The 57,671-nt window shown below is 34.9% G+C and carries 59 protein-coding genes and 1 pseudogene (1 of these 60 running past the window's edge); 17 read left to right on the plus strand and 43 right to left on the minus strand.

Annotated features, from left to right (window positions below; translation table 11 throughout):
• Positions 1-118 precede the first annotated feature (118 nt).
• The 7 genes from istA to FYJ80_RS06045 form a co-directional block, all read right to left on the minus strand.
• Entirely contained in the window at positions 119-1,390 is a 1,272-nt protein-coding gene (gene istA / locus FYJ80_RS06020; RefSeq protein WP_154425303.1) for an IS21 family transposase, read from the minus strand.
• A gap of 99 nt (positions 1,391-1,489) precedes the next feature.
• Entirely contained in the window at positions 1,490-2,638 is a 1,149-nt protein-coding gene (locus FYJ80_RS06025; protein WP_206360990.1) for an RNA-guided endonuclease InsQ/TnpB family protein, read from the minus strand.
• An 82-nt stretch (positions 2,639-2,720) separates the two neighbouring features.
• Positions 2,721-2,855, minus strand: coding sequence for a helix-turn-helix transcriptional regulator (locus FYJ80_RS12055; RefSeq protein WP_206360991.1), 135 nt, complete (start codon positions 2,853-2,855; stop codon positions 2,721-2,723).
• A gap of 165 nt (positions 2,856-3,020) precedes the next feature.
• Entirely contained in the window at positions 3,021-3,587 is a 567-nt protein-coding gene (locus FYJ80_RS06030; RefSeq protein WP_154425305.1) for a 6-carboxytetrahydropterin synthase, read from the minus strand.
• 179 nt (positions 3,588-3,766) lie between these two features.
• Positions 3,767-4,108, minus strand: coding sequence for a CPBP family glutamic-type intramembrane protease (locus FYJ80_RS06035; protein ID WP_328596761.1), 342 nt, complete (start codon positions 4,106-4,108; stop codon positions 3,767-3,769).
• A complete protein-coding gene (locus tag FYJ80_RS06040; RefSeq protein WP_154425307.1) occupies positions 4,109-4,504 on the minus strand; it encodes a hypothetical protein in 396 nt (131 codons plus the stop codon).
• Positions 4,501-5,001 (minus strand): helix-turn-helix domain-containing protein, encoded by a 501-nt coding sequence (locus FYJ80_RS06045; RefSeq protein ID WP_154425308.1) that lies wholly within the window; start codon positions 4,999-5,001, stop codon positions 4,501-4,503. Before FYJ80_RS06045 ends, FYJ80_RS06040 begins: the two co-directional genes overlap by 4 nt.
• Positions 5,002-5,099: 98 nt before the next feature.
• Here FYJ80_RS06045 and FYJ80_RS06050 point away from each other — a divergent pair, with 98 nt between their 5' ends.
• A complete protein-coding gene (locus FYJ80_RS06050) occupies positions 5,100-5,492 on the plus strand; it encodes a pyridoxamine 5'-phosphate oxidase family protein (protein ID WP_154425309.1) in 393 nt (130 codons plus the stop codon).
• A 32-nt stretch (positions 5,493-5,524) separates the two neighbouring features.
• Here the strand turns inward: FYJ80_RS06050 and FYJ80_RS06055 are convergent, their stop codons facing one another.
• The 8 genes from FYJ80_RS06055 to FYJ80_RS06090 all read right to left on the minus strand — a co-directional run bounded on the left by FYJ80_RS06055 (position 5,525) and on the right by FYJ80_RS06090 (position 13,061).
• Complete coding sequence (locus tag FYJ80_RS06055) at positions 5,525-6,205, minus strand: ATP-binding protein (RefSeq protein WP_154425310.1); 681 nt, start codon at positions 6,203-6,205, stop codon at positions 5,525-5,527.
• Positions 6,206-6,335: 130 nt separating this feature from the next.
• Positions 6,336-7,127, minus strand: coding sequence for a sugar phosphate isomerase/epimerase family protein (locus tag FYJ80_RS06060; protein ID WP_154425311.1), 792 nt, complete (start codon positions 7,125-7,127; stop codon positions 6,336-6,338).
• Between the two features lies 1 nt (position 7,128).
• On the minus strand, positions 7,129-7,941 hold the full coding sequence (locus tag FYJ80_RS06065; protein ID WP_154425312.1) for a sugar phosphate isomerase/epimerase family protein: 813 nt from the start codon (positions 7,939-7,941) through the stop codon (positions 7,129-7,131).
• Positions 7,942-7,954: 13 nt separating this feature from the next.
• Positions 7,955-9,460: a tripartite tricarboxylate transporter permease gene (locus FYJ80_RS06070; RefSeq protein WP_154425313.1), complete on the minus strand. Its 1,506-nt coding sequence runs from the start codon at positions 9,458-9,460 to the stop codon at positions 7,955-7,957.
• A 14-nt stretch (positions 9,461-9,474) separates the two neighbouring features.
• Positions 9,475-9,990: a tripartite tricarboxylate transporter TctB family protein gene (locus FYJ80_RS06075; protein WP_206360992.1), complete on the minus strand. Its 516-nt coding sequence runs from the start codon at positions 9,988-9,990 to the stop codon at positions 9,475-9,477.
• Between the two features lie 62 nt (positions 9,991-10,052).
• Positions 10,053-11,072 carry a tripartite tricarboxylate transporter substrate binding protein gene (locus tag FYJ80_RS06080; protein WP_154425315.1) on the minus strand — a complete coding sequence of 340 codons (1,020 nt, stop codon included), beginning with the start codon at positions 11,070-11,072 and terminating at the stop codon, positions 10,053-10,055.
• Between the two features lie 167 nt (positions 11,073-11,239).
• The gene (gene nagA / locus FYJ80_RS06085; protein ID WP_154425316.1) at positions 11,240-12,403 is read right to left on the minus strand and encodes an N-acetylglucosamine-6-phosphate deacetylase; all 1,164 of its coding nucleotides are present in this window, start codon (positions 12,401-12,403) and stop codon (positions 11,240-11,242) included.
• Positions 12,384-13,061, minus strand: coding sequence for a GntR family transcriptional regulator (locus FYJ80_RS06090; RefSeq protein ID WP_154425317.1), 678 nt, complete (start codon positions 13,059-13,061; stop codon positions 12,384-12,386). The genes nagA and FYJ80_RS06090 overlap by 20 nt, the downstream gene beginning before the upstream one ends.
• A 123-nt stretch (positions 13,062-13,184) precedes the next feature.
• On the opposite strand from FYJ80_RS06090, the gene FYJ80_RS06095 reads away from it, so the two are divergent.
• Positions 13,185-13,934 carry a 6-phosphogluconolactonase gene (locus FYJ80_RS06095; protein ID WP_154425318.1) on the plus strand — a complete coding sequence of 250 codons (750 nt, stop codon included), beginning with the start codon at positions 13,185-13,187 and terminating at the stop codon, positions 13,932-13,934.
• 33 nt (positions 13,935-13,967) lie between these two features.
• On the opposite strand, the gene FYJ80_RS06100 is transcribed toward FYJ80_RS06095, so the two are convergent.
• The 15 genes and pseudogenes from FYJ80_RS06100 to FYJ80_RS06170 all read right to left on the minus strand — a co-directional run bounded on the left by FYJ80_RS06100 (position 13,968) and on the right by FYJ80_RS06170 (position 28,816).
• Complete coding sequence (locus tag FYJ80_RS06100; RefSeq protein WP_154425319.1) at positions 13,968-14,699, minus strand: sulfite exporter TauE/SafE family protein; 732 nt, start codon at positions 14,697-14,699, stop codon at positions 13,968-13,970.
• Positions 14,700-14,706: 7 nt separating this feature from the next.
• Positions 14,707-15,462, minus strand: a complete 756-nt coding sequence (locus FYJ80_RS06105; protein WP_154425320.1) for a creatininase family protein — start codon at positions 15,460-15,462, stop codon at positions 14,707-14,709.
• Complete coding sequence (locus FYJ80_RS06110; protein ID WP_206360994.1) at positions 15,459-16,487, minus strand: Gfo/Idh/MocA family protein; 1,029 nt, start codon at positions 16,485-16,487, stop codon at positions 15,459-15,461. Before FYJ80_RS06110 ends, FYJ80_RS06105 begins: the two co-directional genes overlap by 4 nt.
• A gap of 4 nt (positions 16,488-16,491) precedes the next feature.
• Positions 16,492-17,256, minus strand: coding sequence for an ABC transporter ATP-binding protein (locus FYJ80_RS06115; protein WP_154425322.1), 765 nt, complete (start codon positions 17,254-17,256; stop codon positions 16,492-16,494).
• A 91-nt stretch (positions 17,257-17,347) separates the two neighbouring features.
• Positions 17,348-18,379, minus strand: a complete 1,032-nt coding sequence (locus FYJ80_RS06120) for an ABC transporter substrate-binding protein (RefSeq protein ID WP_154425323.1) — start codon at positions 18,377-18,379, stop codon at positions 17,348-17,350.
• A gap of 42 nt (positions 18,380-18,421) precedes the next feature.
• Entirely contained in the window at positions 18,422-19,234 is an 813-nt protein-coding gene (locus tag FYJ80_RS06125; RefSeq protein WP_154425324.1) for an ABC transporter permease, read from the minus strand.
• Positions 19,234-20,043 carry an ABC transporter permease gene (locus tag FYJ80_RS06130; protein WP_154425325.1) on the minus strand — a complete coding sequence of 270 codons (810 nt, stop codon included), beginning with the start codon at positions 20,041-20,043 and terminating at the stop codon, positions 19,234-19,236. Before FYJ80_RS06130 ends, FYJ80_RS06125 begins: the two co-directional genes overlap by 1 nt.
• Positions 20,043-21,443 carry an enolase C-terminal domain-like protein gene (locus FYJ80_RS06135; RefSeq protein WP_154425326.1) on the minus strand — a complete coding sequence of 467 codons (1,401 nt, stop codon included), beginning with the start codon at positions 21,441-21,443 and terminating at the stop codon, positions 20,043-20,045. Before FYJ80_RS06135 ends, FYJ80_RS06130 begins: the two co-directional genes overlap by 1 nt.
• A 135-nt stretch (positions 21,444-21,578) precedes the next feature.
• Positions 21,579-22,766 (minus strand): ROK family transcriptional regulator, encoded by a 1,188-nt coding sequence (locus FYJ80_RS06140; protein ID WP_154425327.1) that lies wholly within the window; start codon positions 22,764-22,766, stop codon positions 21,579-21,581.
• A gap of 238 nt (positions 22,767-23,004) precedes the next feature.
• Positions 23,005-23,244 (minus strand): annotated as a pseudogene (locus tag FYJ80_RS12245) (isochorismatase family protein); the annotation flags it as partial.
• A gap of 684 nt (positions 23,245-23,928) precedes the next feature.
• Entirely contained in the window at positions 23,929-24,210 is a 282-nt protein-coding gene (locus FYJ80_RS06150; RefSeq protein WP_154425328.1) for a type II toxin-antitoxin system YafQ family toxin, read from the minus strand.
• Positions 24,207-24,479: a type II toxin-antitoxin system RelB/DinJ family antitoxin gene (locus tag FYJ80_RS06155; RefSeq protein ID WP_154425329.1), complete on the minus strand. Its 273-nt coding sequence runs from the start codon at positions 24,477-24,479 to the stop codon at positions 24,207-24,209. The genes FYJ80_RS06150 and FYJ80_RS06155 overlap by 4 nt, the downstream gene beginning before the upstream one ends.
• Before the next feature lie 405 nt (positions 24,480-24,884).
• On the minus strand, positions 24,885-26,048 hold the full coding sequence (locus tag FYJ80_RS06160) for a class I SAM-dependent RNA methyltransferase (protein WP_154425330.1): 1,164 nt from the start codon (positions 26,046-26,048) through the stop codon (positions 24,885-24,887).
• Entirely contained in the window at positions 26,039-27,751 is a 1,713-nt protein-coding gene (locus FYJ80_RS06165) for a M3 family oligoendopeptidase (RefSeq protein ID WP_154425331.1), read from the minus strand. Before FYJ80_RS06165 ends, FYJ80_RS06160 begins: the two co-directional genes overlap by 10 nt.
• Positions 27,752-27,784: 33 nt before the next feature.
• Positions 27,785-28,816 (minus strand): ATP-binding protein, encoded by a 1,032-nt coding sequence (locus tag FYJ80_RS06170; RefSeq protein WP_154425332.1) that lies wholly within the window; start codon positions 28,814-28,816, stop codon positions 27,785-27,787.
• A gap of 194 nt (positions 28,817-29,010) precedes the next feature.
• Here FYJ80_RS06170 and FYJ80_RS06175 point away from each other — a divergent pair, with 194 nt between their 5' ends.
• Positions 29,011-29,853, plus strand: a complete 843-nt coding sequence (locus FYJ80_RS06175; protein ID WP_154425333.1) for a MerR family transcriptional regulator — start codon at positions 29,011-29,013, stop codon at positions 29,851-29,853.
• 72 nt (positions 29,854-29,925) lie between these two features.
• Positions 29,926-30,951 (plus strand): NAD(P)H-dependent amine dehydrogenase family protein, encoded by a 1,026-nt coding sequence (locus FYJ80_RS06180; RefSeq protein WP_154425334.1) that lies wholly within the window; start codon positions 29,926-29,928, stop codon positions 30,949-30,951.
• 25 nt (positions 30,952-30,976) lie between these two features.
• On the opposite strand, the gene FYJ80_RS06185 is transcribed toward FYJ80_RS06180, so the two are convergent.
• The 5 genes from FYJ80_RS06185 to FYJ80_RS06205 are packed head-to-tail and all read right to left on the minus strand — an operon-like array spanning position 30,977 to position 34,763.
• A complete protein-coding gene (locus FYJ80_RS06185) occupies positions 30,977-31,516 on the minus strand; it encodes an ATP-binding cassette domain-containing protein (protein WP_154425335.1) in 540 nt (179 codons plus the stop codon).
• Entirely contained in the window at positions 31,513-32,274 is a 762-nt protein-coding gene (locus FYJ80_RS11930; protein ID WP_154425336.1) for an ABC transporter permease, read from the minus strand. Before FYJ80_RS11930 ends, FYJ80_RS06185 begins: the two co-directional genes overlap by 4 nt.
• Positions 32,255-33,229 carry an ABC transporter substrate-binding protein gene (locus FYJ80_RS06195; RefSeq protein ID WP_154425337.1) on the minus strand — a complete coding sequence of 325 codons (975 nt, stop codon included), beginning with the start codon at positions 33,227-33,229 and terminating at the stop codon, positions 32,255-32,257. Before FYJ80_RS06195 ends, FYJ80_RS11930 begins: the two co-directional genes overlap by 20 nt.
• Positions 33,226-33,822: a Crp/Fnr family transcriptional regulator gene (locus FYJ80_RS06200; protein ID WP_154425338.1), complete on the minus strand. Its 597-nt coding sequence runs from the start codon at positions 33,820-33,822 to the stop codon at positions 33,226-33,228. Before FYJ80_RS06200 ends, FYJ80_RS06195 begins: the two co-directional genes overlap by 4 nt.
• Positions 33,823-33,878: 56 nt before the next feature.
• Positions 33,879-34,763 (minus strand): AraC family transcriptional regulator, encoded by an 885-nt coding sequence (locus FYJ80_RS06205; protein ID WP_154425339.1) that lies wholly within the window; start codon positions 34,761-34,763, stop codon positions 33,879-33,881.
• A gap of 119 nt (positions 34,764-34,882) precedes the next feature.
• On the opposite strand from FYJ80_RS06205, the gene FYJ80_RS06210 reads away from it, so the two are divergent.
• From FYJ80_RS06210 to FYJ80_RS06235, 6 genes are read left to right on the plus strand one after another with little or no spacing between them, the layout of a single operon-like run.
• A complete protein-coding gene (locus tag FYJ80_RS06210) occupies positions 34,883-35,458 on the plus strand; it encodes an AAA family ATPase (protein WP_154425340.1) in 576 nt (191 codons plus the stop codon).
• Positions 35,459-35,476: 18 nt separating this feature from the next.
• Entirely contained in the window at positions 35,477-36,781 is a 1,305-nt protein-coding gene (locus FYJ80_RS06215) for an ABC transporter substrate-binding protein (RefSeq protein WP_154425341.1), read from the plus strand.
• Between the two features lie 17 nt (positions 36,782-36,798).
• Positions 36,799-37,683: a carbohydrate ABC transporter permease gene (locus FYJ80_RS06220; protein ID WP_154425342.1), complete on the plus strand. Its 885-nt coding sequence runs from the start codon at positions 36,799-36,801 to the stop codon at positions 37,681-37,683.
• Positions 37,668-38,495: a carbohydrate ABC transporter permease gene (locus tag FYJ80_RS06225; protein ID WP_154425343.1), complete on the plus strand. Its 828-nt coding sequence runs from the start codon at positions 37,668-37,670 to the stop codon at positions 38,493-38,495. The genes FYJ80_RS06220 and FYJ80_RS06225 overlap by 16 nt, the downstream gene beginning before the upstream one ends.
• Positions 38,496-38,500: 5 nt before the next feature.
• Positions 38,501-39,127: a hypothetical protein gene (locus FYJ80_RS06230; RefSeq protein ID WP_154425344.1), complete on the plus strand. Its 627-nt coding sequence runs from the start codon at positions 38,501-38,503 to the stop codon at positions 39,125-39,127.
• A 20-nt stretch (positions 39,128-39,147) separates the two neighbouring features.
• Positions 39,148-40,320 carry an alkaline phosphatase family protein gene (locus tag FYJ80_RS06235; protein ID WP_154425345.1) on the plus strand — a complete coding sequence of 391 codons (1,173 nt, stop codon included), beginning with the start codon at positions 39,148-39,150 and terminating at the stop codon, positions 40,318-40,320.
• Here FYJ80_RS06235 and FYJ80_RS06240 read toward each other — a convergent pair.
• The 6 genes from FYJ80_RS06240 to FYJ80_RS06265 are packed head-to-tail and all read right to left on the minus strand — an operon-like array spanning position 40,298 to position 47,398.
• Entirely contained in the window at positions 40,298-41,644 is a 1,347-nt protein-coding gene (locus tag FYJ80_RS06240) for a sigma-54-dependent transcriptional regulator (protein ID WP_276999035.1), read from the minus strand. The genes FYJ80_RS06235 and FYJ80_RS06240 overlap by 23 nt on opposite strands.
• A gap of 1 nt (position 41,645) precedes the next feature.
• Positions 41,646-43,007 carry a sensor histidine kinase gene (locus FYJ80_RS06245; RefSeq protein ID WP_206360995.1) on the minus strand — a complete coding sequence of 454 codons (1,362 nt, stop codon included), beginning with the start codon at positions 43,005-43,007 and terminating at the stop codon, positions 41,646-41,648.
• Positions 43,007-44,188, minus strand: a complete 1,182-nt coding sequence (locus FYJ80_RS06250; protein WP_154425348.1) for an ABC transporter permease — start codon at positions 44,186-44,188, stop codon at positions 43,007-43,009. Before FYJ80_RS06250 ends, FYJ80_RS06245 begins: the two co-directional genes overlap by 1 nt.
• Positions 44,188-44,868, minus strand: coding sequence for an ABC transporter ATP-binding protein (locus tag FYJ80_RS06255; RefSeq protein ID WP_276986705.1), 681 nt, complete (start codon positions 44,866-44,868; stop codon positions 44,188-44,190). Before FYJ80_RS06255 ends, FYJ80_RS06250 begins: the two co-directional genes overlap by 1 nt.
• Positions 44,865-45,983 carry an efflux RND transporter periplasmic adaptor subunit gene (locus FYJ80_RS06260; RefSeq protein ID WP_154425350.1) on the minus strand — a complete coding sequence of 373 codons (1,119 nt, stop codon included), beginning with the start codon at positions 45,981-45,983 and terminating at the stop codon, positions 44,865-44,867. Before FYJ80_RS06260 ends, FYJ80_RS06255 begins: the two co-directional genes overlap by 4 nt.
• A 20-nt stretch (positions 45,984-46,003) precedes the next feature.
• The gene (locus FYJ80_RS06265; RefSeq protein ID WP_154425351.1) at positions 46,004-47,398 is read right to left on the minus strand and encodes a TolC family protein; all 1,395 of its coding nucleotides are present in this window, start codon (positions 47,396-47,398) and stop codon (positions 46,004-46,006) included.
• 134 nt (positions 47,399-47,532) lie between these two features.
• On the opposite strand from FYJ80_RS06265, the gene ftsH reads away from it, so the two are divergent.
• The 7 genes from ftsH (at position 47,533) to FYJ80_RS06300 (ending at position 55,854) form a co-directional block, all read left to right on the plus strand.
• Positions 47,533-49,494 carry an ATP-dependent zinc metalloprotease FtsH gene (gene ftsH / locus FYJ80_RS06270; RefSeq protein WP_154425352.1) on the plus strand — a complete coding sequence of 654 codons (1,962 nt, stop codon included), beginning with the start codon at positions 47,533-47,535 and terminating at the stop codon, positions 49,492-49,494.
• A gap of 9 nt (positions 49,495-49,503) precedes the next feature.
• Positions 49,504-50,436, plus strand: a complete 933-nt coding sequence (locus tag FYJ80_RS06275) for an Hsp33 family molecular chaperone HslO (RefSeq protein ID WP_154425353.1) — start codon at positions 49,504-49,506, stop codon at positions 50,434-50,436.
• Positions 50,433-52,652 (plus strand): bifunctional 23S rRNA (guanine(2069)-N(7))-methyltransferase RlmK/23S rRNA (guanine(2445)-N(2))-methyltransferase RlmL, encoded by a 2,220-nt coding sequence (gene rlmKL, locus FYJ80_RS06280; RefSeq protein WP_154425354.1) that lies wholly within the window; start codon positions 50,433-50,435, stop codon positions 52,650-52,652. Before FYJ80_RS06275 ends, rlmKL begins: the two co-directional genes overlap by 4 nt.
• Positions 52,653-52,751: 99 nt before the next feature.
• Positions 52,752-53,378 (plus strand): TetR/AcrR family transcriptional regulator, encoded by a 627-nt coding sequence (locus FYJ80_RS06285; protein WP_154425355.1) that lies wholly within the window; start codon positions 52,752-52,754, stop codon positions 53,376-53,378.
• Between the two features lies 1 nt (position 53,379).
• Entirely contained in the window at positions 53,380-54,294 is a 915-nt protein-coding gene (locus tag FYJ80_RS06290; RefSeq protein WP_154425356.1) for a hypothetical protein, read from the plus strand.
• Positions 54,295-54,425: 131 nt separating this feature from the next.
• On the plus strand, positions 54,426-55,148 hold the full coding sequence (locus FYJ80_RS06295) for a NifB/NifX family molybdenum-iron cluster-binding protein (RefSeq protein WP_328596760.1): 723 nt from the start codon (positions 54,426-54,428) through the stop codon (positions 55,146-55,148).
• Between the two features lie 46 nt (positions 55,149-55,194).
• A complete protein-coding gene (locus tag FYJ80_RS06300) occupies positions 55,195-55,854 on the plus strand; it encodes a uracil-DNA glycosylase (protein WP_154425357.1) in 660 nt (219 codons plus the stop codon).
• Positions 55,855-55,888: 34 nt separating this feature from the next.
• Here the strand turns inward: FYJ80_RS06300 and FYJ80_RS06305 are convergent, their stop codons facing one another.
• Entirely contained in the window at positions 55,889-56,965 is a 1,077-nt protein-coding gene (locus tag FYJ80_RS06305; protein ID WP_154425358.1) for an ABC transporter ATP-binding protein, read from the minus strand.
• Positions 56,965-57,671, minus strand: partial view of an ABC transporter permease gene (locus FYJ80_RS06310; protein ID WP_154425359.1) — the 3' end only. Its footprint extends 1,006 nt past the window's final position; only the last 707 of its 1,713 coding nucleotides appear in the window; the start codon falls outside the window, past its right edge; its stop codon occupies positions 56,965-56,967. Before FYJ80_RS06310 ends, FYJ80_RS06305 begins: the two co-directional genes overlap by 1 nt.

Genomic DNA, 57,671 nt, shown 5'->3' on the forward strand with positions numbered 1-57,671 from the left:
ATTTGTTCTTTAATTGCCCATTGAGCAATAAGCTCAGTAGGGCAATCTAAACCTAAAAGTTTAAACTTATCTTTTATTAATTCATTTTTACTTATTACTTCTTCCATATTTTACTCCATTAAAAATCGAAAGATGCGAAATCATTATCAGGTGGTAATATTTGCATCACAGATTTCACTTCTACTGTTGGATGTTCTTCTGGCATCTTGGGCTCAAACTGAAATTCACTATAATGAGGTTTAAGGGACCAATCTGCTTTGTATTGCTCCAGCACGCTATAAGAATCGAAATCAAGAATATAAACATCATCTAAATTTCTCATAATGCGAGCTTTCTTTTGTTTATAGCTAAAAGGAACTCCATATCTGCGTCCTTCGTAATAAACAAAACCATCTAGTGTTATTGCTCTAGATGGTGCAAGATAAGGCATTATTAATTCTTTTGCTGGAGATTCAATAAGTGGTTCTGTTTTATGAATTTCAGCAGGTATAACTCCAAGACCTTTTTGTAAATGACTATTTTCTTTCATACACCAATTTAGTGCTTGAGTGTTTAGATCATTTACATTGATGAATGTTCTACCTTGAATAAAATTATTTTTTACAAACTGTACTAACCTTTCAACTGCTCCTTTAGTCCATGGATGCTTGACCTTACAAAGTCTTGTTTCTACACCTAAGAGATTTTGAAAATCGTCATATTCCTTATTAAATATTGGATTTCCATTACAATCTCTATGGCTTGAAACACTAGCCATATTATCCGTAAGAATAATCTTAGGTACTCCCATTACCATAAAGGCATGAATCATCCCTATAAAAAGGCTTTCTTGCTTTGCATTTGGGAAAAACTCAATAAATCTAAAACCGCAATGATGACAAACCATCGCAAAACATGCACATTTCCACACTTTTCCAAAGCTGTCGATTACATTAACAAAACCCCAATCCATTTGATACATTTCTCCAGGACCTGTACTATAACGATTAACCTTGCCTTGTGGTTTTTGTATTATTAGGCGTTTCGCTGGTATTAGATTTTGATTAGTTTTTATAAAGTTTTTTACTGTTGTTAGGCCACCCAAATAACCTAATTCTTTTATTTGCTCATATATTACAGATGAGTTAGTTACTCCTTGTTTCAAAAGTTCTACAGCTCTTTGCTCACCTTTTCCAGCAATTAAGTGGTTATCCTTTTTGTGGCTATTCCCATGTGGTTTTACCTCAAGGCCATTTTCCAACAACCTTTTGATTTTTTTACGAGATAAACTTGTTCTTCTTTGAATTTCAGGTAAGTTAAGCTTTCCATCTTTTTTGAAAGCAATTCCTTCTGCCTTCATTTTTTCAATTTCATTAGTTATAATGTTAATAGCATCTTTGTCTTTTTGCATATTACTCCTTTGCACTTTTAGTATGGATTGTATGTGCTGGATTATATCAAAATTACTTAAGATGCTTTTCCTTTTTTAACTGACTTTTTTTATCCCTTTTTAATTGACTACTTTTAAATTGTTCCTTTTTAGTTGACTATTTCTGTCCCTTTTTAGCCGACTCCAACATATGTTCACCGCAGCATTCACGTCCCTGTCGTGATACACCCCGCATTCCGGGCATGTCCACTTACGGACACTGAGGTCTTTGGTGCTCGGCCACACATGTCCGCAGACGGAGCAGGTTTGGGACGACGGGTAGTACCGTCCAATCCTGATGACCCTGGTCCCGTACTTTCGGGCACTCCACTCCAAGATTTCCACAAACTCTGAAAACGCATAGTCGTGGACCTTGCGTCCCCACATCCTCGCCATACCCTTGATATTAAGGTCTTCTATGGCTATGACGCCGTACCTTGAACAGAGTTCGTGGCTTAGCTTCCAGAACCAGTCCCTTCTCCTGTTGGCGATATCTTGGTGCCTGCGGTACAGTGCCTTCAGTGCACACTCGTATCCGTTGCTCCCCATCACCTTACGGCTCAGGGCACGGCTGGCTTTTCGGACTTCGTTTACTCCCTGTCTGAAAAACTCCGGGGATCTGATCACACTGCCGTCCGACAGCGAAAGAAACGTCTTGAGTCCGAAGTCCATGCCGACCTCACCGCGCCCGTCCCTGGTTTCAAGCATGGTGACGGGGCTGTCGGTGGTGACGTAGACGAAAAACTCTCTGAGTATGTTGCGCTTTACCGTTACGGTCTTGATTTTGATCCGTTCCAAGAGTCCGTCATAGGAGTCCCAGTATCTGTAGATGTGTCCGTTTATGCTTATGCGTCCGCCAGTAAGGAATCTGTATCCCGCCTGTTTGTAGGTGACGCTTTTGTACTTTTTGACCTTGCGACGTCGCGGTGGCGAACATTTGACTCCCTTCTCCCTGTTAGTGAAAAACAGCTTGTACGCCCTGTATATCCTGTCGGTTATCTCCTGTACTGCCTGGCTTCCCACATAACGCCAGTGGTGGTTTTCATCCTCGTTGCGAAGACCACGGAGCTGTTTCTGGAGTTCATATTTATCCAAAAGCTTCCCTGTTTCGGTATAGTGGTCCTGTATGATTGTCAGTGCCGTGTTGTATATGATCCCGGCGATATTTATCATATCACTAAGGTATCCGAAGTCATCGCTGCCATACAGTTTTACTGTCAGTGTCCGCATGACATCATTATAGCACATTTTTATGGCATTATGCATTACCGCCTTTCATCTCACGGACAAGGCGCGTGAGCTTTCTCGGCGGTTAATTTGTAAAACCCTTTTGAAGATAAAAAGTAGAAATATTCAATTCTTTTGCGATAACACTTGCATTAATATCCTCTTTTATATTGTCCTCAATGTAGTTAATGCAATCACCAATTAGCTTCATCCACTCCAATTTATTACTCCTCAAAGCTACAAGATACAATGTCACTTAGCAGGTATCTCGATTTATCTTGCACATATTTGTCGATTTATTAATTATAGTGGAGGTTATACTTATTTAAACAATAAAAAAAGCTACTGCTTTTAATCACAGTAGCTTAGATAATGAATTTAATTTTTATCTCTTCTTATATCCGCACTTTGGACATACACCCTCTTCATTAAGAGCAATTCCGCAAAGTGGACATCTGTCCATAGATTTTGTTACTTCATACTCTTGAGATGCAGCATTAACACCACTAGTAAATGTAATCTTAGCAATATTAAGTTTATCCTTTAGAAGGTCATAAACGATCTTAATCATTCCCTCTACTGTCATAGTTTCCTTTGTTACAACTAATCTGCAATCAGGATAAGCAGTAGCTAGCTCTGTCTTAAAAGCCTCTCCCTTCATAGTGTTTTGTGGGTGGCCATTTCTAATACCCTGTTTTTCATATACATCAAGAATAGCAGGAAGAAGAGGATCATCCTCTCTTAGAATAAGAGCATGGTCAAAGTTCTTAAGAACATCCCACGCTGTTTTCTGGATTTCATTACATGGGAATGCCATGTTTACTCCAGGATTAACACTATCTTCAACTTCAATAGTTAAAACACCAGAGTGTCCATGTAGGTACTGAGCCTCACCTCTAAAGCCATAGAATCTGTGAGCATACTGCAATTGAATAGTTGTAATACTTCTCATTATCTCCTCCTTATTAGGAATCATTCCTAATAAGTTAAATATAACACTATCATTTTTTACTGTCAATAAAAAAAGAATAAGCAGAGGATTCTTATTTTTTTTATGTAAATAATTCATTTTATTTTATATAAATGCTTCATGATCTATTGTTAAAACATTAGCTTTATATTTAGCACTATTTAATAGAATAGCATTAATAGTATTTTTGAAACAAAATGTAGCCCTGCATGAGCTAGCATTGAATATTGAATTCCATATTTAATGTAGTAATAGCCAAATACAAAGCCAAATAAGCCATTAAGGAAGAAGCATCTAAATACTATTAAGAAATTTAAATGTCCAAATAGTGATATCGTTGTAGGAAGATGTCCCGCAGAAAAAACTATTGCTGCTATTATATTTGCAGTCATTAACACTCTATTACTAACATTTTTCTTCCTTTGGATAAGACTTACTATAAATGCTATTAATGTCATAAAGAAGAGTCTGAGTAAGACCTCTTCAATTATTCCACCATATATTTAGGAGCCTAAAAAATATGGTAAAGTAATTCCTTTATCATATTCCTTCGCAACTTCAGGAATTAGATACCCAAAGATAGGAGCATCGAGGAAAAATAATATTCCTAAAGCTGATACTTGAATACAAACTCTCTTTAAGCTTTCCTTTTCAAAGGTTAGCTTCCTCATAAGACCTAATCTTGTAGACATCAAATATCCTGTAAAGGCTGTAAAGAGAGCATATATTGCACTTTGAGCCATAGTAAGGAGGTAAAACTGTTCCTTAGTACCAACCTGCTCTAATATTAGAGCTCTCATATCATTTGTATAATATGAAAATGTATACATACCAATTAAATATCCACCAATAGCTCCTATAATTGCCATTACTATTGAAAATAAAATTGCTTTCTTCATACTCTCTCCTCTACTGGTGCTGAAATAATATAGAGCTCTCTATTTTTTCTATTCTTATTCATCTCTTTATTCATATTTGCTTCTATTAATTTGTTAATCTGAGCTAGTAGTGATGAAAACTCTTCATCACTTAAAACAAGATGCACACCTGATATTGTTAATAGATCTTTATAAGGATCTGCACTGTCCTTTTCAAAGTAGCGAGTAAAGGAGCCTTTAATACACATTAATGCTGTATCGATTTCATCAATACTACCCTCAGGAGCTTTTGCCAGCTTAACAGTTCTCTCAAAGCCACCTCTCTTTTGCTCCTCAGATACGACCTCTAAAGCACCGACCTTTATTAAATCACGAACATACCTATAAAGCGATGCTTGTGGGATATCAGAGAGGACTTCAGCTAAGCTCTTTGTAGTAATTGTCCCAGCAGAATATATAGCTGTCAAAATTCTTTGACTGACAGGCTTCATACTAAATTTAATTCTTTCTTTACTCATTGCTTTATATTATTATCATTTTTGATAACAATCAACAAATAAGAAAAACCTTTTCGTTTATTTAAATTTGTATATTATAAATTTGATAGGAGAAAACAATGGAAGAAGTATTTGAATTACTTAAGAAAATTGGAACTTATTATCTTGCTACAGTAGATGGTGATAAGCCAAGGGTAAGACCATTTGGTACAGTCGATTTATATAATGGAAAGCTATATATTCAAACTGGTAAGAAAAAGGATGTATCAAAGCAAATTGAGAAAAATCCAAATGCAGAGCTATGTGCATTTCAAGATGGTGTTTGGGTTAGAGTTTCTGGTAAGCTTGTAAATGATGATTCAAGAGAAGCAAAAAAGCATATGCTTGATAACTACCCTAACCTTCGTGGTATGTACAATGAGGATGATAACAACACTCAGGTTTTATATTTTGAGGATGGTGTTGCAACAATTTATAGCTTCACTTCCCAGCCTAAGGTAATTAAGCTATAAGCTTTAGGGCAGAGCTTATCTGCCCAAAGCATTTATTTTATTAAAGAGCCATCGGTAGTAACTATAGTTACACTCCATGGAATTACTTTTCCGCTTTCCTTTAAAGCTCTTTTTACTGCATTTTCTAAGCCACCACAGCATGGTACCTCCATGCGTAGTACTGAGATATTTACAATATTATTATTTTTTATAATTTGAGTTAGCTTTTCTGCGTAATCGATATTATCGAGCTTTGGACATCCAATTAATGTTATATGATCTTTAATAAAATCTTGGTGTATGGAAGCATATGCAAATGCTGTGCAATCGGCAGCAACAAGAAGCTTAGCACCATTAAAATATGGAGCATTAACAGGAACAAGCTTTATTTGAACAGGCCATGAAGTAAGCTCACTAACACATTTAATAATAGGCTCACAAGATACCTCTTTTTTATTAATAGCTTTTACTCTAGAGCCTGGACATACGAAGCTTTTTTTCGCTTTTGATGCAAGCACTGCTTCTTCGTTATAGGCAGGAGCCTCTCTCATTTCAAAAGTAATAGCATCAACAGGACATGCAGGTAGACAGTCACCAAAGCCATCACAATAATCTTCACGAGTAAGCTGTGCCTTTCCATTTACCATCTCGATAGCACCCTCATGGCAAGCTGATGCGCAAGCACCACATCCATTACACTTTGTTTGATCAATCTTGATAATTTTTCTAAGCATAAAATCTCCTATCGCAAAACAAAATATAATAGTTTAGTAGGAAAAAGTATATCTGTTTTTAGCTACTCAAAAATTGTAGACAACTGCCCTCTTAATATTTGTGATAGCATTTTAATTGATATTAATTATTTTATAACCCTTTTATATCCCTCAATATTCTTGAAAGCTCATCATCATTAGTCGGAAGATGCGTTTCAAAGGAAATTGTCTTATTGTATCCAAGTTTTTTTAATATTTTTACTCCTTTGAATATATAAGTATCACCACTTTCTAAAACTCTTCTATTATCACCAGCAATGTGAACATGCTCTATAAATGGATAGCATTCATTTAAGCTTTCTAGTGGTTCGTCATTACACATCATGTGGAATAAATCAACCATAAGAGAAAAGTATGGAGAAGATACTTTTTTTACCAGCTCTAAACCTTCTAATGCGGAAGTTATTAGATTACAGCTATTTCTTTCAAAAGGTTCAATGAGAACTTTTATTTCATATTTTTTACATTCAGGGATAATAACATTAGAGATAATTGATGCAAATTGATCAAAAGCCTCTTCATGTGTTTGTTCATTCTCATCATATGCTCTTGCAGGACCACTACCCAAAACAATTTTCTTTATTCCCAGCTTTGAACACTTTGGAAGGACATTATTAAGATAATTTATAATTTTATTAGGATCAGCATCCTTTCCTGTTAATCTTATAAATCCTGGAAAAAAATTACAAACGACATTACCTACTAAACCTTCGTTCCTTGTTTGATCAATTAATTTATCAAAATCTTCATCAGATAAATTTAGAAAGTTCATCATTGGATACTCTACATAATCAAAACCTGTAGAACGAATTAATGTTAAAAGCTCTGTTCCTAATTGAAATAACGGGGTTGTTGAAAACCCCGTGCAATACCCATATCTCATATTATTCCCAACTAATATTCAACTCATTAAGCATTTTCTTAACGGACTCAACTGCCATTCTATATTTATCAGGTGAAGTTGATCCCCCAAATTGACCAGCAATATCAAGATGAGGTTCCATAGAAATAAACATATCTTTATCTCTATGTTGATTAAAAACATACTTAATATTGGAGTCTCCTTCTCCAGGTACCTTCATTATTTTTTCTTTGATAGAATAATCTTTTACATGAATATATGTAATGTAATCATGCATATTCTTCTCAGCTTCAATAACATCTTCACCAGCTACAGAATAATTAGCAGGATCAAAAACTAGTCCAAAATTAGGTGAATTAAGCTCCTTCGCAATTTCTCTTGATTGTAAACTAAGCTCTCCATAAATTGCATGCTCATTCTCATGAAGTAGAATAATATTACTCTCTCTTGCAATTTCTGCCATCTTTGCAAGACGTTTAAATACTTCTTCCCTTTTTTCTAAAATGTTTCCTTTAGAATAAAAGGAGAATACTCGAACAAAAGAACATCCAAAGTATTTTGCAAGAAAAATAGCTCTATCAAGTCTATTAAGCTCATATGAAAAATCATCTTCAATATAAGTTTTTCCTATAGGAGAACCTATACAAGAGACTTTGATACCATATTGACTGGAAATATCTTTTATCTTTTTTATATGATCATCAGATAGCTCCATAACATTAATGCCCCATGCAGATCTGAGCTCAAAATATTTCAAGCCCATATCATGCCAAATTGACATTTGTTTCTCAAAATCTCGATCTAGTTCATCTGCAAAACCTGAAATATGAAACATATAGCCTCCTTAATCACTTTTTCTTTGCTAAACGTCTTCTATTCATTAAGTTTGAATATACCTTTGTTTGAGAAATTATAAGGTAAGCAATCAATAACATAAAGAATATTGAAATTGGTCTTGTAAAGAAAATACCAAGATTACCATCATGAAGTATTAAAGCTCTTCTAAGGTTTTCATCCGCTGTATTTCCTAGAATAATTCCTAGTAGAAATGGTGCTCCAGGGAAATGCATATAGCTCATAGCAATACCTAATAAGCCAAAAACAAACATCAACTTAATATCAAATAATCTATTTGAAACTACAAAAGAACCGATTACACAACAGATAAATACTATTGGCATTAATATTTTTGCATCAACAGAAAGAACTTTAACAGAGAATTTTGAAATACCCATAGCTAAAACCCACATGATACAAGAAGCCAATGACATAAATATTATTACATAATACAAGAACTCAGGAGTATCACTCATAAGCATTGGACCAGGTCTATATCCATGCATCCAGAATGCGGCAAGAAGTACTGCAGCAGATGTACTTCCAGGTATCGCAAGTGATAATACAGGAATAATCGCACCTCCAATTGCAGCATTATTTCCAGCTTCAGCAGAGCAAACGCCATCAATACAGCCCTTACCCCACAGCTCTGGAGTCTTAGATCTTTTCTTTTCTGCCCAATATGAAATCCAGCCACCAGTATCTTCACCTACACCAGGAATTGCTCCCATTGACATTCCTAATAATCCACTTCGTAAAATATTAAACCAGTTTCTACCTAAAATAGATAATCCCTCTTTAATACTGTACTTAGAATTGGTAACCATCTCAGTTTTTTTAGAAGAAATAGCTCTTATAACCTCTGGGAAGCCAAAGATACCAATCATTACAGGAAGAAGTGAAATACCTGCTGAAAGATTCATATTACCAAATGTAAATCTCTTATATGAGTAGATTGTTTCAAGTCCTACTTGGCTCATTAATAGGCCAATAAAACCACTAATCCATCCCTTTAGAGGATCACCATTTGAGGTTAAGTTTCCACAAATTACAATACCAAATACTGCAAGTAAGAACATTTCATGACTCATGAATTTCAATGCAAATTTAGTAAGTATAGGTGTAAAGAATGCAACACAAATGATACTAATTAATGTACCAAAGAAAGATGAACCTGTTGCTACGAATATAGCAAGTCCAGCTTTTCCTTTTTTTGCTAAAGGATGACCTTCCATAGCTGTAGCAGCTGATGCAGGTGTTCCAGGAATATTCAATAATATAGCTGATTGGTTTCCACCAGAGATAGCACCAATATATATTGCTAATAAAGACAATATAGCTAATGGGCCACTAAAATTATATGTCAATCCAGTTAATAATGCTACGGCCATTGTAGAGGTCAAGCCCGGGAGCATTCCAAATAACAGACCAACAAATACAGATAAAATTAAAGCTAGAATACCCATTGGAGAAAGGGCGATACTAAAAGCCTCTGCAATATATGCTAATACATCCATAATTTCTCCTCCTCTTAAGGCATTGGAACTTTAAATATTACTTGGAAAACTAAGATAATTGCACCGGTAGCACACGCAGAAATAACAACCATCTTTAAAATTCTTTTCCAAGATTTCTCAAAATTAACAAATATTAGAATTGCTGATAATGCAATAAAAGTTGCTATAGCAAAAGGAAGCTTACCTACCATAAAATAAATGTAGATAAAGAACATTAATAAAATTACAAGAGACTTATGTACACTTTTACTTTTTACAAATTCTAAGGAAAAGTTTTTTAAGTCCTTTAAGCATACAGAAAAAGAATGCTCTTTAACTGTTCGATAAAAGTAAATTATTGACATCAGCAAAAGAGCTGAACCAATGATAAAAGGCATCAATCCTGATGAATAGTAAAATTCATCAACATAGTCATCCTTCCAATATACAAAGCTCATAATGATTACATATACAGAAACTGCAAAAATAATCACTGAGGCTAAAATATCTAAACCACATCGTGTTTCAGGTCGTTTTTTTTCTTCACTCATAGTATTTACATATAATGCCAGGGGAATTATCCCTGGCATTTACTTAAACTCATTCTCTTTTATTAGCGAGAATATCCGTAAACTTCAGGTGACTTTTTAGCTTCACCAAGATCATACAATGTATAACCGATAGATCTTACAGCATCATCCTTAAGCTTATTTGATGATTCAATAGTCATATTCTGAAGAAGAATCATACCCTTTTCATTTGAGAAGTTCTTAGCTTTTTCAGACTGACATGCCTTAATAAATGCATCTTCAAGAACCTTCTTATTTGCTTCAGGAACATCAGATGGGAACATCAAACCAAATGCATCACCAATTGGGAGAGATGAAGCGAGTTCAGGAATATAGTTCTTAATAGATGGAACTGTGTAGCTTACTCCATCAAGAACGAGGTCATCTTCTGTTAAAGCACATAATGCAACTAAATCACCAGATCTAAGAAGATCAATCATTTCATTTGAAAGCTGTGATGTGAAATCTACTTCACCAGCGAGAAGAGCTGTAATTGCAGCAGCACCACCACTATAGCTAATATTCTTTCCCTTACCCATTGTCTTATCAGTAGCAGAAAGAACCATTACAGCATTGTAACCAGATGAACCTACACCTGCTACACCATTCTTTAATGTACCAGCTGGATTATCTTTTAAAGCTTTATAGAGATCTTCAAAGCTCTTATAAGGGCTATTCTTTGAAACAGCAATTACACATGGGACATAGTAAGCTGCCATATAATCCCAATCTTTTGGAGACCAGTCAGCAAGACCCATAATACCGTGTGAGTGTGGAGTTGCATTAGCAATTAATGTATATCCATCATGTGGTTTTAGGCGACAATCATTCATACCAACTGTACCTGTAGCACCTGGAGTATTTACAACACTAATATTAACACCCAATGTCTTTGACATATCATCAACAAGAAGTCTTCCGATAAGGTCTGATGAACCACCTGCATTCCATGGAACAATAAGTGTCATATCCTTGCTTGGGAATGGCTTTTCACTTGCACCCTGTGCGAATACAGATGCACAGATAACTAATACAGCGATAAGAGAAACTATAACTTTCTTCATTTTTTATCTCCTTTTTATTTCATTATTTTATCGGATTTTTAATTTGTCAACTAATTTTATTAATATCTTATTTTTTACTTTATAGGTATTTTTTTAACAATAGCAATCAAATTATGCCATCATTTTTTAAATAGATAATTAATATTAATTCATATCATTCCTAATTTCTAAACAATCTTTCCGCATTTAATAACTTTATCAATATTGAAGTCCTTATCAAATAATATTAAATCAGCTCTTTTCCCTTCCTTTATATCTCCCGTAATTTTGTCTATTCCAATAAGTGATGCTGGTTGAGTAGATGTAATACAAGAAGCCTCAGAAGGTGTTAAGCCAACGATATTAATTAGAGTTCTTACTAAGGTATCTCCAGTAGCAATAGAGCCTGCAAAGCATGACCTATCTGGCATTTTTGCGATATTATCCTCAATAATTACCTTTGTACCATTATTTTTAGGACCCAAAATAGATTCCCCATCACCACAACCTGCGGCTCTCATGCTATCAGAACATGTAATTATCTTTCTCTTATCTTTAAATCTAAAAATAAAGTCTAGCAAAGAAGGAGGTAGATGGAGTCCATCAGCTATTATCTCAACATTTAAATCGTCTATTAAATAGCCCGCTTCAATTGTACCAAGTATTCTAAAGCCTCCCTTACGAGTTATTGAGCTCATACCAGAGTAGAAATGAGTTAAAAGTGATAAGCCATGGTCAAAAGCCTTTGTTATATCTTCATAGGTTGCAGCTGTGTGTCCAGCAGAAATTAATATATTCTGTTTATTAAGCTCATCCATCAGCCCAATTGCTCCATCTAATTCAGGTGCAATTGACCAACGTTTAATAATGCCTTCACCCTTTTCTAATATCCTTGAATAATCTTTTTTATTGGGAGTTCGTATATATCTTTCATCTTGAGCTCCCTTTTGGATAGGGTCAAAATAAGGCCCCTCAAGGTGTACACCAGGCATATTAGGAAGTATTTCTTTAGAGCTACTTACTTTTCTAAAATTATCTAAAAATAAAAACAAATCCTCATCTGATGATGTAAGAGTTGTTGGTAGTAAAGTTGTTGTACCATGAGTAAGAGCTGATTTAGCTGCTGAAATTATATCTTCAGTGCTACCATCCATGTAATCAAAACCACCACTTCCGTGTGTATGAAGATCGACAACTCCAGGATACAAATATTTTCCTTCTCCATCTAAGACACAATCAGCACTAACAATACTATTTGATAGCTCTTTTATTATTCCGTCTTCAATAATTACATTGCATTTTCTTATCTTATCCTTTAGTACAGCAAATACATTATTTATTGCTATTCTCATAGTACCCCCTAATCATTTCAAAAATTAAAGCTCCATACTTCTCTAAAGCCTTTATTTTCTGTGTATATCCTTTACTAATTGACTTTGTAAGTAGCTTTGATGCTTTTTCTTTGTCACCTACTTTAAGAGAACTTATTATCTGCTTATATTCGTCAGCTGCTTTTTTATTTACGCTAGCTAATGATATTACATTAGCTAACTTCATTCTTGAATAAATACTTTTATAGCTAGCAGATAATATTGAATTATCGTATGTCGCAAATAGCAAATTGTGAAACTCTAAGTCTATATCAAGCGCATTTACATAGTTTTGTCCTTTAATATAGTTCTCTTCTTTCTTAATTAATTCTTCTGCCTTCTCTAAATCAATATTTTCATTATGTTTGATAATATAAGGTTCTAAACATAATCTTGCCTCATAAAGAGAATCCAAAAAGTGTCTATCTAATTTAACCACATTAAAGCTTGAATTACTTTTTTCAACAATTCCATCAGATAATAGCATTAACAAGGCTTGTCTAATTGGAGTTCTACTAATATTCAGTTTTCCACTTAAAGTATAATCAGATAGCACTTCACCAGGTGCTATCTTATATGTGAAGATCATTTCTTTTATTTTATTATAGGAATATAATACTAAATTATTTTGTGTACACATATTGTATACAATTATATTACAGATTATTTATATTTCAATAAAAATATTTTCTTTATTAATATATAAATATTTTCTTGACTTAATAAACAATCCCCTATTAATCTATTAAATATTGGAGGAAAAATGATAGAAAAAAAATTTGATAATATTAATTTATTTATCTTTCCAACAAGAGAAGAAATGGGAAAAAAAGCTGCAGATGATGCTGAAATATGTATAAATAAGTTACTAAAGAATAAATCAGAGATTAACTGTGTCTTTGCGGCAGCTCCATCACAAAATGATTTTCTTGCAGAGCTGGTAACAAGGAATATTGAATGGAATAGAATTAATGCATTCCATATGGATGAGTATGTTGGTTTTAATATTGGGCATAAAAACTCATTTAACTACTTTCTTTCAAATGCAATTTTTTCTAAGGTCCCATTCAAAAGTGTAAACTTAATAGATGGCTCAAAAAAAGATGAAGATAAAAGATATGCTTCTCTATTAAAAAACATAAATATAGATATTACATTTATGGGTATAGGAGAAAATGGACACATAGCCTTTAATGATCCATGGGTTGCAGATTTCAAAGATAAAAAGAGTGTAAAAATTGTGAAGCTTGATGAAACATGTAGAATGCAACAAGTCCATGATGGATGCTTTGCAACAATAGATGATGTTCCTAAAGAAGCTTTAACATTAACAATACCAAAGCTTTTTTCTAGCAATCATATATTCTGTATAGTACCTACAGAAAAGAAGCATGAGGCAACAATCAAAACCTTAAAAGGTGAAATTTCAGAAACCTGCCCTGCTTCTATTCTTCGTCTACATGAGGATGCTAAAATGTATATAGACGAAGCTTGTGCAGGAAATTTACTGTAGATGATTTTGGTCCTGTAGTTTTTACCTGCAGGACTAAAACAAAAATTGTTTAGCAATCAAATATATTCCATTTAATCCTATAAAAATATAAATAATCTTTTTAAGCAGGAATCCCTCTATTTTTCTCAATAGATTTATACCGATAAGTGATCCTAGAATAAACATTATCATTAGGTATAAAATAATAGGAACATCACTTGCTTCATATATACCTGACAATAATCTAACAGAAATGCATGCGATACTTGACAGTAAAAAAAACACTTGAGAAGATGCAAAGTATTCTATTTTATCATTTATTGATGGTACTAAGTACAAAGCAACAGGGGGACCAGCCAAGCCAAAAAAGGCATTTGTAAAACCTGAGAATGCTCCCATCAAAAAGCCATTTATCTTGCTAGGGATTATGTTAATATGGTTTACAACAATTAAATAATAGATAGAAAGAACGATAAATAATAATCCTAGAAGAATTATCATCATTTCTGCTTTTATTGATATTGAAATAATCGAAAAAACAACTCCTAACCCTATGCCAGGAATTAATGCAGGCCATAGTACATCCCATCGAATCTTTTTAAAATATATTATTGTAAATACAATATTAATAATTATAACACTACCTTGAACTAAAGCTACAGACTTTGTAACAGGAAAGAAAAATGGCATTACATTAATTAATAATACAGCCCCACCGAACCCCATTGTAGTTTGAATTATTGCTCCTAAAAAGGCTACACATCCAATTAATAAATACACAACCATATTTCTTTTATTTTAAGACCTCAATTATATTTTTAGAAATTAAGTTTATTGCACGGTCTAATATTATTTTTCCTTTTTCTTCAGAAGCATTTTGTATATTTCCCCAACTTCCACTTTTACAATATGAATGAAAATTACTATAGGAAGTGCATACATTACTTCCTCCATATAAATGCTTAACTTTTAATTTAATATCTTCTATAGGTTGTTCGTTTAGAGCTTTGCTTAAATCAATCAATTTTGAATTTATAGCCAGAGAAACACTTGTGATTTGTTCTGCGCCATGCCCTGTTCCGTATTCTTTATCCGTTATAATATCACAAGATACTTGAGAACATGCCTTCCAAAAATCAACGAAAGCGCAATTGACTCCCTCAGCATATAGTTTTCGGCATGCACAATCAACAGATCTACTATTCAATGAATGAGTAACCAAGAAGACTATATTCTGTGCTGAACTTTTAAAAAAAGAAAGTGCAACATGATAATATAAATCCGACAAGGTTTTAGTAGGAATATTAACTGTACCTTTAAAATCTTCCATCTCAAGAGTATCACCATATGCAATCACTGGGGCATAACACATATTACAATTATCAGCAATAATAGGAGCTAAATAGGATGCTATGTGATAATCAATCCCAGTTGTTCCATGCCTCCCACATTGTTCTATAGAAGCAACAGGTATAATAATTCCATTATTATTTTGAAGTGCATCAACTACTTCTTCTGATGTTAGAAACGTGATATCTCTAATATTCATATTCTCTCTTTTACTCTTACAGGTTTTCCAATCAATGCAGACTCTGTAATTGCTAATACAACATCCATTGTTTTTACACCATCACAGATATCAGATTTAACAGGGGTATTATACAAAATAGAATCTATAAATTCGTTGATTTCACTATTAAAAGGATGACATGATACAGTACCTGTATCAGGACCTTGCATTGGTAAATCAATCCATTTTTCCTGCATAGGGAAAAGCTTGTTGGACCAAAATCTATTATTCCTTATTGCTCCCTTAGATCCCAAGACATCAATATTAGCTTGATATGGATAATTAATTCCATCAAGACATGCAGATAATCTACCCACAGAATTGTTTTTAAACTTTACAGATGCACTTAAAGTTGTGGGATAATCAAAATCTTCTCTATATTTTGTAGAAAAAGCAAAGACTTCAGTAATATCACCATTCAAATATCGAGCATTATCTGCGGCATGACACCCACCTGTAATCATCGCACCACCAGCAAACTTTTGTTGCCTAATCCAATTATAGCTTGCAAATGATTTTTTTATTCCATGCCAATAATCACATCCACAAAAGAAAATATTTCCTATAGAATCTTCTTCAATAAGTCTTTTAAGGTTTATTAATAAAGGTTCCCACCTTCCAACAAAACTTACCACACTTTTCTTACTACTTTTTTTTGCTGCATCATATAATGCATCTGTTTCTTCATAAGTTATACCAACAGGTTTTTCCAACAATATGTGTTTATCAGCAGCAAGTGTTAAAATAGCATCCTTAGCATGCAGATAATTTGGCATACATTCAGTAACAATATCAACTTCAACATCATTAAGCATATCTTCTAAATTAGTGTAAATCTTTGCATTAGGACAATGCTGATGCACAAATCTAGAGGTACTATCTTCAGAACGCCCACAAACACCTGCAATATAAGTATTTGGATTTGCAATAAAACCTGCAACATGTTGTATTGCAACACTTCCTGTACCGTGAATTCCTACTCCCAGTCTCCCTTTATCATCCATAATTTTACTGAACCTCCAAAGTTTTATAGACATCAATTACATATTTATTAAATTCTGAAGTAGTTTTTAATTCTATATTTCTTGGCCTTGGCAAATCTATATCAAAAGAACCAACCTGGCGTGATGGTCTAGCTGAAAGAACAATTACTCTATCAGAGAGAAATACTGCTTCTGCTATTTCGTGAGTTATAAATAAAACTGTTTTTTGAGATTCACTCCATATTCTCATTAGCTCTAAATTCATTTTTTCACGAGTAATTGCATCTAGGGCTCCAAAAGGTTCATCCATGAGAATCAATTTAGGGTCATGAATCAAAGCTCTTGCAATAGAAACTCTTTGTTGCATACCACCTGATAATTCATTTGGATATCTATTTTCAAATCCTTTTAATCCAACCATATCTAAAAGTTCCATTGCTCTATTAGTATATTTTTTCTTATCTAATTTTAGTATTTCTATAGGAAGCAATACATTATCGATAATCTTTCTCCAGTCAAGAAGAAGAGCTTTTTGGAAAACAAACCCAACTTCTTTATCAGGATTAAACTTTGATTTATCAACAATTATTTCACCCTCAGTCTTGTCAAGTAAGCCCGCAACAATTCTTAACAGAGTCGATTTTCCACATCCTGAAGGTCCTACAATTGAAACAAACTCTTGATTTTTAACATCGAATGAAACTTGACCTATAGCTTCAAGTTCTCCATTTCTTGTTTTATAAACCTTTCTTAATTTTTGAATTGAAAGCAGAACATCCTTTTCGCTCATAATTTATCCTTCTATTTTCCTTTTGATTACAAGACAGTTTCAAAGTTTGAAGCTGTCTTGTAATCAGGTGTCAATAGACACCCGATCGCGATTACTTAACTATGATATTTGTATAAGGTACTTTTGGTAAGAAAGAATCATCATAGATATCACTTACAGGATAAGTAAGCTTCTCTTGATAATTATTTACTAAGTTATATGTAGCCTTAATTCCTTCTGGATCAATCCAGCCAATTCCATGATCCTTATATCTCTGAGTAAGAATAAATGACTGCTCAATATAAAGAGATTTTACAAGTGCTTCTTTATTAATTGGTTGGTACTCAGCCAAAATATCTATTGCTTCTTCTGGGTGCATTATTGACCATTCCCATGCACGATAAGTTACATCCAAGAATTTTGCTATTAAATCACCTTTTTCCTTACATGTTTTATCAGATGCAATATATGAGTGTGCATAACATTCAAACCCATAGTCAGCCCATAAAAAGTTTCCAATTAAAGAAGTATCCATTGCAGCTTCAAAATTTGGATAGCCTGTTAGAAGTTCAAATACGACATCTGCATTTCTTGATGCGAGAGCTGATACTTTTGCAGTTGAATCTATATTAACAAAATCAACACTATTTGGATCTACTCCTATCATTGAAGCAAATGCAGGCCACATTACTTTGTGTCCATCCGTAGGAGGAACTGCTACTGTTTTTCCTGCTACATCTGCCGGACTCTTCATACCTGTATCTAAATAATAGTACATCGAATTTGGATGTTTATCAAAAATAATACCAATAAGCTTTACCTCTGCACCTTGGTTTCTAAATTTAAAAGCTACAGGAGCATCGCAAATCGCAACATCACATTTTCCAGCATCTACCATTTGAGCAGAATATCCAGATCCTTGCCCAATGATAACATTTAAATCAATTCCAGCTTCTTCATACCAACCATTTTTTATACCAACATAATAAGGTGCATGGTCAGCTGCAATAGTCCAGTTTAGAAGAAGATCAAATTTTTCGACTCCTTTTTGGGATTCTTTGCTCTGAGACTCATTTGCTCCCTGTGCAAATAACATTGCCATAGCAGAAATGACAACAACTAAGAAAACTAATATTTTCTTCATTTTGAACCTCCTTTAGTTCATTTTTACCTACTTTTATGATGACTAATCATCAATTTTTTTAACAAATTTCCAAGGCATGCAAACTCTTTCTAAAATAGTAACTAGAACATACATTCCCCAAGCTAGCATTGACATTACAATCAATGAAGCGAACATTGGTGGAGTGTCCATATACTTTTGTGAGTTTGCTATTACATAGCCAAGACCTTTATCCGATGCATATAATTCTCCAACAATAACACCCATTACACTTAATGAAGTACATATTTTTAATGAAGAAAAAATGTATGGTAAAGCCATCGGCAAACGAATCTTTAAAAAAACTTTAAGCTTTGAAGCTTTTAGATAACGAACTAAATCTAACAAATCTTCATCTACACTATTTAAACCCGCCATAGTATTTACTACCATTGGGAAAAATGAAGCAATAAACGCTATAACAATATTTGTCTTTAGCCCATATCCAATCCAAATAAGTAGAATAGGAATAATTGCTATGTTTGGCATGCTTTGAAAAAAAACAAAGATCGGCATAACCATTTTTTGTAGTGTCTTTGACCAAATTAAGCAAACCGAAATAAATACTCCTAGTATAGCAGTAATAGAAAAACCTAGAATAAATTCTGTCATTGTTGCTTTAATATTGATAAACCAATGATATTCTGCATCTGGTTGCTTTAGAAATAAATGCTTAAGTGCACTTGATGGTGTACATAAAAAGGCTTCATTTACATGAAATACTCTACATAATACTTCCCAGGTTAGAAAGAATAATAATAATGAAAAAATAGTTTGGTATTTATCAATAAATGCAATAATAGGATTTACATTTTCTTTTTTATTTTTTAATTTCATTAGTTTTCACTCCTTACAAGTTTCCAAGGCATGCAAACATTTTCAAGTATTGTGATAAATCCGAATAAACACATCCCAATAATTGCAAGCAAAAACAAACAGGCAAACATTGTTGGCATATCTATCATAGCTTGGGCATCTCTCATCAAATATCCCAAACCACTTTTTGCTGCACAGAACTCTCCAACAATAGATCCAACAACACAACTAGTAGCACATATCTTTATTCCACTAAAAATATACGGCAATGAAGCTGGAATCCTTATTTTTAGAAAAACTTGATATTTCTTTGCATCTAAATAATTTACTAAATCTAGTAAATCATCATCAACAGACATCATTCCTGTAGTTGCATTTATTACTACAGGGAAAAATGCGACAAAGAATGCAATCCATATGTTAGTTTTTACTCCGTAACCTAACCAAAGCAAGAATAATGGAGCTAATGCAATTTTTGGAATTGAATTGAAAAGAACTAAAACAGGCATTAATAGCCGATTTAACCAACGATTCCAAGAAATTATTATTGCTAATATAACTCCTAATACTAATACTAAAAGAAAACTACCAAATACCTCTGTTATTGTTGTAAAGATATGCTTACCCCAATGGTTTGCAGCAGCATTAGGCCCAAACAAACTATTAAAAACTAATTTTGGAGAAGGGAGCACATATTTTTTTATATGAAATCCATCAACTGCTAATTGCCAAATAAAAATCAATAAAACAACAGCTAGAATTGTAAGTCCATATTTTTTGAAAAAATCTAATACACCATAAATTATTTTTTTATAAGGAGGGATTCTCACTATTTTACCTCCTCTGATTCTATCTCATCTAATCGATACCCAAACCCATAGGGACCAATAGTTGTTAAATCTATACATCCACTTCTACGTTTGTATAATCCAGGATGAATTTTTGCTTCAGCTATTGATGCATTAGGACAATACTGTGGTCCATTTGATTCTATACCCATAATAGTCCCTACATACCTTGCAAGTGATGCATGAGGAATCATTGCTAACCCAGGATTAGTTAAATCTTGAACCATTATTGCTAAATTGAATTCTTTAGCAAAACAAAACATTAGTACAGCACCAGTAATCGTCTTGCAAGTCTTCAATGCAACACCGGTCCAGCCTAGATCAATACCAAGTTTTACATAATGCCAATCGTGAGCACTCTCATCCATTAATAACAATTTTCTTTGTGATAAACTATGCACATCAATTGGATATTTTTCCATATCATAAGGAAAAGGCTGTTCAATATATAATATTTTATCCCATATTGATTTATATTCTATTTTTAGCTTATCTAGTATTCTATTTACATATTCAGGATCATGAACTGTACAATTAAAGTCAGCAGTCAAATGTTCTACTCCCATTTCATTTGCTATGAGACCAACTTTTACTATTCTTTCATAATCCCAAGGTTCATCATTACCTCTTAACTTAATTTTTAAACAATTTAATCCATCTTCTTTTATCCAATCTCTTAACAAAACAGGAATACCATCATTTGGTTCATTACCTTTCAAATCACTCTCTTCAAGTGGGTCAGTACCTCCAACTAGATGCCATACAGGTAAAGTATTTGGTATATTTTTTACAAAATAATCACATGGATATTTACCACCAAATATCCTTAAATATTCTTCTTTTTGTTTTTCATCCTCTATATCAATTGTGTAATACCAAGCTAAATCGTGGTTCATGTATTGAGGTGTAAAACAATCAAAAGCACCAATTTTATTAAGATTACCAAATGCATCATATATAGCTATATCAAACAGAGAATTACATACTAGTGCAGAAAGATATGGCATCTGCTCTTTTCCCTTATGTAATTCATTTTCCTTATTTAGAAGTTCATGTAATTCATTTTGAATAAATTTGTAGCCTATTTCCATTGGGTGTCCAGTATAGGAAATTGAGTTCCAGCATTCACAAAGCATATTACAAAACTCAACCATTCTTTCTTCTCTTTCAGAAAAACTTAATTCTGAAGGCCATGTCCATGCTACAGCAATAGGAGTTTCTCCTACTCCTACGGAGCAAACCCCATCCATGTTTTGAACAGTAATAGTAGCTCTGCAATATTTACTTGCATAGGTAATCTCATGTCCAAATTTCAAAGGAACTCTATTATCGTGTGAAGTAATTACAATAGACGCATTCAAAATTTTTATGTCTGTTTTCATAGAAATAATCCTTTAATTTAATTATTCTATCGCCTTTTCTAGTTTGTCAACTAAAATTACAAATTAAAAAAAGATTATACTTTTTCATTAATAGATTTCGCTAAATGTAATATTAAATTATTTTGTATAAAGATTTTATTTTATGAACACCAAAGATAGAATATTATCTAACACCAATAAGCCAGCACCAATAGAGCTTCCCCAATTCTGTAAGGTACTCGTTTTTATCATTGATTTATCAAAATGATGTGGTACAACTGATTCAGTTATTACTCTCTCTAATTCATCTAAAAGAATTCCTTTAAATAATGCAGAAACAGGCCCCCCAATAACAATTCTATCTGGATTAAATAAATTAAATAGATTAGAGCAAAGAATACCTATATACCTAATTGTAACACTTAATTCTTTAGCACATATAGAGTCAGGATTATTAGTTGCTATATCATATATCTCTTCTAAGGAAGGTGTAAAAGAAGAGAAAGGCCAAGAATCACCATAATGGCTTCTAATATTATTACACAATGCAGTTTGTGATGCTACGGCTTGCAAGCACCCTTTTTTTCCACAGGTGCATCTAGTTCCATATGGATCAATAATTGTATGTCCAACCTCACCCAAATTATAGTTTGACCCAATTAAGAAATCACCATCAGAAAAGTTACATGCTATAAGACCAGTACTTATTCCAAGGTATACCATATCCTTTGTATGAATTCCTGCACCTATCCTTGATTCAGCAAGCCCCGAAGTCATATGTCTATTTAAAATAGTAACAGGCAAGCCAATAGCATCCTCAACAGCCTTTGAAATTCTAACATTTCTCCAGCCTAAGTCTGATGCATATTCAATCATTCCTTGTTCCTTATCAATAAAACCTGGAACTCCAATACCTATCATAGGTAATAATTTTCCAGGGCACTGCTGTAAAACACTTGGTAGAGTATCTACAAGACAAGATACAGCGTAATCACTAGAAACAGTTTTTATTGGATCTGGGTCTATCTGAACTTGTCGCCTATATACTACTTCTCCTAACAAATTTAGAATAACAAAGGACCATGTATTTTGATCAAAAGAAGCACCACAAGCAAACCATGAAGTAGTGTTAGGAGAGAGGATAACACCAGGTCTTCCATTTTTATGTTCTTCAGTTTCTTTCTCTGATAGAAGATCTAATTCAAATAATTCATTTACTAAGGATGTAAGTGCTGTACGACTTAATCCAAGTCGTTGAGCAATTCTTGCTCTAGTTGGGGATTCCATCTTATATACACAATTTAAAACATTTTGAAGGTTTGAATTCTGAACAATAGATGACATAACTTTATAATTATAGTGATACGGCACTTTAAAAATCAATTTATTTTTAAATCTAAAAGTTGTTTAGAAAGATAGAAGGCTTGTTAATGAAAACTAAATGCTTTCATAATAATGTTCCTAATGTATTTAAAGCTAAATTCTCAACATTTAAGTAACTAATAAGATTAATAGCTACTGTTGTCTTTCCAAGCATCTAAGCTATTTGAAAACTGTCTAATTATTCACTTTAACATTACACCTATTTTTTTAAATCTTCTTTTGTATTTTCAAATCTAAGTATATTAGCTACACCTATACAGTTTAATAAAATAGAAACACTGAAGCCACTGTTTATTGCACCTTTTGCACTTTCCTTGATACAGGAATTTCCATCAACACCTATAATTTCTATCTCAGAAATATTCTTTGAGTTACGATATGAAATCAGCTCTTCAGATGAAAAGGCATTTGCTTGTTTCTTGCAAAATATATTATCTGATGTAAGAAAGAGTTGGTCTGCAAACTCATCTGTTACAAATTAACCGCCGAGAAAGCCCACGCGCCTTGGCCGTGAGATGAAAAGCTGTAATGCGTAATGCCATAAAAATGTGCTATAATGATGTCATGCTATAGATAGCTATTTTATATATAGATAATCTAGTCAAAATATTTGCTTTATGCGAGGGAGAATTGATTGAAAGATTGCCAAGCGTTCGTAGTCTGACATGCCTCAATAAAAACCAAAGGATCATGCAAACGTAGATTCGTTCCAAAATCAGAAGTATAAGAGTTCATTGAAGGTGCAATGCTTCTAATGAACGTAGTTGGCATAAAGATATTTGAAGATACAAATACAATATTAAGGAATCGACTCATAAAAAGAACAAGAAAAAAAGACTGAAAACATTGAATATCTGGAATCAAATGATGCAGTCCTCACAAACCATGTCTACTATTATTCCAACGCAAAGGACAATCATCTCCACATGGCTCGACACGACATGAAGTACATCTAGCATTAGGGGTGTTTACAATAGGGCGATAACTCTCCCAAAACCGAGGTTTGAACACCTATCGTTTATGAAACGAAGGGGTATGAGGACACTCATATAGTGATTGAAAAAATATCTATATGGCATGAATTTTACCATTCCAAGCTCCACTTCAAAACAATGAAAATACATCACTTCTTAAACAGCTCAGAATGAGAACCTAAACGATAAAGCATTAAGACAAGGACATCTCCACGGATTTCATAAATCAGAAGCCAATCGGGTTCTACATGACATTCCCGAGTTCCTCTATAGTTTCCTGTCAAACTATGATCCTTGTATTTTGCATCCAGTATTTCACCATTTGCCAAAATATCAATTACTTCAAAAAGCTTACCAAGATCTTTGTTTTGTTTTTTTGCGAGCTTAAGATCTTTTTTAAACTGGGATGTAAACTGAAGATCATACTTCATATTTCAAGAGCTTCCTTTAGGGCCTCAAGACTGGTATATCTCGGAGCACTAGGATCATTAATCATTTTTCTACCTTCAGCTATAGCTGCTGATGTTATATCGTTTGGAACCTCAAGCTTCAACTCAAAAGGAATGCCGCATTCACGAATAGTTGCTCTTAAAAACATGTTAATAGCTGTGGTCATATTGATACCAAGCTCGTTATAAATAGTTTCCGCCTGGTCCTTTATATCTTTATCAGTCCTTATATTCAGATTTGTTGTAGACATATGAATATCTCCTATTAATCAAATATTATGCATTATTTCGTTTTTTAACAACATATTGTCATTACATTAAACGGATTTTCTATTCATGAAATAGAATTAGCTCCATTTTGATGCATTCTTTCTTATATTAACTGCTTCGATCCCTATCAGAGATAGACATTAGTTCACAATAATGGATTCATTTTTATTTTTTAATGATGACTGGAATTTATAACTTCTGCCAACATAAACAATGGAAAAGGAGAAATTCTTTGAAAGTAATCGTGAAAAGCATCATTAAATCAGCATATAGGTCTAACCGCAAAGGTTGATGGTCATCCTCATCAGCCTGTTTTTTATGATTCGGAAAACAGCACTTTAAGGGGTGTTCACCTTTTAACGTTTGCTATTAAACCCACGCTGATTTTAACCCCTATCGTTTGCGAGGGTGTTCACTTTTGACATCAATACAACCGTCTCCACATGTGAGCTACCAGGATAAAAATCAAAGACTCTTGCTAAAACTGGTTTATAGCCTTTAAACATTGGTAAATCACGAGATAGAGTTACGCTATCACAAGAGACGTAGATAATTCTCTCAGGATCAAAGGACATAATTAATTCTGGAACACCCTTATCTAGACCTGTTCTAGGTGGATCAACTATTACAGTATCAACCTTTGTTTTAGTTTTAGATGCAAACTTAAATACATCATCTGTAATTGATTTAGCAGATGGAGCATTCTTCTCAGATAATCTTAAGCACTCCTTTTGCCTTTCAACAGCTATTATGCTTTTGCCACTACCTTCAAATAGTGCAGAGAAGGTTCCAACACCACTGTATAAATCCATTATTTTATTGCCAACTACATTTTCTCTAACAAACTCGAATAGTTTTGGTAAAACAAATAAATTTGATTGGAAAAATACATTGGCACTTACGTGGTATTTTATATTATCAACACTTCTAATTACTTCTTCACTTTCAACAGATATTCTATCATCACCACAAAAAAGAGATAGTTCAGCAAGTCCAGTCTTTTTATTTATCCCCTTTTGAAACATTAAGCCTCTATATCTCTTTAAAAACTCATCAGATAGAAAAACCTCTTCATTTAGCTTCTTTTCTAAACGAGGACATGAGGTAATAGGAATAAGCTCATTACTATCCTTCTTTAAAAAGCCTGCCTTTCTATCCTTTAATGATATGTGGATACGAGCTCTAGCTCTATAGCTTTCCTCATCTGTATAAGCAGGTGGTAAGAAATATGGTAATTGATCAAGCTTTGATATCCTCAAGAGATTATCCTTTACTATCTCCTCTTTAAAGTAAGCACTATCCTTATTAGAAACAAAGTCGAAATCACAACCACCACAAATAGAGGAATAAGGGCAAGAGCTAATCCTTCTTTTATCACTTTCTTTAATGATATCAAACTCCTCACAGAGGAAGTATCCCTTCTTCTGTGAGTAATGCTTAACTAATACCTCTTCTCCAGGAAGAGTTCCTGGAATAAATAAAATCTTTCCATCAGGCAGGTGCGCAAGACCAATTGCACCCTGTGTTAGTTTTTCAATTATTACTTGCAATAGCTTCCAAGCCTCTCAATTAATGTAGAGATGAAATTCATTCCCTCTTGCCAGAATTCCTCTGTCTCGATATCACATCCAGCAGATAGCGCAACATTGTTAGCACTAGTTGATCCAGTAAGCTTTAAAATTTCACGATATTTATCATTAAAGTTCTCTGTCTTATCTTTAGCTGCATATAAGCCAAGAGCAAAAAGCTGGCCAAAGGCATATGGATAGTTATAGAAGCTAAAGGATGATGAGTAGTAGTGGCCCTTTGCTTCCCACATTCTCTCATGCTTATCTACAACTGCATCACCATATGAGTTTTCTTGAGCTTGAATCATAAGAGAAGTAAATTCATCAGGTGTTAGCTCTCCATCCTTTCTCTTTTCAAAAACACTTCTCTCAAAGTAGAAACGAGAAAGAATATCAACACAAACCTGAGCACATGAGCCTACATAGCTCTCTATTAATGTAACAGACTCTTCATCACTTGCATCCTTTAATATTGCATCAAAGACTATAGTCTCTGCAAAGATTGATGCTGTTTCAGCAACTGTCATTGGGTAATCAGAGAGTAGTGCTGGCATCTCCATAACAACAGAGTCATGGTAAGCATGTCCAAGCTCATGAGCTAAAGTAGATACAGAATCGTAGGAGCCATCAAAGTTTGAAAGAATTCTACTTTGCTTAACCTTTAGCATAGAGGTATCATAAGCACCACCTACTTTACCCTTTCTTGGCTCTGCATCAATCCAATTCTCATCAAATGCTTTTTTAGCAAAAGCACCCATTCTTGGATCAAAGGCTGAATAGCACTTAATTATTATCTCCTTAGCCTGCTCAAAGGTATATTTCTTTGTTAAAGAGCCAACTGGAGCAAATAAATCATACCAAGCAAGCTTATCAATACCTAAAAGCTTTGCTTTAATATTAAAGTATTTAGCAAACATATCTCTATTATTCTCTAGAGTCTTAATTAATGCATTTAAAGCCTTAACAGATACTCTAGCTTGAGATGCAGAGTGCTCAAGAGGATCTGCCCACCCTCTTCTCTTTTCAAGAGTTAAAACTGTTCCCTTGATGCTATTTAGTGAGGCAGCAAATGCATTTTCATGCTCCTTCCAAACTCTCTTCTCTCTTTCATAGGAGGCTTTTCTAATCTCTCTATTTGGATTAGTTGCATCATTTCTTAATTGGATAACAGTTTTATCATTATCACAAATTGATGAAGAAACACTATCGTAGAGACGCTCAAAGGCACCAACTCCGCTTCTTGCTAAATCAGCAGCTAATGCTTCCTCGGCAAGTGACATTTGGTGAGTACTTTCTACTAGATACTCATTTAATATATAGGAATAATCCTTTAATCTTGGGTCTGAGAACTCATTTTGATAATCCTTAATCTTACTAACAAATAAGTCTTCAGCCTCTTGGAATTTTAATAGTGCCTCTTCAACACTTCCAACTGCCTTAATATATGAACTATTAGAGGTATCTGTTGTTAAAATAGCATTTGCATAGGAATTTAATGTTGATTGTATAGTAATTATCTCATTAAGAGCTGTAACTATATCATATAGACTCTTATGCGCTTCGATGTCACTCTTTAATTTACTTGATAGAGTAACTACTTTCTCTAAATCTGATATAAAATCTGGAGTATCAACACCCTTATAAATCGGGGTAAGATCCCAATGTGGTAAATTATTTTTGCTCATAGTAGCAATTGTACCACAATGAGCAAATAATTATTAGCAATACATATCTAAAACAAATTCTTTAAATCTAGGAAGAATAAATTCAAGATATCCATATTGAGGACAATAAATGATACCTTTCTTAATCAATCTTTTTCTATAAACAGTGAAGGTATTTGAATTCATACCTAATTCCATTCTAATTTTTTCAACTTTATTAACATCATTTGCAATTACATTTACAATTTTTCTATCAATAGCAGACAGCTTTGCCCATAGCTTTTCATAAACATATTCCCAAAGATGTTGGTCAAATTTATCAAGAATATCTTTATATGATTTTTTATATTTGAAGCACAAAAACCCTAGAGCTTGATAAGCATAAGCATAACCTTTAGTTAATTTAGCCATTTCTTTTGATGTTAACTTATCTACACCTAATATTTTTTCATAGTTATTTGCTATTTCTATTTCACTAATCGGTCCCATTGCTATTCTTGGAGCTCTATATAAAAAAGTTAATGTTTTTTCATCTTGCAGACAATTAATATTTTCATAATGTCCTGTCATTAAAAGAAATATATTGTATTCTTTTCTCAGAAAAATTTGAAAAAGACTAACAAATTCTCTAACATTTTTATTTGATACAACCTCATCTATTGTCACTAATACTCTTTTTCCTTTTTTCGTAAGTTCACTTAATATTTTATCCAAATACACAGCTACATCATTAGCCTGCATTTGATTTTCAAGTCCAATTTCAAAACCTAAAATTGAAACATTTATTTTAGCATTTTTAATTATATTAAATACTTCTTTTTTACTATTTAAGTTTACAGTTAATGATTTTATCAAATTGAAATCAGAACTTAAATCACAAACAATCCAGTTCCTATCCTTTTTGAGAGTATTTGCAATAGATGTCATAAATACAGTTTTTCCAGAGCCTCTAACACCTGTTATCAAAAAGGTGTGTGAATCTGGATTAGGAGAAATAAAGCTTTCGTAAACCTCATTAATCTCATAATCTCGATTAATTATACTTAATGGTTCTTTTCCAAATGTTAAAGTAAAAGGATTATCCATATATTTCTCCAAAATAAACTTACTTATAATTTACAACTTTTTACAACCTTTTACAACTTCAATTTTCTTTTACAACCTTTTACAACTTCAATTTTCTTTTACAACCTTTTACAACTTTATTTTCCTTTTACAACCTTTTACTTTTAGAATTATAATTTATAAACCTTATATTTACATTAGAGTTGAGGTTAAGAATGAAAGCAGAATTAATGAGTATTGGAAAGATGGCTGATATTAATCATTTAAGCGTTGCAACGCTTAGGCTTTATGATAAGCTTGGCTTAATAAAGCCAGAATATGTTGATGAGGAAACTAACTATAGATTCTATGATATTAGACAAAACGCTAGACTCGATATGATTGCTTACATGAAGGATTTAGGAATGAGTCTTGCTGAGATAAAGGATGTACTTAAAAAAGAAGACTTAAATATTATTGAAGATATTTTGATAAAGAAGAATGAGCAAATACATAAACAAATTGATGAATTAAAGAGACAGCACGAGAGAGTCGAGCAGGCAATTAGAAATATTGAGAGAAGAAGAAAATCACCAACAACCGGTACTCTTTCACTTGAGTATATAGATAGAAGATATATTTGGGGAATTGATTGTGATAAAAACTTTTACACAGATGGAATTGAGAGCTATGAAGCTTCCTTATGTCATTTAAGACGTGAATTACTTAATTCAGGCTTTACTCATGTGCAGTCATACAGTGTGGGTACATCAATAAATATGGACAACTTTAAAAACTTTGTTTTAAAACCTGAGAAGCTCTTTGTTTTTCTTGATCATAGAACCTCACTATTACATCCATCATCAATAATATTAGATAGCTCGATGTATGCATGCATCTACGTTGATTCCTTTTCAGATGAAGCAGAGTGCGCTAAAAAGCTTTTAGATTATTGCAACTCTAATGGATATACAATATCTGGCGATTATATATGCGAGGTAATGAGTGAAGCTAATATTTTTAATACCTCTGAGCGTGAAATGTTTTTACGTTTACAGGTCCCAGTAGCATTTAAATAATTTTTTATCGATTTTTCTTGACTCTACACTAAGAGTAGACTTTATCTTTAATTATATAAGGAGAATACAGATATGGATAAGATTAAAGTCGTACAGTATGGTTGTGGAAAGATGAGCAAGTACATCCTTCGCTATCTTTATGAAAATGGTGCTCAGATTGTTGGTGCTATCGATGTAAACCCAGCAATTCAGGGAATGGATGTTGGCGATTATGCAAACCTTGGTGTAAAGACAGGTGTATTAATTAGTGATGATGCAGACAAGGTTCTTGATTCCTGTGATGCAGATGTTGCTATCGTAACTCTCTTTAGCTTTATCAAGGATATTTATCCACATGTAGAAAAGTGTGTTTCTAGAGGTATCAACGTAATTACAACATGTGAAGAGGCTATTTACCCATGGACAACCTCAGCAGCTCAGATTAATAAGCTCGATGCTTTAGCAAAGGCTAATGGCTGTACAATCACAGGAAGTGGCATGCAGGATATCTTCTGGATTAACATGGTTGGTTTAGTTGCAGGTGGCTGTCATAAGATCGAGAAGATCAAGGGAGCATATAGCTACAACGTTGATGAATATGGTCTTGCACTTGCTAAGGCTCATGGTTGTGACTTAACTAAGGAAGAGTTTGAAGCTCAGATTGCTCATCCAGCTGAATTTGAACCATCATATGCATGGAATGCTGCAGAAGCAATTTGTAATAAGCTTGGCTTAACAATTAAGAGTATTGATCAAAAGCATGTTCCATACATCATTGACAAGGACATCTACTCATCAACACTTGGAAAGGATATTAAAGCTGGTAACTGTATCGGCATGTCTGCAGTTGTAACAATCGAGACTATGCAGGGTATCACAGTTGAAGAAGAGACTATCGGTAAAGTATATGGTCCAGAAGATGGAGATATGTGTGATTGGTGGATTACAGGTGAGCCTAATACAGAGTTCCACGTTGTAAAGCCAGCTACAGTTGAGCACACATGTGCAACAATCGTTAACAGAATTCCATCTCTATTAAATGCACCAGCAGGATATGTAACTGCTGACCAGCTCGATGAGATTAGCTATCTCACATTCCCAATGGAATATCATTGTTAATTACTTAGGAGGGCAACTTGCCCTCCTAAAACTCTACTACTTCATCGATTAATAAATCCTTATTAACTCTTTCTTCGTGGCTAACAATAATAATTGTTTTTCCTTTTTCTCTTTCATTAATAAAGCTTATTACACTTTTATATGTTTCATCATCAAGTCCTGTAAAGGGCTCATCCATTAAAAGAGTATCGTGCTCATAAAGAAGTGCTCTTAGTATAGCAACTCTTCTTTTCATTCCACCTGAAAACTCTCTAACTCTTTGGTTAATAGGTATCTTAAAAGCTGATAAAGCACTATCAACTATAGCCTTATCATCACAAACAGCCAAAAGATTCTCTCTTGCAGTAAAGGACTCAAGGAGTCTGTCCTCCTGGAAAACCATCGATATTTTACCAAGCTTAATATCACAAGGCTCCTCATTACTTTCTAATTTAGCAATAATACGTAGTGCAGTAGTCTTACCTATTCCAGAGCGGCCCCAAAATAGATATCTCTTCCCCTCTTTTATATCTATATTCTTTTTGTAAAGCACACAGGCTGTGCCATAATGCTTAGTTATTATCATATTAAGTGGCTCCTTGTGGCTAATGTCTTTACAATTAAGGAAATTACCTTTTCAATTATTATTGATATAGCTATAACAGTTAATGTTACAGCAAAGATATCCTGAGACATTAGGAAGGTCTTTGCCTCATAAAGTCTTTCTCCAAGGCTACCATCTGGCAATCCTATTACCTCTGCAGCTACACCACTTTTCCAAGCAAGCCCTATTGCAGTTGTTAAGGATGTAATAAAGCTATTAATAATTGATGGTAAATAAATATATTTAAGCTTTTTAATAAATGAAAATGAGAAGATATCACTCATCTCTATTAGCTTTTCATCGACATTATCAAAGCCAGATAGTAGAGCTGAATATAGTATTGGGAATGCCATCATAAAGGAAATAACAATTGATAAATTCCTGCTAGAAACCCAAATTAAAACAACAATTACAATTGAAGCAACAGGAGTTGCTTTAATTGCAGAGACTAATGGCTTCATCATTATTCTGAAGCTATTAAAGCGATATGACAAAATAGATGTTAAACAGGAGCTTAATAGAGCAAGTGCAAAGCCTGATAATATTCTAAAGCAGGTAAATGCAATGTTTTCCCAAAACTCTAGCTCAAATACTAGCTCTGATAGCCTAATTAAAACCTTAATAGGAGAGACGAGGAGAATCTCCTCGCCTATCCACATTGAAACTAATTGCCAAAGTAATAAATAAAATATTACACAGAGTGTGTATTTTATTTTCTCATCAATAGTAGAACTCTTCACTAGGGAGTACTCCACCTACACTCTTTGCATTTGCGTTAAATAGAACCTCTAAATAACCAGGTAGTATAGCCTTCATCTCATCACCACTGATACAAACTATATTACAATATGGTAATGCTAAAGCAGCTACCTTTTCAGGTACAATACCAACCTCTCCAATTAATCTTGCACCCTCAGCAATATTTGTATTAACAAAATCTGTACTTTCTTTATAGCTTTCAAGGAAGTTATCAACAGCTACCTTATTTTCATTAATAAAATCTGTTCTAGCTACTACTACACCAGTTAATAGAGCACTCTCTGGAGAGACATTATCCCACTCCTTATTTAAATCAAGTGCAATTCTAATTGAAGGGTTTTGAACCATTGCTGTAGTTGCAAAAGGCTGAGGAAGTAATGCAACTGCATTAGGGTCCTTTAGTAGAGCTGCAACACACTCTGTGTGCTCACTCTTCCACTCAATTGGAAGATCCTCAAGACCATTTTGCTCAAGGATAAAGTTTAGAGCATATTCAGGAGTTGAACCCTTTCCAGAGGAGTAAATTGTCTTACCCTTTAGATCCTCTAAGCTATTAACGCTATTTCCATTCTCACAGATATATAATACTCCAAGAGTATTTACAGCAATTACTCTTACCTTACCCTTAGTACTATTAAAAATAACAGCTGCAAGGTTTGCTGGTAGAGCTGCGATATCAACCTCACCTTTAACAAGCATAGGAGTTATTTCTGTAGGAGCTCCAACAATTGTGAAATCATAGCTATTTCCATTTACAGAAGAGCTTTTACTATCCTCCATAAGCTTTACCATACCCATAGCTGTTGGTCCCTTTAGGGCAGCAACTCTTACATTAGTAGGGTTTAAAATTGAATAATCTGCATCGTCCTTAGCTCCCATTGAAAAGAGTGATACACAAATCATAGTAGTAATGAGTAATAAAAATATTTTCTTCATAGTTTTTTATCCTCCTCTAATATTTTTATATCCTTAATAATTATTTTGTGTCCCTTAGTTTCTATAGCCCCAAGCTCCTCAAAGTATTTAAGCTCCTTAAAGAGTGCACTTCTTGCGATACCAAGATAGGATGCAAGCTGAGTTCTTGATGAGAATTCAAGGCTAGAACCAAGAAGGTATAGTCTTACCTTCTCTCTTGAGGAGCTTTGAGTTAATAAATCAATTCTTGAAAGTAAAAAGGAGAGTCGAGAGTTTAAAAAGCTACAATAAAGCTTAATTGCACCCTTATTTTCTAATAGCTTATTTCTAAATACATCCTTTGAAACAAAGACTAAAACAGAATCCTCTAAGCAGCAAAGTCGTGTTTGAAGCTTTTCATCATCAAATAAATTTGAAACTCCATATACACTACCACTGTTTAATAGCTGTAATAGTGTTCCATTTGAGCTCTTAACCTCAACCTGACCACTTTTTATTAATACAACAGAGGATAGCTTAGCTTCATCATCAACTAGATGACCCTTTCTTGCATTAATACATACAATATCCTTTTGGTCAAAGGAGAGAATCGTAAAGAGCTCAGAAATATCCATACAGCGTATGGTATAATATATAAAACCTTATTTCAAGCTTATTTTTCGGTCCATTTTTAGACTTTTAACTTAGTATAGGTATCTCTATACTCTCTAGGAGACATACCAAAATACTCTTTAAATGCATAAGAAAACGCAGATAATCGTGAATATCCTAAAAGGGATGCTATTCTATCAACAGACTGAACAGAGTTAATAAGCATTACCTTAGCCTGCTGCATTTTCATTTCAGTTATCATCGCGCCAGGTGTTTTATTATATAGCTCAAGGCATATCCTTGATAAATGACTTTTAGAGTAACCTGTTTCAGAGCATAATCTATCGAGTGTCCAAACATCTGATAGAGTTCTTGAAACTCTCACCCATAGCTGAGAGAGTTCTTGGCGATGACGATTTAGTGCTTTACTCTCATTAAAGCCTAGTGCACGATCCATACTAATTAAAAATAGCTGCTCATATTTTTCCATAGCAGCTTCACTTCTATGGTCTTGGTAAAGCTCCTCTCTAAATATTCCTTGGATATTAACTCTAAGCTCCTCTATGTTATCAAATTTTCTAATTTCATAATCTGAAAATGGTGGTATAAACATTGGAGAGTCACCCCAAACAGTTACCCAAAGCATCTCCCAGGTCTCTCCCTTTGGAGTATACTCATAGTGCCCCTGACCTTGAGGAGAGCTTATAAATACATCTCCTTGCTTAACATTTACTTCAGTTCCATCATCAAGTATGATTACACCACTTCCCGAGAGAGTGAATACAAAGGCTGAAAAGCCTCTTTGAGGAGTTCTCCATAGCCAAAAATCATCTGATAAAAAGCCATATCCACCTTGCTTTATCCTAGCATCATAAAAGGGAATAGCTTCGATTACTTTTGATGACATATGTCTGTTATCACGACCATTTTGTGGCTCATGAACTGTTTCTCTCGTAAATCTCATAGGAGCATAATACCATAAATGAGAATTTTTCGAAAGTTTTTGGGCCTTTATATTATTGTATGGTCCGTAAAAATATCGATATGCTTTTTCTATCTTTAAAAATTATTTTAGGAGTGAAAATGCCTGATTTTCCTTATGATCCATGGCAAAAGTGCCAAACTAGATCAGGGCTAGCTGCTGACTTAGTAATTTCTGCTCTTCAAAAAGAAATAAGAAGAAACCATGCAGAAAATGCAGCAACCTTAGCATATGAAATGATTACAACAAGCGAAGATATGGAAGAGTATCTTTGGTTCAGACTCAAGACAATTAGCGTTGAGGATGTAGGACTTGCAAATCCAATGGCAGCTGTTTTAATTGGTGTTCTTGATTACATGAGAAAGACCTTTAAGCAGCCAGGCGATAGAGGTCTCTTAGCAATCCATGCAGTTAGATATCTTTGCGAGAGCAAAAAGGATCGCTCAAGTGATGAGATGTATAACTGGATAATTAAGGAGTATAAGAGAGGAAATCTAAAGCCTATTATCCCTGATTACGCTATTGATAAACACACTCTTAAGGGACAGCAGGAGGGTAGAAATGAGGATGATTTCTATTCAACTGGTTCTCAAGTATCTCCTGAGTGGGAGGATAGAGATAAAACCTATCGTGAAAGAGTTCTTAAGATTTTAGAAGAAGAAAAAAACAATAAATAAATTATAAAGGAATAAAAAATGAAAAAAGCTCTCATCACATTACTGCTTTTAACAATTGCAGTAGCTACAGTGTTTGCTTCTGGTTCTAAGGAAGCAAAGCAGGAAACTAGAGTCGTTACTACAGTTTGTCGTGCAAGTTATGTAAACGAAGAATGGTTCAATAGCATGAATGCTGCTTTCGAAGCTGAAACAGGTATTCATGTAGATGTTCAGCCTACTCCAGGTAATGATGCTGACCACGATGCAAAATTAAACATCGACCTCTTAGCTGGTAGTACAATCGATGTAATTCCATCACTCGGACCAAAGTTCTACTACAATAGAGCAGATGCAGGTTACTTCGTAGCTCTTGACGACTTAATTGCATCAAAGGGTATCGATGCTAAAGAGGTTTGGGGCTCATACCTTCCATATAGTGATGATGGCCACTACTATGCTGTTCCTTATAAGCAGGAGGTTTACTGTGTATTCTACAACAAGAACCTCTTCGACAGAGCAGGTGTTCCTTACCCAGAGGGTCCTTGGACATGGGATGAATATGTAGAGACAGCTAAGAAGGTAACAGATCTTTCTGCAGGTATCTATGGTTCATACATGAACATCGAAAACCCATGGTTCATTTTATCAGCTAAGCAGAAGAACATTCCTCTTTACAAGGAAGATGGAACATGTAACTTTGATGCTCCAGAGTTTAGAGAATCTATCGAGTGGTATAAGAGTCTTGGTAATGATTTAAAGATCCAGATGCCAGTAGAAGAGGTTGTTAACGAAAATGCTAGCTGGAACTACTATGCTATGGCAGGTGACCACCTTGCACTCTTCGTTCAGGGTAACTGGTTTACAAGACTTCTCAACAGCCAGACAGACTATCCAAAGGATTGGGATTACGGTGTAGCTCCTACTCCAAGTGCTGGTGAGGATGGTAACAACAACTTCGTTTCTATGGGTTACTACTCAATCAATAAGAATGCAGAGCACCCAGAGGAAGCTCTTGAGTACCTCATTTGGCTTGGCCAGAACCAGTGGAAGTTTGAAGGTCAGATCCCAGCTCTTGCTTCTTTAACAGCTGAAGAGCAGAACCAGGTATTCAGTGCTATTGCAGATGCTTCTCACGGACAGGTTACAGTTTCAGATCTCTATGAGAACTTCATGAACACAGGAATGGGTGTTGCTCAGTCTGATATCATCGGTACAGCTGCAGATGAATACAACAGAATCGTAAATGATGAGGTTGCTGCTTACTGTATGGATTTACAGGATATCGATACAACAATTTCAAAGATTTGTTCACGTGTAAACGAAGCAATCAAGAACGTTCAGTAATATAAGGAAAGGGGAAAATGGCACAGATAACAAAAAAGAACGAAAAGAGTGCATATTTGTTCATCCTACCATTTGTACTCATGTTCGTAATTTACAAGCTTTATCCAATGATATATGGCTTTGCTGTTAGCTTCCTAGATAGAAACTCTACAAAAAAGCTTTCATCAATAGATTTTGTTTGGTTTAAAAACTATATAAATGTTTTAACGAGCAAGACATTTTGGGAAACACTTGGAAGGTCCTTTTACTTTGCAGCAGTTTATACTGTCTTTGTAATGTTCTTTGGCTTTCTCTTTGGTGTACTTTTCAATAATGAGTTCAAGGGTAGAAAGATTGTTAGAACGATGTTCTATATGCCATATGTAACAAATATTATTGCTATTGGTATCGTTTTTAAATATCTATTAAACCCAACAAAGGGTCCTATCAATGCCATTTTCCGACTCTTTGGACAAGTTGGCCCAAAGTGGCTATCTAGCCCAACAATGGCTTTGCCAACTGCCGCTGTAATAGGCGCGTGGTTGGCACTCGCCTTTAATATCATAACTGTACTCGCAGCACTTCAGGAAATCCCAAAGGATCTATATGAGGTTGCAGAAATTGAGGGTGTATCCTTTACTCAAAAGCTATGGTACATAATCCTACCAATGCTAAAGCCAGCGCTCTTCATGCTGCTTACTATTACAGTTATTAACTCCTTTAAGAGCTATACAACAATAGTAGGTCTTACAGCAGGTGGTCCTGGTACCTCAACAAGAACACTGTCATATCAAATATATGAGGATGCATTTACATATATGAAATTTAGTATTGCATCTGCTGAGGGTGTTCTCTTAACAATACTTATAGTCATGATTAACAACGCATTAAATAAAGTGAGGGATTTATGGGGAAACAACTAAAACAAAAAGAGCCTCTTAATGCTTTTGCTATTGTCATGTGGGTTTTAGGTGTTTTATCACTTTTCCCATTCATTATGATGGTAGTAATATCCTTCAGAGCAAGTGGAGATGCTTATAAGCCTATATTTGCTCCTGTTAGCATGACGTTAAAAAACTATAAAACAGTACTTGGAAATGATAACTTCTTTAATTGGTACTCAAATACTATAGTAACTGTATGTGTTACTATAATTCTTCGTCTCGCAGTTACTATTCCAGCATCCTTTGCATTCTCTCGTATGCAATTTAAGGGAAGAACAATTATTTGGGCTATATTAATTGCGACAATGATGGTTCCTGGTGAGACAACAATGGTACCAAGATATCTATATTTTAAGCAAATTCACCTCCTCGATTCTATTTGGGTAATTATCTTACCTGAGGTCAGTGAGGTATTCTATCTAATGCTTTTAACAGAGTTCTTCTCATCTGTGCCAGAGGACTTCTTAGAAGCTGCTAGAATAGATGGTGCTTCAAACCTACGAATAATGCTTCAAATCTTTATTCCACTCTCTGGAGCATCAATTGCTACTGCTGTACTATTCAGCTTTATCAATATTTGGAATAACTTTATCGATCCATATTTGTTCATCAATACAATTTCGAAGCAGCTAATTACACCTGCTTTAAAGTTCTTCCAGGAAAGAGGTGGTGCTAACATACCTATGCAGCTTGCAGGTGCATCTATGGCTATTGTTCCTGTTATCATCCTCTTTATCGTTACACAAAAATATTTCGTTGCCGGTGTTTCATCATCTGGCATCAAAGGATAATTATTATGAGTGAATTTATGTCTTATGATCCATGGGCTTCAGTTACAACCCGTAATGGAATTGGAGGAGATGAAATAATCTCAATGCTCCAGAAATCTATTAGAAGAGGCCTAGAGCACAATGCTCTTGCAGCTGCCTATGAAATGTATATTACCTCTCCACAATTTGAGGATAAGCTTTGGAGAAGACTTATGGCAATTAGTGTTGAGGATATTGGCTTTGGCTGTGTAGAGGCTCCTAATTTAATCTATACATTAAATTGCATCAGAAAAGAGTTTCTATATAATGATGGTGATAGGCCAATGTTCTTTGTTCATGCAATTCGCTTTTTATGCAGACAGAAAAAGGAAAGAAGTAGTGATAATGTAAAGAACATGCTTATTAAGGACTTTAAGCATGGTCGTGGTGTTGAGGTTCCAGATTATGCCTATGACCTTCACACAAGAAAGGGTCGTGAGATGGGACGCGATGAGTTACACTTCTTAACAGAAGCAAGCCGTGTTATCCCACAGCTTGAGGGTGAAGATATTAAGAAAATTTATAACGATTACTTAGAGTATTGTAAGCATGAGGAGGAAGACACTAGTGTAAGTGAAGTAGCTCCTTTTGAATACAATTCTTGGCAGTTCTAAGATTATTAAGAGTGTGATAGATGAAGGTAGTATTAATTTCTATTGATGCTTTAATATATGAGGATTTAAAGTATTTCTCTTCCTTAAAGAGCTTTGGCTCTTTGCTATCACACTCACTAGTTATTCCAAAAATAAAGCCTGTTTTTCCAACTCATACCTATGTTTGCCATACCTCAATTATGACAGGGTGCTACCCAGATAAAACTGGAATTATAAGTAATACAAAGGCTAATGGAGATTGGAATTGGTATAGAAGGGATATAAAGACTTTAACATTAACAGATATTTTAAAGCAGCATGGCTATAAGACAGCCTCTGTATGTTTCCCTGTTACAGCTTCAGCAGATATCGATTATTTAGTTCCTGAAATTTGGGGACCTACTCCAGATTACGATGCAACTACTTTATTTAAAGAAACCTCAAGTATTGAGGGCTTTAAATATTATCAAAGATATAAAAGCCTCCTTGATTGGATGAGAACTCCTGGGATGGATAACTTTGCAGCTTCATGCTTTAAAGCTATTTTATATGAAAATGATGTAGACTTTGGCGCTGTTCATCTTTCTTATTTAGACCATCAAAGACATAAGAATGGAGCTGAAAGCGAAAAGAACTTAAAGGCGATGGAGTTTATCGATCAAAAGCTTGAAGAGATTTTCTCTGTAATTTCTAGCGATACAACTGTAATCATCCTTGGTGACCATGGACACAGAAGCTTTGAAAAATATTTCTCCTTAAAGGAATGTCTATTAGCTGAGAATATTGATAAATACTTTACTATCTATGATGCTTCCTATATGGCATATCTAAAAAGCTCTTTAGATGAAAAGAAAGCAAAGGAGTTAATATTACAGCTAACAGATAAATATCCAATTGAATGTGTAATGACTAGAGAGGAAGCAAAGGAGAATTACCATCTCGATGGTGACTTTACACTTGCACTAACAACTAAGGATAACTACACATTTTCACACTCAGATGAGCTTTATTCAGTTGCTTCAGACAACCACTCATCACATGGCTTTTTAAGTGAAAAGTCACCATTTAGCCCGCTAATTATTTCGAATTATTCAACGAATATAAAACAGTGCGATAGTGTTGATATCGCACCTACTATTTTAAGTCTATTTAATATTAATGATGTAAATATGGATGGAAAGGTCCTCCCTATTACTCCAACCCATATTCACTAATCTTACTTATAAGTGTTCTTCTAGAGATTCCTAGCTCCTCAGCTGCATGAGTTCTATTACCTTCCCATCTTTGAAGAGCTCTAGAAATAGCTTGCTTCTCTATTTCTTTAAGACTTACAGCCTCCTGAAGTACCTCTTTAGGCTTATTTTGTACATCAGGTCTACTTACAGATGATCTTAAGTCTAAATCTGAAAGAGTAATTACATTTTGCTCAGCAAAAATCATAGCCCGTTCGAGGACATTTTCAAGCTCTCTAACATTACCATAGAAATCATGCTTCTTTAGAGCCTCTAGAGCTTCAGGAGCAAAGCCATCGATCTTAGAGCCCATAGAACGATTATATTTAGATATAATAGATGCTGCTAAAAGTGGAATATCCTCACTTCTCTCTCTTAGTGGTGGAATAATAATTCTAACAACATTTAATCTATAGAATAGATCCTCTCTAAAGGTTCCCTTTTGAACCATCTCCTCTAAATTCTTATTTGTTGCAGCAACAATTCTTGCATTTATTGGCATAGGAGTAGTACCACCTAAGCGAGTTATCTTTCTATCCTGTAGTACTCTCAAAATCTTTACCTGTAAGGAAAGTGGCATATCACCAATTTCATCCAAAAATAGTGTTCCTCCACTTGCAAGCTCAAATAGTCCAGTCTTTCTATTTACAGCTCCTGTAAAGGCACCCTTTTCATATCCAAATAGCTCACTTTCAAGGAGGTTCTCAGGAACACCACCAATATTTATAGCGACAAATGGACCATCTGGAGCACTAGAAAAAGCATGTATTTCTCTAGCAATAACCTCCTTACCTGTTCCAGATTCACCTGTAACAAGCACAGTTGCATTAGATGGAGCGATTTTCTTTATGACCTCTCTAATCTTAATAACAGAAGGAGACTCACCGATAAAGGTAGTTTTATTTTCTGCACTTCCCGATTTATTACTCTCAACTACAGCTCTTAGATTTGATGCTTCAACTAGGTTTTTTAGCTTAATTGTCATCTCCTCTGGGTCGAAGGGCTTTACAACGTAATCCTGAGCACCCTCCTTTAGAGCTTTAACTGCATCCTCAATTTCACCATGTGCACTAGCCATAATGATAGGCATTCTAAAGCCCTCGCTTCTCATCCATTTGATGAGCTCTAGGCCATCCATACCAGGCATCTTTAAATCAACAAGCGCAGCATCATAGGGATTTTCTCTCAGCATACGCTGTGCAGAGTACCCATTCTCAGCTGCATCACTTTCTATATCATCTATCTTAAAGAATTTTCCTAAAGAAGAGCTAATACTCTCTTCATCATCAACTATAAGTACCTTCACTCTACTCTCCTTTCTTCTTTTTGATGGTAGGTCCATTTAATACTAGCTCCTGGACTAGAGAGAACTTTGAGATAGTAACCTCTGCCACACTACCACCATCTGGTCTAGGGTATAGCTTAATATCCCCTCCACGTGCTCTTAAAAACTGTCTTGAAATTGAAAGACCAATACCAGAGCCATGTATCTTTGTAGTAAAGAATGGGTCAAAGAGCTTTTCTGTATCACCCTTTTTTATTCCATCACCTCTATCACGAATAAAGATATGATATATATTTCTTCTATCAAGAGTTATTTCAACCTCTACCTTTGGATCTCTACCCTCACACGACTCAATTGCGTTCTTTAATAGGTTTTCCAAAACAGATCTAAGTCTATCACGATCGAAGAGAATTGTAGCACTCTTTTGACTTTCAGGAAGCACCTTAATTTCATAAGAAAAAAGAGGAATAAGAGAATTAATCATCTCTACTACATCGATCTCCTCAGGCTGTCCCTCAGGGTTCTTTAAGAAGTCTGAAACTCTATTAGTAAGCTGAATTAGACGCTGAACCTCCTTACTAATGAGCTCAACCTCCTCTAAATATTCACTATCTTTAAGCTGTCTTTTTAATAGTGCAATTTGTATTGTAATAGCAGATAAAGGATTTTTAATTTCATGGGTTAAGGTTCTAGCAGCTTGTCCAAGGTTTACTAAATTCTCCTGTTTAACCATTTGAGCTTTATATCTTCTATTTTCAAGGTATGTTCTAATAACAAACACATATAAAAATAGAATTCCAAGAAGTATTACGACTGTACAAAACATTAATACTTTGATGCTTGTAAGATAGGAAGAAGCATCAAAGGCAATATACATTATCGTTGTGTAATCTATTAATGAGGATGGGAAATAGCGACTTGAATCTCCATCATAGTTAACATCAGAGATAACTAGAGGAACTCTTAAGAGTCTTGTGTACTCCATCGTATTACTCTTAAAGTTTAATCTAATTATGTTGTTATCTTCATTTTTATTAGCTTCCTCACTAATTGAAGCGATAGGAAGCATATTATAAACTTGTCCATATGAGACCATAATAGAGCCTCGTGAGTCATATAGTGCAATACCCTTAACTCTCTTTTCTGATAAAAAGGAGTATGGATTAAAGTTTCCTCTTTGAAGCTCAAAAACAACGTTATTAAAGTTTTTTTCTATCTCATTTACAAGCTTTAAGCGCTCAGTAATAAATAGTGATGAAGCAAGGACTATTACAAGAGTTAATAGTGCTAAGAAAGCAATAGAGAGAGAGGCTATAACAATAAGTCTCTCTCTCTTAGCTCTTGAAAAAAATGATATTAATCTATTCTTCGTTTTCTTTTTCATCATTCATAGCTCAATGCTTCAATAGGATCGAGTCTCGATGCCTTTGCTGCAGGGTACCATCCGAAGAAAATACCTACAAACATACTGAAGCCTAAGGATAGGATTATCGCTCCATAGCTGAAGGATAAATTCCAACCTACAACATTTACTATAGCATAGCTGATGAAAATTCCAAAGCCAATACCCAAAATTCCTCCGATTATAGTCAGTGTAATAGCTTCAACAAGGAATTGTCCTCTAATAACCTTAGGTGATGCTCCTAATGCCTTTCTTATACCAATCTCTCTTGTTCTTTCAGCAACAGAAACAAGCATAATATTCATTATTCCAATACCACCAACCAGCAATGAAATTGCCGCTATTGCAGCTAAGAAGGAAGTGAAGGTACCTGTTACTTGGTCAGCCATCTCAACAATAGAGGCAGCAGAGTATACAAAGAAGTAATCTGAACCGACTAAGTCATTTAGATAGTTTTCAACCTTTTTACTTACATCAATTGCATTTGCACCATCATTAACCTTACAAATATAAGACGAAACCTTGCTCATATTCATAAAGCGCTGTTCAAATGTATTAATTGGAATAAAGATTGAGGAGTTAAAATTTGCTCCTAAGGTCGCTTCCTTTTCTTCAAGTACACCGACAATTAAATATCTCTTTGATTGATTTCTGAATATTGATAGGTATGAGCCAACTGCATTACCCGCTGGAAATAGCTCCTTTGCTATGTCACTACCAAGTATAACAACCTGACGGTGGTTAATATTATCTAAGGCAGTAAAGTAATCTCCATATAAAAGCTCAGTATTCATTACATCAAAATATGTGGAGGTAACACCCTGAACTGAAACTGTTTTAACATCTTGGCCAGAACGAATTCTAGTATTTGATGTATATATTGGAAGTACAGTTTTAATTCCAGAGACATTAGACATCAAGGTATCACCAAATTGAAGATCAAATACATTGCCATCTCTATTATTTCCCTGAGGATAAATTGTTACTAGGTCTATACCACCGATATTCATAGATGATGTAATAGAATCAGTAGCACTTCTTCCTAAATTAAGAATAGCAACAACAGCAGCAACACCAATAATGATTCCAAGCAAGGAAAGTAGTGTCCTAAGCTTATTATGAACCATTGAAGTGAGTGCAATTTTGACATTTTGAAATATCATTAATAGCCCTCCGCGATCCTACCGTCTTTAATATAAACCTGGCTATTACAGCGCATACCAAGCTTCCTATCGTGAGTAACGAATATTACTGTTCTTCCTTCCTCATTAAGCTCTTGGAAGAGCTCCATTATTTGGTCTCCTGTTTTACTATCTAGAGCGCCTGTAGGCTCATCTGCGAGTAAAATAGCAGGATCATTTACAAGTGCTCTTGCAATTGCAACTCTCTGCTTTTGACCACCAGATAGCTCAGATGGAAGGTGCTTCATTCTATCCTTTAAGCCAACACGCTCAAGTAGCATCTCAGCCTTTTCCTTTCTCTCATGTGCACCTACTCCAGCATAAAGTAGTGGTGTCATTACATTCTCAATAGCTGTTTGCTTACCAAGTAGATTAAATTGCTGGAATACAAAGCCAACCTTTTTATTTCTTAAGAAGGCTAACTCATCCTCACTCATATTACTTGTACACTCACCATCTATACGTAAGAAGCCACTAGTAGGAGTATCAAGACAGCCAATAATATTCATTAGTGTACTCTTTCCTGATCCACTAGGACCCATTATTGCAGTAAAGGAGCCTCGTGGTAAGGAAAGCGTTATACCATCAAGTGCCTTTACACAGAAGTCACCAACTATGTAATAGCGCCTAACATTATAAAGCTCTATCACATTATTCATTATCTGCCACCTTGCTTTGAGCCACCACTAGGCATACCCATCATCATGCTACTTGCAGATTTTGTATATGTAAGAATATCACCCTTCTTAAGATCTCCTGAGAGTAGCTGGCAATATCCCTCACCTAAGTATTTAACTCTAATGCTTACAGTCTCTGTTGTTCCCTCTGCATTCTTTCTCTCAACTGTTGTAACACCACCTCTTCCTGTTGTGATAGCAGCCTGAGGAATTAGGAGCATTTGGACATCACCTTCAACTTGTATTGTTCCCTCAAAGCTATAGCCTGGCTTAAGCTGCTTTGGTGGGTTTTCAATTGTAAGCTCTACATCTACAACACCAATACCCTGTGTAGTATAGGTTGCAAGCATAGGAATATATGTAACAACCGCTTCTACTGTTTCACCCGGGAGTGAATCAAAGGTTAAGTAAGCCTTCTGACCTAAAGATACCTTTCCCATATCAATTTCATCAATTTGGACAGTTGCTTTAAGCTTAGAGACATCTACTATAGTCATTACTTTAGAACCAGCCTCAAAGTAGTCCCCTTCACTAACAGATACAGTAGCAACAGTTCCATCGAAGTTTGCAACAAGGTTAGTATATTCAAGATTATTCTCAGCATTCTCAAGCTGAAGCTTTAAGGTCTCTAGCTGAGATGCAGAGCCAGAAAGCTCTGCCTGCTTAATTTGATTTTGAATATTCTTTACTTGATATGTCTGATTTGTATTATCAATAGAAGCTAATAGCTGTCCCTTAGTTACAGTATCACCTTCCTTAACATAAACACCTGTAACAGCACCTGTTGATCTAAACTTTGATTCCTGAGTGTCATATGCTTCAACATAGCCAGAAAGATCAATTACTGAAGTATAAACATTTTCCTCTACTGGAACCTCTACTGTAGTAACAGCTCCAATCATAGCCTGTGCTTTATCTTCAAAATCCTTCTTTACTTTGTTGTAATATGTAATACCAGCTACAATTAATAATATTACTATTAGCCAAGTAATAAGCTTCTTAATTCTCTTCTTTCTCTTTTTAGCATTATATTCATCGCGAATAGCCTTTTCCTGCTTTTCAGATTCACTCATTATTACTTGATCTTTAATTTCAGACATTTATTAAAGTCTCCTATCTCTTATAGATTTAACATCTTAATTTTATTAGAAAGTGTTAGACCATCTAACACAAGAACTGTTTGTGTATACTCATCTAGCTTAACATTAAACTCTGCATCCTCTAGCTCCTGCTTTGTGGCAAGCCCCGCATCGTAAAGAGCCTTAACATTCTCTAGATTAGCCTTTAAATACTCTGTGTTTGCTTTTGTCTGAGTTACATTAAACTCATACTGCAAAACCTCAAGCTGAAGAGCATTATATGACTGTAAATAGCTAGTATATTCTTCAGAAGCACTATTTGAAGCACTAACTAAACTATTTTGTAGCTTTTGTAGCTCTATTTCATCACTTCTCTTTGTAGTTTTATTACTCCAGCTTCCAGATACTGTCACACTAGGAGTGTCAAAGGAATTCTTATTGAAATCATAGGAGGAAGAAAGAGAGGCACCAACAGACCAATTACCCTGTGAGTATGTAGCGCCTGCAGAGGCTGTTAAAGAATTCTTTTCGCTCAAGATATTCTTTGAATTAGCACTCTCAACTCCACCTGAAACCTTTACATTTTGAGGGTTTAATGATGCATTCTTTGAATTAATATTTTCTTTAGCTATCTCTTCATCGATAGTAGCTACGATAACCTTCGTATTTCCTGTAGGAAGTAAGCTTAAAGTTAAATCTGGAGAAGGAAGATTACTAAGACCATCCCAATCAAGATTTGTTGCTTCCTTATATTGGCTCTTTGCAATCTCATATTGCTTCTCATATGCCCTTAATGTGTTCTTTGAGAGCTCAAGCTGGTTAATTAGCTGTTTATATGTAATTGAAGAAGTAGTTATTTGTCCTAAAGCTAGCTTCTCTTTAATAGATTTCTCACTCTTTTCAATTAAATAGTTTTGGTTTTCAATATTCTTTTCAAGATTAACTATAGTCTTTATTGTACTTATGCATGTGTTTTCAAAGGAAAGAAGAGCATATTGATAAGTATATTCATTATTTAATGCTGTCCTAGAGTTTGAAAGAGCAGTTAATACATCCTCATCAAAGCCTGAGAGATCAAAATTATGATCTACTGTAACTTTTGGGGAAAAGCTATAAATTTTTGTGTCATCATAATTTAAGGAAGAAGGAACTGTTGCTGTAATAGTTGTTGAGCCATCATTTGGAAGAACTATTTTTACTGTTGGGGCAACAGTTAAATCAGGTGAAACCTGCGCATTTCCACTTACTGTTATTTGTAATTCATCCTTTAACTCTGATTTCTCCAATGTTAATTTTGAATTAAGATAAGAAAGCTCTGCATTCTGAACACTCTTACTCTCGCTCTTAGCCTTTTGAATTATTTCGTTATAATCAGTAGCATAAAGAGTTGAACAAACCATAATAATTATTATGGATAAAATAATATTTTTCTTCATTGTTTAACCTTTTGTAGAAGTTTAATTGTAGCTTACATAAAAGACAAGGAGTTGATTTGTATTTTTTATGAAGATACTTAATGTTGACATCTCATAATTTACTATTATATTAAAAACTTAAAGGAATTATATTTATGAACGATGATAAAAACCTCTATTTTGAGAGTAAGAAACAAAAAGAGAATGAAAAGCCTGGAATACATAATGATAAAGGAATAAATCCCAATACTAAAAAGAAATTCTCATTTACCATTATCTATTTCATTATCATGTTTATTTTCTTAATCATGATTAATAATATGCTCTTTAAGAGTCATATGGAGCCAATTGAAATTGAGTATTCAACCTTTAAGTCTATGATTAGTCAGGGACAAATTCAGCAGGTTGTATTTAATGAAAACAACTATATTGGTTACTCAATTACAAAGGATGAGGCAAGAGCAACCTTAGAGGAGTATGCAAAGACAAGACAGCTCCCTAATACTATCGATAAATCAATGCTGCTTGCATATCAAACATATAAAATTGATGACCCTACCTTTATTACATTACTCGATGAAAAGGGTGTTCAATACTATGCATCTGCACCAGCTACAACTCCTATTTGGTTAAGCTTGCTATCGACATTCCTTCCTCTAATTATCTTCTTCGTTCTTATGAGAATGCTTTCAAAGCGTTTAGAGGGTGGAGCTCAAAGCGTTATGTCCTTTAACCAAAACAAGAGTAAAATTGTTGCAGAAGGTGATACAGGAGTTCGCTTTGCAGATGTTGCAGGGTGTGAGGAGAGTAAAGCAGAGCTAGTTGAGGTTGTAGACTTCTTAAAGAATGGTGAAAAATATACAAAAATTGGAGCAAAGATTCCTAAGGGTGTTTTATTAGTAGGCCCTCCAGGAACAGGTAAAACTCTACTTGCAAAGGCAGTTGCAGGTGAAGCAGGTGTTCCTTTCTTTAGAATGAGTGGTGCTGATTTCGTTGAGATGTTTGTTGGTGTTGGTGCCGCTCGTGTTAGAGATTTATTTAAGCAAGCTAGAGAGAAGGCTCCTTGTATTATTTTTATCGATGAAATTGATGCGATCGGTAAGCAGCGTTCTGCTAGCTTAGGTGGAAATGATGAAAGAGAGCAAACTCTTAACCAGTTGCTAGTAGAGATGGATGGCTTTGATTCAAGAAGTGGAGTAATTATTCTTGCAGCTACTAACCGTGCTGAAATTCTCGACCCTGCTCTATTAAGACCTGGTCGTTTTGATAGACAGGTATTAGTTGATAAGCCTGATTTAGAGGGTAGACTTGCTATTTTAAAGATCCACTCATCAAAGCTAATCCTTGATAATAGTGTTGATTTAAAGAAAATTGCACAGGGCTGTGCAGGCCTAGCAGGTGCAGACCTTGCTAATATATGTAACGAAGCAGCACTACTAGCTGTAAGACGAAATAAGGAAAAGGTCTCACAGCTAGAGTTTGAAGAGGCTATAGAGAAATCTATTGCAGGCTTAGAGAGAAAGGGAAGAATCATGAATGAAAGTGAGCGAAAGCGTGTTGCTTACCATGAAACAGGACATGCTCTCACAGCATACATGACTAAGGGTGCTTCTCCTGTAAGTAAGATTTCTATAGTACCTCGTGGCTTTGGAGCATTAGGATATACACTTCAATACCCTACTGAGGATAGATTCCTTCTTAGTGAGGGAGAGCTTCTAGGCTCTATAGATGTACTTCTTGGAGGTAGAGCTGCTGAGGAAATTACCTTTGGTGATATCTCAACAGGAGCAAGTAATGATATCTCAAGAGCTTCAGACCAAGTTAGAAAGATGATTTGTGACTATGGTATGTCTGAACGCTTTAAGAATCTTACACTTCCTAAGAGCTCAAGTGGTATCGAAGGTGTAGCAGGTGGCAGAGAATACTCTGAAGATACTCAAAAGTATATTGATGAAGAAAGTGAAAGGAGAATAAGTGAACGCTACTCTATTGTATTAGCAAATCTTAAGAAGAACTGGAAGGCTCTTGATGAAATTGCTAAAAAGCTTTTAGCAGATGAAGTTATTGAGCAAGATGAGTTCGAGAGACTTGCAAAAGAGTATGTGATTATTGAATAATATATCGTTATGATCAAAACAAAAATTGAAGATAAAGAACTACTAAATCATATTGCATCCCTACCGGAAGACGGAAGGGATGTATTTTTGCTCTCTGATGGTCAAGTAAGAGTCACAGCAATTAGTGCAACAGAAACTATTAACCAAATGAGAGCTAATCATAAAACTGGCTTGCTAGAAAGCTATGTACTTGGCCAAGCCTATATTGCAGGCTTGCTATTAACCTCTATGGTTAAGGGAAATGATAGAATCCAGCTACAAATTGAATGTGGAGGTCCTATAAAGGGTATTAGCATCGAGTCTTGGGCTTGTGGTGCTGTAAGAGGTTATCTACTTGAAAACCCTATTAAATTAAGTAAGCCTCTAACAACTCTAGATACTTCATTACTCTATGGACCAGGCTTTATTACTATTTCAAGAATACTTGAAGGCTCAAAGGAGCCTGTAAGTGGAACCTGTATGATGCAAACTGGAAATCTTGCTAATGATCTTGCACTCTTTTTTAATGAAAGTGAGCAAACACCTACTCTATTTTATATTTCACTTGATTTTGATAGAAATGGTAGAATCGTTGGTGCAGGTGGTCTTTTTATCCAAGCATTACCTGGCTGTAGTGATGAAGTATTAGAAAAGCTTCAGGAGCATTGTAAGAGCCTACCAAGCTTAGGTAGAGCAATAAGTGAAAAGGTAGAGATATCAAGCTACATTACATCTAACTTTGCTCAATTTTCACCAAGACTTCTAGAAACAAGCCATATAGGCTTCTCATGCCCTTGCTCAAGAGAGCATTTTGAAGGATACTTAGCTAAACTACCACAGAAGGAAAAAGAGGAGATCCTGAAAGGTACCTTCCCTCTGGAACTCGAGTGCTTTAATTGTGGTAGCGTTTATAGTTTTACAAAAAGCGAATTGGAAGCGCTTTTTGAGAAGGAGAATAAATGATTTACTTTGCACAAAGTAGCCAAAACCAAACCGACTTAATAGTTAAAGAAGCAGAAAGAGCTGGTGCTGAGAGAGTAAAGGCTACAGCCTCTGGTGTTCAGTTTTCTGGGTCTCTCGAGGTCGGCTACAGATTTTGCTTAACAACAAGAATTGCATCAAGAGTACTTCAGGCACTTTATTTTGATGAACACATCTCAAGTCCTGATGAGCTATATGAAAAGTGTAAGCTTATACCTTGGGAGGAGTATATCGACCCAAGTAAGACCTTCCAGCTTACACAAACTGTTCAAGCATGTAATTGGATTAAAAACTCACACTTTGCTTCCTTAAGAGTTAAGGATGCTATCGTTGATAGAATTAGAGAACACTTTAATGAGGAGCGTCCAAGTGTAGATACAGATAATCCAGATATTACCTTCCACCTACATATTAAGAGCGAAAAGGTTATTATCTACATCGATTTCTCAGGTGAAGGCTTATTCAAGAGAGGATATAGATCTGATAGCACAGATGCTATCTTAAAGGAGCATTTAGCTGCTGCAGTTCTCTATAGAAGTGATTGGTATAAGACAGTTTTAGATAGTAATCCTGGAGTATTCCTTGATCCATTCTGTGGCTCAGGCACTTTAGTTGTTGAAGCTGCTTTGCTTGCACGAGATATTGCACCAGGCTTAATTAGAAAGCAGCCATATGCCTTTGAAAAGCTTTCCTCCTTTGATGCAGAGATATATGAAAAGGTTTTATCAGAATTAAGTGAAAGAGCTGAGGAAGCTAAGAATAGAGAGATAAAGATTTATGCATCCGACATCTCAAGAACCGCTGTAGAGATTGCAAAGGCAGCAGCACTAAAGGCTGGTGTTTATGATGATATCACCTTCTCTGTAAAGGACTTTACACTCTTTACTAGTGAAGATGTTCCATCCTCTAAGGGCTATATTGTTACAGATCCTCCATATGGAATTAGAATGAAGGATTTTGATGAATCAAAGCTATACAGTAAGCTTGGTGCCATTTGTCAAGAAAACTTTAAAGGTTGGAAAATATCTATCCTCTGTGGTGATAGCGAGCTCTTATCATTAATTGATATGAAGCCTGAAAGAACTAACTCTCTATTTAATGGTGGTATTCTTTGTCAGCTTGCTCACTACTCTGTTTTCTCAGATGAAGAAAAACAGGAGCTAATTCAAAGAGCAATAAAGAGAAGAGAGGAGCGTCTAGCTCAGCCACTCTCTGAGGGTGCTCAAATGGCTTATAATAGACTTAAGAAGAACCTTACTGAGCTTAAGCCTATTATGGAAAAAGAGGGTGTTACCTGCTACAGAATATATGATGCTGATATGCCTGAGTACAGTGCAGCTATTGATATGTATGAGGGTAAGTGGATTAACCTTCAGGAATATGCTCCACCAGCAACTATTGAAAAGGAAGCAGCAGAGAGAAGATTAAATGAGCTTGTCCTTGCAACTGAAAGAGCTACAGGTATTGATATTGAGAATATTTATATCAAGCAGAGAAAGGAGCAAAAGGGAAAGGACCAATATAAAAAGCTTGCATCAAAGAATAAGTTCTATCTTGCAAAGGAAAATGGAGTTCAATTCCTTGTTAACTTTACTGACTACCTTGATACAGGTATTTTCCTAGATCATAGACCAATTAGAAAGTTTATTCAGGAAAATAGTAAGGATAAGAGATTCTTAAATCTCTTCTGCTATACAGCAACTGCTACACTCGATGCTGTTAAGGGTGGTGCTCTTTCAACAACTAGCGTTGATGCATCCTCTACATACCTTGATTGGGCTATGGAGAACTTTAAGATTAATGGATACTCAACAGATATCGGTAACTTCTTCTACAGAAGTGATGCTCTTGATTATCTATGGGACACATTTGATCGCTTTGATCTTATCTTCTGTGACCCACCAACCTTCTCTAATAGTAAGAGCAGAGATACCTTTGACGTCCAAAGAGACCACTCAAGATTAATAGATGCATGTATGATGCACCTAGAAAAGAATGGTATGCTTATCTTCTCTAATAACTTTAGACGCTTTAAGATGGATGATTATATCTTAACAAAGTATAGTGTTGAGGATATCACACCAGCTACTATTGGTTCTGATTTCGAAAGAGATCCTAAGATCCATAAGTGCTTTATCATAAAGCATAAGGTTAAGGTTGATTTAGGAACCAAGAGAGTAATAAAGGTTAAAATGTGATAACAAAGGCAGTCAGAAATGGCTGCCTTTTATAATAGCTATTGACACAAAGCGAACAAATGTTCTCTAATATAAGAAAAGGAGAACAAATGTTCGCTTATGAATAATACGAAGAAAATAATTCTAGAAAAGGCATTAGAGCTATTCTCAACAAAAGGATACGATGCAACAACTGTAAGAGAAATTGCAAAGGAAGTTGGCATTACTCAAAGCTCACTATATAAGCACTATAAATCTAAAGAAGATATTTTTATCTCTATCTTTAATGAAATGAAGAGCCGCTACGATGAGGAAAGTAGTAAGGATAGTATCCACATTACTAATGATAGCTTATCAGATGGAACTCACTTTAGTGCGATGAATAGAGAAACAATTGCTGACTCTGTTATTAATTTAATTAACTACTCAATCGATGATGAGTTTGTTTCAAGAACTCGTAAGCTAATTACTATTGAACAATTTAGAAATAAAGAGATATCAAAGCTCTATACTCAGCGCTATGTTGATCGCATGGTTGATTACCATAAAGCATTATTTTCAATCTTCAAGGAGAAAGGTCTTTTCTTTGCTCCTGATATCGATTCAGCAGCTCTTCAATATACAGCTCCAATCTTTACTTTACTTGGCATAATCGATAGAGAGAGCGATAAAAGAGAAGAGTGCATTAATCGATTAAGAAAGCATGTAACAAGCTTTATCGAATTCTATAGCAATGGGAGATTATAAGATGAAGTCTAGATATAATATTGCTTCAAAGCTTTTAATATTCTTTAACCTATTTATAGGGCTTGGCGCAGTTTATGGCTCAACTATGATGTTCTTAGCACCAGATGGACACCTACTTAGGATGGAAGCGCTCCTTCCATATTTTGAAGCCTTACCGCTTCATGAATATCTATATCAGGACTATATCTTTCCTGGTATTGCTCTTCTTTTAATAAATGGAATTCCTAATTTAGTTTCATCATACTTTATTATAAAAAAGAAAAACTGTGGAAATATAATTAGTATGGTATCTGGAGTATTATTAAATCTTTGGATTATCATCCAGCTAGTTATATTTCCTTCAAACTTCCTCTCAAACACATACTTTATCTTTAGCTTTATTCAATTCTTCTTAGCATTTATGACCTTTGCCTTTTATTCTCAGGAGCACATAATCTTTGATTTAAATAATTATAAAAATTTAAATAAGAACCCTAAAAAAGCTGTAGTCTTCTTTTCTAGAGTTGGATACACAAAGCTCCTTGCTTATGAAGAAGCTAATAAACAAGGAGCAACAATTATTGAAGTAAAAGCAAAGGAGAGAACAGAGGGTACACTTGGCTTTTGGTGGTGCGGCCGCTTTGCTATGCACCATTGGCCAATGGAGATAGAGAAAATTGATTTATCTACCTTTGATAGCGTCACAATATGTACCCCTATTTGGGTATTTGCAATATCATCCCCAATTAGAAAGCTATGTATAGATAATAAAAATAAGGTTAAAAATGTTTCATATATCATTAACCACTTTAACCCTCTCCTTTATAAGAGTGCAGTTAAAGAGATGGATGAATTACTATCTACAAAGCATAAAAATGCCACTAGTGTAACAAGTAGAATTGGAAGGGTGAGAAGAATTAAAAACATTTTAATTTGAAAATCTCTATTTATTATTGCTAGATAAATCTTCAATAAAGAGGTCAATCATAAGCAATAATTCTCTTATTGACATTTCCTATTATTAGCTCTACTCTATTACTGGCATATGCCAATAATAGGAGAGCTTTTGTGTCAAGGCCATGTAAATGTAGATTAGTATCTACCCTTCCAGACAACTATATTTTTACACCATCAGATGGAGAAAATAGTTGCTGTATAATTCTTTCACTTGATGAATATGAGACTATCAAGCTAATGGATTATGAAGGCTTAGACCAAGAAGAGTGTGCAAAAAGAATGCTACTTTCACGCTCATCAGTACAAGCAATATACACAAGTGCACGCAAAAAACTCTCAACAGCAATTGTAGAAGCTAGAAAGCTGGTAATTAGCGGTGGAAATATTACTACCCTAGACCAAACAAAAAAATATGAGCTTAAAGCTAAAGGAGAAAATACTATGAGAATTGCAGTAACATATGAGGATGGACAAATCTTCCAGCATTTCGGACACACAGAGAATTTCAAGGTTTATGATGTAGTCGATAACAAGATTGTTGATAGCAAGGTAATTAACACAAATGGAACCGGACATGGAGCACTTGCTACCCTTCTTAATGGATTAGACGTAGATGTATTAATTTGTGGAGGAATTGGTGGAGGAGCTCAAATGGCTCTTAGTGAAGCAGGTATTAAGCTTTACGGTGGAGTATTTGGCGATGCTGATAGCGCTGTAGAAGCATTCATTAATGGAGAGCTTGAGTACAACCCAAATGTAATGTGCTCTCACCACCATCATGAGGAAGGTCACTCCTGTGGCTCTCATAGCTGTGGCCATCATTCCTGTCACTAATTACTCAGCCCTTTTTAGGGCTGTTTTCTTATGATAGAATAGGAATATGATTAATGTACAAAATGATTGGCAACCTTTTTTTGATAGAGAGCAGGTACAGCCCTACTACCTTGAATTAAGAGATTTCTTAATAGGTGAATATCGCTCTAAAACTATTTATCCACCAATGGGTGAAATTTTTAATGCCTTTAAGCTATGTACCTTTGAAAACACAAAGGTAGTAATTGTAGGTCAGGACCCTTACCATGAGGAGGGACAGGCCATGGGCCTCTCCTTTTCTGTTAGAGAGGGTACAGATGAGCCTCCATCACTACAAAATATTCATAAGGAAATAATCAATGAGGGTGTTGAAACAGGACCATGGTCCTCTGATTTATCACGCTGGGCTAGACAGGGTGTATTACTTCTAAACTCTACATTAACTGTTCAAGCTCATAGAGCAGCATCACATGCATCTAAAGGATGGGAAACTCTAACAGATAGAGCAATAACTATGCTTGGAAGAGATGAAAGACCAAAGGTATTTATGCTTTGGGGCTCTTATGCTAGAAGCAAAAAAGCTCTCATCGAGTCTAAGAATCATTTAATACTTGAAGCTGTACATCCAAGTCCACTATCAGCATATAGAGGGTTCTTTGGCTGTGGACACTTTAAAAAGTGTAATGAGTTTTTAAAACAAACAAATCAAAAGGAAATAATATGGTAAAAGCGGCCCATTTGGACCGCTTTCTTAATAATCGTTAAATTACATGTAGTGCATCGGTATCGATAAGAAGATGACACTTCTCACCAACCTTATAAACACGTCTATTCTTAGGGTTATGGTCTTCAAGCTTAACAAGAGTATCACCAACCATTACATGGTAATTTTGGTATGCACCCATGAAGCAGGAAACAATAACTCTACATTCAAGACCACCCTCATCACCAAGCTTTGCAGCCTCAGGACGAAGAACAGCTGTATATTGCTCTCCTACCTTCATATCATCCTTTGGAGGTGTTTTAAGCTTATTACCTTCAAAGTCAAGAACTGCATATTTACCATCATTTCCAACATACTTTCCTCTAAGGAAGTTTGCTTCACCAATGAAGTCAGCAACGAACTCACTTACTGGGTGGTAATAAATCTCCTCTGGAGTACCCATCTGAGCAACAACACCCTTATCCATGATAATAATTTGGTCTGAGATAGCCATTGCTTCACTCTGGTCGTGAGTTACATATACAGCAGTAATACCAACCTCCTGCTGAATTCTTCTGATCTCAGTTCTCATCTCAACACGAAGCTTTGCATCGAGGTTTGAAAGAGGCTCATCGAATAAAAGTACTGAAGGCTCAATAACAAGAGCACGAGCAAGTGCAACTCTCTGCTGCTGACCACCAGATAGCTGGTTAGTCATTCTACCTTCCATTCCAGAAAGCTTAACAAGCTCCAAAATCTTCATTACCTTTTCTTTAATGACATCCTTTGGAAGCTTTCTTAGCTTAAGGCCATATGCAACGTTATCAAAGATATTATAGTGAGGTAAAAGAGCATAGCTCTGGAATACCATTGCTGTGTCACGCTTATTAGGAGTGAGCTCATTAATTGGCTCATCACCTAAATAAATCTCACCCTCATCTGGGCTTTCAAAACCAGCAATCATTCTGAGTGTTGTAGTCTTTCCACAACCTGATGGGCCTAATAGAGTAACAAAGGAACCTGGCTTAATCTCAAGGTCTGTATCCTTTACAGCATAAAAGTCCTTGCCAGTCTTTGGATCCTTATAGATTTTTGAAATATGCTCAAGGCGTACGCCCTTCTTAATTTTTTCCATTATTCAGCCTCCTGAAGCTTTTTACTTGTTCCGAAATACTTGATGAATAGGTTCATCAAGAGTACAGAACCATATGTGATAAGAATGAGTATCGTTGCAAATGCACAAGCCAAGCCATATGAGCCCTTCTCTGCAAATTCATTAATCTGTACAGTAATGAGTAAGAACTGTGGAGTAACGAGCAAGATAATAGCAGAAATAGCGGTGATACTTCTTACGAACGATGTAACCAAACCAGAGAGGAAGGAATCCTTAATAAGTGGTAAGGTAACTGTCATAAATACTTGGAAGGAGTTTGCTCCCATATCATATGCTGATTCTTCAATAGACTTATCAATCTGGCGAAGAGCAGATATACCTGAGCGTGTTCCAGTAGGAAGTGATCGAACAACAAATACAATTACTAAGAGTGTTGCAGAGCCATAAATCCACTGTAAAAGTCCTGTATGGAAGATACCACCAGAGAAGCCTCTAATGTATCCGACACCAAGAACTGTTCCTGGAACTGCCATTGCTAGCATTGAAACAGCCTCAATAAAGCCCTTAGCCTTAAACTTCTTTTTAACAACTAAGTATGAGATAATCATAGATAGCAATGCTGTAATTGGTGCACTTATTAATGATAGTACAAAGGAGTCCTTAAAGGCTTTAAAGCCCTTATACCTTGTAAATACTTGCTGATACCACTTTAATGTAAGTGGGAAGA

The organism is Bullifex porci, assembly GCF_009695635.1.
GTDB lineage: Bacteria > Spirochaetota > Spirochaetia > Sphaerochaetales > Sphaerochaetaceae > Bullifex > Bullifex porci.

What these genes read in the sequence shown, in the direction of transcription:
- FYJ80_RS06180 (WP_154425334.1), top strand. Translation starts at nt 29,926, where the DNA reads ATGGATAAGATTAAAGTCGTACAGTATGGTTGTGGAAAGATGAGCAAG.
- FYJ80_RS06040 (WP_154425307.1), bottom strand. Translation starts at nt 4,504, where the DNA reads ATGAAGAAAGCAATTTTATTTTCAATAGTAATGGCAATTATAGGAGCT.
- FYJ80_RS06080 (WP_154425315.1), bottom strand. Translation starts at nt 11,072, where the DNA reads ATGAAGAAAGTTATAGTTTCTCTTATCGCTGTATTAGTTATCTGTGCA.
- FYJ80_RS06290 (WP_154425356.1), top strand. Translation starts at nt 53,380, where the DNA reads ATGAAGTCTAGATATAATATTGCTTCAAAGCTTTTAATATTCTTTAAC.
- FYJ80_RS06185 (WP_154425335.1), bottom strand. Translation starts at nt 31,516, where the DNA reads ATGATAATAACTAAGCATTATGGCACAGCCTGTGTGCTTTACAAAAAG.
- FYJ80_RS06050 (WP_154425309.1), top strand. Translation starts at nt 5,100, where the DNA reads ATGGAAGAAGTATTTGAATTACTTAAGAAAATTGGAACTTATTATCTT.
- FYJ80_RS06165 (WP_154425331.1), bottom strand. Translation starts at nt 27,751, where the DNA reads ATGAGCAAAAATAATTTACCACATTGGGATCTTACCCCGATTTATAAG.
- FYJ80_RS06285 (WP_154425355.1), top strand. Translation starts at nt 52,752, where the DNA reads ATGAATAATACGAAGAAAATAATTCTAGAAAAGGCATTAGAGCTATTC.
- FYJ80_RS06125 (WP_154425324.1), bottom strand. Translation starts at nt 19,234, where the DNA reads ATGAAATTAAAAAATAAAAAAGAAAATGTAAATCCTATTATTGCATTT.
- FYJ80_RS06205 (WP_154425339.1), bottom strand. Translation starts at nt 34,763, where the DNA reads ATGAGATTTACGAGAGAAACAGTTCATGAGCCACAAAATGGTCGTGAT.
- FYJ80_RS06055 (WP_154425310.1), bottom strand. Translation starts at nt 6,205, where the DNA reads ATGCTTAGAAAAATTATCAAGATTGATCAAACAAAGTGTAATGGATGT.
- nagA (WP_154425316.1), bottom strand. Translation starts at nt 12,403, where the DNA reads ATGAGAATAGCAATAAATAATGTATTTGCTGTACTAAAGGATAAGATA.
- FYJ80_RS06115 (WP_154425322.1), bottom strand. Translation starts at nt 17,256, where the DNA reads ATGAGCGAAAAGGATGTTCTGCTTTCAATTCAAAAATTAAGAAAGGTT.
- ftsH (WP_154425352.1), top strand. Translation starts at nt 47,533, where the DNA reads ATGAACGATGATAAAAACCTCTATTTTGAGAGTAAGAAACAAAAAGAG.
- FYJ80_RS06235 (WP_154425345.1), top strand. Translation starts at nt 39,148, where the DNA reads ATGAAGGTAGTATTAATTTCTATTGATGCTTTAATATATGAGGATTTA.
- FYJ80_RS06200 (WP_154425338.1), bottom strand. Translation starts at nt 33,822, where the DNA reads ATGGATATTTCTGAGCTCTTTACGATTCTCTCCTTTGACCAAAAGGAT.
- FYJ80_RS06030 (WP_154425305.1), bottom strand. Translation starts at nt 3,587, where the DNA reads ATGAGAAGTATTACAACTATTCAATTGCAGTATGCTCACAGATTCTAT.
- FYJ80_RS06170 (WP_154425332.1), bottom strand. Translation starts at nt 28,816, where the DNA reads ATGGATAATCCTTTTACTTTAACATTTGGAAAAGAACCATTAAGTATA.
- FYJ80_RS06105 (WP_154425320.1), bottom strand. Translation starts at nt 15,462, where the DNA reads ATGAATATTAGAGATATCACGTTTCTAACATCAGAAGAAGTAGTTGAT.
- FYJ80_RS06225 (WP_154425343.1), top strand. Translation starts at nt 37,668, where the DNA reads ATGGGGAAACAACTAAAACAAAAAGAGCCTCTTAATGCTTTTGCTATT.
- FYJ80_RS06045 (WP_154425308.1), bottom strand. Translation starts at nt 5,001, where the DNA reads ATGAGTAAAGAAAGAATTAAATTTAGTATGAAGCCTGTCAGTCAAAGA.
- FYJ80_RS06150 (WP_154425328.1), bottom strand. Translation starts at nt 24,210, where the DNA reads ATGAAGTATGATCTTCAGTTTACATCCCAGTTTAAAAAAGATCTTAAG.
- FYJ80_RS06060 (WP_154425311.1), bottom strand. Translation starts at nt 7,127, where the DNA reads ATGAGATATGGGTATTGCACGGGGTTTTCAACAACCCCGTTATTTCAA.
- FYJ80_RS06260 (WP_154425350.1), bottom strand. Translation starts at nt 45,983, where the DNA reads ATGTCTGAAATTAAAGATCAAGTAATAATGAGTGAATCTGAAAAGCAG.
- FYJ80_RS06155 (WP_154425329.1), bottom strand. Translation starts at nt 24,479, where the DNA reads ATGTCTACAACAAATCTGAATATAAGGACTGATAAAGATATAAAGGAC.
- FYJ80_RS06095 (WP_154425318.1), top strand. Translation starts at nt 13,185, where the DNA reads ATGATAGAAAAAAAATTTGATAATATTAATTTATTTATCTTTCCAACA.
- FYJ80_RS06250 (WP_154425348.1), bottom strand. Translation starts at nt 44,188, where the DNA reads ATGATATTTCAAAATGTCAAAATTGCACTCACTTCAATGGTTCATAAT.
- FYJ80_RS06265 (WP_154425351.1), bottom strand. Translation starts at nt 47,398, where the DNA reads ATGAAGAAAAATATTATTTTATCCATAATAATTATTATGGTTTGTTCA.
- FYJ80_RS06065 (WP_154425312.1), bottom strand. Translation starts at nt 7,941, where the DNA reads ATGTTTCATATTTCAGGTTTTGCAGATGAACTAGATCGAGATTTTGAG.
- FYJ80_RS06275 (WP_154425353.1), top strand. Translation starts at nt 49,504, where the DNA reads ATGATCAAAACAAAAATTGAAGATAAAGAACTACTAAATCATATTGCA.
- FYJ80_RS06245 (WP_206360995.1), bottom strand. Translation starts at nt 43,007, where the DNA reads ATGAAAAAGAAAACGAAGAATAGATTAATATCATTTTTTTCAAGAGCT.
- FYJ80_RS06100 (WP_154425319.1), bottom strand. Translation starts at nt 14,699, where the DNA reads ATGGTTGTGTATTTATTAATTGGATGTGTAGCCTTTTTAGGAGCAATA.
- rlmKL (WP_154425354.1), top strand. Translation starts at nt 50,433, where the DNA reads ATGATTTACTTTGCACAAAGTAGCCAAAACCAAACCGACTTAATAGTT.
- FYJ80_RS06025 (WP_206360990.1), bottom strand. Translation starts at nt 2,638, where the DNA reads ATGCGGACACTGACAGTAAAACTGTATGGCAGCGATGACTTCGGATAC.
- FYJ80_RS06075 (WP_206360992.1), bottom strand. Translation starts at nt 9,990, where the DNA reads ATGAGTGAAGAAAAAAAACGACCTGAAACACGATGTGGTTTAGATATT.
- FYJ80_RS06120 (WP_154425323.1), bottom strand. Translation starts at nt 18,379, where the DNA reads ATGAAGAAAATATTAGTTTTCTTAGTTGTTGTCATTTCTGCTATGGCA.
- FYJ80_RS06140 (WP_154425327.1), bottom strand. Translation starts at nt 22,766, where the DNA reads ATGTCATCTATTGTTCAGAATTCAAACCTTCAAAATGTTTTAAATTGT.
- FYJ80_RS06210 (WP_154425340.1), top strand. Translation starts at nt 34,883, where the DNA reads ATGCCTGATTTTCCTTATGATCCATGGCAAAAGTGCCAAACTAGATCA.
- FYJ80_RS06070 (WP_154425313.1), bottom strand. Translation starts at nt 9,460, where the DNA reads ATGGATGTATTAGCATATATTGCAGAGGCTTTTAGTATCGCCCTTTCT.
- FYJ80_RS06305 (WP_154425358.1), bottom strand. Translation starts at nt 56,965, where the DNA reads ATGGAAAAAATTAAGAAGGGCGTACGCCTTGAGCATATTTCAAAAATC.
- FYJ80_RS06220 (WP_154425342.1), top strand. Translation starts at nt 36,799, where the DNA reads ATGGCACAGATAACAAAAAAGAACGAAAAGAGTGCATATTTGTTCATC.
- FYJ80_RS06090 (WP_154425317.1), bottom strand. Translation starts at nt 13,061, where the DNA reads ATGTGTACACAAAATAATTTAGTATTATATTCCTATAATAAAATAAAA.
- istA (WP_154425303.1), bottom strand. Translation starts at nt 1,390, where the DNA reads ATGCAAAAAGACAAAGATGCTATTAACATTATAACTAATGAAATTGAA.
- FYJ80_RS06175 (WP_154425333.1), top strand. Translation starts at nt 29,011, where the DNA reads ATGAAAGCAGAATTAATGAGTATTGGAAAGATGGCTGATATTAATCAT.
- FYJ80_RS06195 (WP_154425337.1), bottom strand. Translation starts at nt 33,229, where the DNA reads ATGAAGAAAATATTTTTATTACTCATTACTACTATGATTTGTGTATCA.
- FYJ80_RS06110 (WP_206360994.1), bottom strand. Translation starts at nt 16,487, where the DNA reads ATGGATGATAAAGGGAGACTGGGAGTAGGAATTCACGGTACAGGAAGT.
- FYJ80_RS06230 (WP_154425344.1), top strand. Translation starts at nt 38,501, where the DNA reads ATGAGTGAATTTATGTCTTATGATCCATGGGCTTCAGTTACAACCCGT.
- FYJ80_RS06215 (WP_154425341.1), top strand. Translation starts at nt 35,477, where the DNA reads ATGAAAAAAGCTCTCATCACATTACTGCTTTTAACAATTGCAGTAGCT.
- FYJ80_RS06300 (WP_154425357.1), top strand. Translation starts at nt 55,195, where the DNA reads ATGATTAATGTACAAAATGATTGGCAACCTTTTTTTGATAGAGAGCAG.
- FYJ80_RS06135 (WP_154425326.1), bottom strand. Translation starts at nt 21,443, where the DNA reads ATGAAAACAGACATAAAAATTTTGAATGCGTCTATTGTAATTACTTCA.